Below are 57,671 nucleotides of genomic sequence, written 5' to 3'. Positions count from 1 at the left end.
CCAAGCCCCGCATAGGCTGCGACCGCAGCGGCCAGAAGTCCGGCGGCGGCACTTATCACATCATTCACGGCGAGCTGGCCGAATTGCAGGTGGCGATTCATCAATGCCAGCGGCACCGCGGCAAGACTGCCGAGGAGCAGCGGCAAGGCGGAGCCAAGGGTAATGCCGGACATGCGCTGATCGCCGTAGAAAGCGGCAATCGCGGGCGCCATGCCGGCCACTACCACGGCACTGCCCAGCCCGACGAGCGCACTGATCCAGAAAACCTGGTTGAGCTGCTGGTCGCTGATGTCCTTGCGCTGAACCACAGCCTGCTGGAGGCCCAGGTTTTGAAGCAAACCAACAAAGGCCACGATCGGCCCGACGGAAGCCACCAGGCCGAAATCCTCGGGAACGAGCAGACGGGCGAGCACGATGACGGAGAGAAACTGGATCGCCATCTTGAAGCCCTGCGCACCGATCGTTACCAACCCGCCACGAAGGGCGACACGACCAAAATGAGGGGGCGGCGGATTGACATTCATGAACCGACCCTCGTTTCGCCAAGCTGCTCGGCGATCTGTGCGAAACGTTCGTTCAGCACATCTGCGTTGAAGTCCGCCTCGATCTTCTTGCGCGCGGCGAGGGCAATTTGCTCGCAGGGCTTCGGATTCTCGGCGATCCAGGCAAGTTTGCAAGTCAGCGCCGCGACGTCTCGCTCGGGAGCCAGAAAACCTGTCTTTTGATCCTCGATCAGTTCGGGAATCCCCGAGTGATATGTGCTGACCACCGTCAGGCCGGCGGCCATAGCCTCCATCAGTGAAACCGGAATGCCTTCCAGATCGCCATCGCGCGCAGTGACGCTAGGCAGCAGGAACACATGGGCATTGCGCAGACGCTGCTTCACTTCGCTGTGCGGACGCGGGCCAAGAAAAGTCACCCTGTCGGCGATGCCGAGATTTGCGGCGATCCCCTTCAGCTCCTCCAGAAGTTCTCCGCCTCCGATCACCGAATAGACCCAATTGCGCCGCGGCAGGCTGGCGAGCGCGCGAAGCGCATATTCGATGCCCTTTTTTTCTGTCAGGCGGCAGACCGAGATGAAAGATAGCGTGGCTTGCTCCCATGAACGCCACCGATAGCCGATCTCGCTCGGCCGCACGCCCATATGGTGAACCATAACCTGCGTCGGCGGTGCACCAACGTCGATCAAGGCATCGCGGAAAAACGCATTCACCGGCAGTTGAAGAGCGCCCTTCTCGAACACAATCTTGTAGCGCGAGAGTGTATCGTCATGCAGCGGCTCGCCGACATCGCGGCCATGAAATATCGTCATAAGGGGAGCGGAAATCCTGCCTCGTTTAATAGCGCGGGCCACGCGCATGCCGTTGTTGCCAAAATGGGCGACGATCACGTCGGCATTCTGCAACCTATGCGCATGAGCAATGTCGATGGCGGTCGAGAGTTTATCCCAGAACCTGCCAGACCACTTCCTGAGCAGTGGGCGATAGCGAGCTAGGCGACCCCACCAGCATACGACCTTTCCCGGCAGCGCGTGCCAGCGCGAATCGTCGATATTGGCGTCCTTGCCAAAGGACATCTCATTGCAGACGACTCCGACTTCCATGCCGCGCTCAAGGCACCCGGCTATCTGGTCGAGAACGAACGTCTCCGACAATGAGGGGAACTTGTCGACTACGAAGCAAATCTTCATCGGCAGGATGCATTCATGCGAATACCGATCAAGCAGCCCGTTGTGAACCGCCCGGCATGGGGACCGGCAGGGGGCACGGAAACCTCGCAAGGTGGCTGCAGGTCAACCGCACTGGGAGCCGGTGCGCGCCCGACGACGGCCGGGCCGAAAACATCGTGCCCAAGGCACGAGACATGCAGCATAGAATTCTACCGCTGTTGGCCACCCGGGACGGACATTAGTACAGGCTTTGCTGCACTGCAACATTTTTGGTGCGGCGGAGCAAGATTTCCGGCAATTTGGCGTGTCTGACGATCAACCACCAAGGCCCGCAGATGAAGGACTCGCCAGGACCTCGGCAGCGCCGGCATGCTTGGCGGGTTCAGGTGCAGAGGCCGGCGTGGCCAGTTGGGCAACCATTTGTGCAAAACGTTCATTCAGAACATCGGCGTTGAAGTCGTCCTCGACCTTGCGGCGCGCGGCAACTGCGATGCGTTCGCATTCCTGCGGATGTTCGGCTGCCCAGGCAAGCTTGGCGGCAAGCACTGAAACGTCTCGCTCGGGTGCAAGCAACCCTGTCTCCTGATCCTCGATGAGCTCTGGGATTCCCGAGTGATGCGTGCTGACCGCAATCAATCCGGCGGCCATGGCCTCCATGAGCGCGACCGGAATGCCTTCCATGTCCCCGTCGCTGGCGGTGACGCTTGGAAGCAAGAAGAGATGCGCCGTGCGAAGCCGTCTTTTCACCTCCATGTGGGGGAGGCTGCCAAGGAATGTTACGCGACCCGCCAAGCCCAATTCCACAGCCAGCTGCTCCAAACCAACCCGCAATGGACCGTCGCCGACAATATCGTAGCGCCAGTCTATCTCAGGATGGGACGCTGCCAGAGAGGCAAGGGCGCGCAAGGCGAACTCGACGCCTTTCTTCTCCACCAGGCGACAAACCGTCGTCACGATCAGCTGGGTTCCTTCCCACGATTCCCAGCGATAGCTGATTTCGCGGGGATCGATTCCCATGTGATGGACCGTTGTGCTTGCCTGAGACGCACCGGCTTCCAGCAACATCCTGCGGAAGAAATCGTTGACCGGCAGGTTCAAGCTGCCGTGCTTGATTAGCCCAGCGTATTGCGTCGCAAGTACTGCCTGCCGCGCGGGGATCGCGACATCCGCGCCGTGAAAGATGGTTATGATAGGCGGTTTGAGGGCCTTCCATTTCTTCAGCGCCGCCGCTCTTTCCCCGTTCTGTCCGAAGTGAGCGACAATCACGTCACAGTGGTTCAGGCGGCGTGCGAAAACCATATCAAGGGCGGTCGACGCCTTGTATCGCAGGCGCGGCGGCAGCCGGCGTACAAATTCGCTGATTCCAGCGGCCCATCTCCACCAATGTTGGGTTCTGGCGAGCAGCGTCGCCATCGGCTCCATTTGCCGGTCTATCCGATCGTCGCCTTTCGTCCTGTCGCAGACGACCTCAACATCGAAGCCCCGCGCCAGCAGCCCAGCCATCTGGTCCACGACGAAGGTTTCTGAAAGCAGAGGGAATCCGCCGACGACAAAGCCCACACGCATAGCCCGCCTGCAAGGTTGGGGCTTGCCCTAGACCCCAAGCGGTCCGCGTTGCGCCAGCCCTAATGTATGCGGGCAGAATACACGTTGATTGCTGCATTGCCACAGGAATATTGCACTGCAGCATTTGAATCGACTGCCCGCGGATGGCTGGGCCTGGAACTGGCTCAGGGGCGTTATGCGACTGCAGTCGCCCGGCAGCGTAGGGCGCCAGGTAAATCGATTCCAACGCACAGCGTCTTAGGCAGCCCGCTCCAGGCCGACACGCCGAGCGCTGTCGAGAACGTCCATGAACGTAGCGAACTGACGGTCCGGGTTCATTTGCGGTCGCTCTGAAAACTGAGTCGCCGCCGCCGATAGACGCTTGTACTCGGCCTCGTCGCTCCACAGCCGTCTGACGGCCGAGACCCAGTCGGCAAGCGGTGCGTCGTAGTCCAGCACCACGCCGCCGGAGCCGATCGCTTCCGGCAGACCGCCGCGACGTGAGCCGACCACGGGAATGCCGCTGCAATGCGCTTCCGAGGCTACCCTGCCCCAGGCCTCTTCCCATTTGCTGGGTGCAAGCAGGATCTTCGTGCGGCCGTAGACCGTCTTCATGTCACTGGTGCGGCCTTCCAGCTTGACGTTTTGCAATGGAGAAATCGTCGCTTCGATCCGGGCCCGATGATCGTCATCGAGCTTCCAGCTTTCGACGAACAGGAATGGGATCTCAGGACAGGCGGCGGCAATGCGGACTGCAAGGTCGAAGCCTTTTTCCTCATAGGGATTGATGAGCGTGACAAATTCACCGGTCGTCGGTGTGCAGTAGAACGCGGGATTGATGGTCGGCGGAATGACCGTCGAATCGATATCGAATTTTGCCTTGTAGGTGCGCGCCGTGAACTCGGAATTGGCGATATAGAGCGCCGAATGCAGGTCGCGCAGGTCGCCGGCCAGTTCGCGGAATTCGACATTCCTCAGATAGACGACGACGGGCACGCCTTCGGCCTGCAGTGCCCTGCCGATCGGAACCGAGTTGTGGCATTGCACCACGGCAACATCCGGCCTCAGCTTTTCGACCGCAAAGCCGACCGCTTCCCAGGGAAACCATGCCCGCACCACCGGATAGCCCGGGAAAGTGTCGATGACGGCGCGCTGACGAAGGAGCTTCATCTTGGCGCGCGCCCTGAAGCCGAACATGCCATCGCCGAACAGCGCCGCCAGAACGGAAGCATCATGACCGTTCTCGCGCAATTGTTCCACCAGATGGTGGGTGCTCGACTGCACGCCGCCGCTGAATTGCGGCGTGTAGCCGCTGCCGCCTGCAAACAGAACTTTCATGGACCTGGCTCCTTGTTGTGCCGCCCTCCCGTCACGCCGCCATTCTGCCGATCGAGTGATATTCGATGCCATGGCGGGCGATGACCTTGGGGTCATAGAGGTTGCGGCCGTCGAAGATGATCGGTGTGGTCAGTGCATCTCGCAGCGCGTCGAAGGACGGCGCGCGGAAACTCTTCCATTCGGTGGCGATCAGCAGCGCATCGGCGCCGCGCAGTGCCGCCTCCTTGGTGCCGCACAGAAGCAGGTCGTCGCGCAGCCCGTAGATGGCCTGGCATTCCTGCATCGCCTCGGGATCATAGGCTTGCACATTGGCGCCGGCCTTCCACAGCGCTTCCATCAGCGTGCGCGCCGGAGCCTCGCGCATGTCGTCGGTGTCGGGCTTGAAGGCGAGACCCCACAGCGCAAAGGTCCTGCCCTTGAGGTTGCCCTTGAAATAGCGGTCCACCTTGTCGAAGAGAACCGATTTCTGTGCGTTGTTGCGCTCCTCGACCGCGCGCAGCAGCTTGGCATCGAACTGGACGCCTTCGGCGGTCTTGATCAGCGCGCGCACGTCCTTTGGGAAGCAGGAGCCGCCATAACCAAGACCCGGATAGATGAAATGGTAGCCGATGCGCGGATCGCTGCCGATGCCCTTGCGGACCTCCTCGATGTCGGCGCCGAGCTGCTCGGCCAAATTGGCCATCTCGTTCATGAAGCTGATCTTGGTCGCCAGCATGCAATTGGCGGCATATTTGGTGAATTCGGCGCTGCGCACGTCCATCACGATCATCTTCTCGTGGTTGCGGTTGAACGGCGCATAGAGTTCGCGCATCACCGCCTCGGTGTCCTCGCTGCCGGTGCCGACGATGATCCGATCCGGCTTCATGCAGTCGGCGACCGCGGACCCTTCCTTGAGGAATTCCGGGTTGGAAGCGACATCGAAGGTCAGATCCTCGCGGCCTCGCTTCTTCAGCGTTTCGGCGATCCTGGCCTTGACCTTTTCGCAGGTGCCGACCGGCACCGTCGACTTGCCGACGACGATCTTGGATTTGTCCATCTCGCGGCCGATGGTCTCGGCGACGGCCAGCACATATTTGAGGTCGGCCGAGCCGTCCTCGCCGGGCGGCGTGCCGACCGCGATCATCTGAATCTCGCCATGCCTGACGGCAGCGGCGGCATCGGTGGTGAACTTGATTCGGCCGGCGGCGTGGTTCTCCCTGACGAGGCTTTCCAGTCCAGGTTCGAAGATGGGAACCAGGCCCTGATTGAGCCGCTCGACCTTGGCGGCGTCTATGTCGACGCACACCACCTGGTGCCCGACTTCGGCAAGTACCGCCGCCTGTACGAGGCCAACATAGCCAATTCCAAACACCGTCAAATTCATTCGGTTTCGTTCCCATGCAAGGCAGCGGGCCGTTTTCGGCCCGGCCAGTTCAACACGACTTTCCCAACTACTTTACACTGCATGCCAGCGATTCCGGAAATTGACAGGGGTCACCCTGGGCCGTGAATGCGACGCGGTCGATTTGCAGCGAAAGTTTGCGGCCCGGATCCGTGAAAGCGCCCATCCAGCCGGTCATCGTATCGCTGCCCCAGAAGCTGAAGAATATCTTCTGCGCATGGGTCGGCAATTTCGCCGGATCGGTGATGGTGTTGACCAGTTGACCATTCACGTACCAGCGCAAACTGTCCTTGTGCCAGACGAAGGCGTAATCGTTAAAAGCACTCTCGGTGCCACCCGGCACGTCGACCAGCTTCTCGTTCTTGCCCTTGCCCGCAATATAGGCGTTGACCTGCACCTTGGAAGTGTTCTTGGTCAGGACCTCGAAATCGATCTCATCCCAAGGCTGCTTGTCGGATGGACCGATATAGGAGAAGAACGCCGCATTGAGGCCGGAGCCGGTATCAGTCTTCATCCGCGCCTCGTAGGTGCCGTAGCCGAAACGCTGCTTGGTCTGGACCTCGCCGCAGGCAAACTCACGGTTTTTCAGTTGCTGCTTCTCGAAGCCCAGCGACAGCACCCCGTCCGAAAGGCTGACCTGTCGCTTCGACCAGGTGCAATTCTGATGGCTGCCATTGCTCCAGCCGTCGGAAACATACCAGCGAGCACGATCGAAGCTTTTGAAATCGTCGACAAAGGACGGCGATGTCGGAATGTCCTGCGCATAGGAGGGGGTTACCAGGAAACTTCCAAGAGCAGCCAGCAGCAAGGCACTGAGCGAACGCAATCGCCGCCGGCTGGCTTGCGCGGTCCGCTGTGCGAGCGGCGGTGCGCCAAATGCTGTCGTGGACGTAGGTTTCGGATCCGAATTCATATCAAACTCACCTTTGCGCTGCGCGTCCCCAACCCAAAGTCGACGTTCGAACCGCTCCTGAAACGGGCAACCTTGACCTGCTTTTGTGACCCTCCCGAATTGCTTTTCCTGCCTTGCATCAAATCCGTTGAACAGTTCCGAGCCGTCACCATCAACCTCTGCTGGCGCCTGCGGGCCTGGCGACTTTGGCCGCAATTTCCGAGCCGGCATTGTCATCGAAGACCATATGCAGCGAATGACGGAGGTCTTTCATCATGCCGTCCTGGCGCGACAGCGCCGCGATGCGGCGTTCGCAATTCAGGATCGACTGCGTCAGCGCGCTGACTTCCGAAGACCGCTTGTCGGAGGCGGAGCCATTTTCCATCGCTTCGATCAGGAAGGCGGCATTGGTCGCCTTGGTCCGGTAGCGATTCTCAAGCCCGGCTTTCTCGGACTCGATCTCGGCCGCGATCTGCTCGAACAGCTTTGCCAGGCGATCAAGGCGCGAAACGTCGGTCTGCCGGTCGCGGGCCGGATCCCTTGATCTGAAACCGAATATCGAGGCCATGAACTCAGATTCCCGTTATCGCCGGCTTTTGGGCCGGGCTTCTGGCCGATCCCCGCAGCCGGGGCTCAGAAAACTCGTGTCGCATTGTCCTGCTCCAATCAAGGAGACATCAGACCAATCCGATCGGGGGCCAGTTCGGCTGGTCATCCAATTTGCTGCACCGCACCATAGACTGCCATCGTCGGAGCCGACAGGCAACCACCCAATTCGTAAACTCATAAATCCGGCCGAAATGGTTTGCGTGATGAACGTGCCCTCGGTGAATAGATCGCGCCTGATCGGCGCCGCTGTCAACGTTGCTCGCCCATGCTGGTTCCGGCCATCAGAAAACGCAGCGGCGGCACGTGCTTCTGCCTGGACACGAGGCCAACACGGCGAAACAGCGCCTCAAGCTTGTCGGAAGCGACGCCCTGCACGATAGGAACGAGGTTGGATTGGCTTGATAAGGCGTAGGCAGCGGCCGATGCCAGCCCCCGCTCGGCCTTGACGTCGAGGAAATTGCGCAGCCGGTACTTGTCGCGCACGTGCCGCTCATGCCGCCGCAGCACCGCTTTCGAGCCTTCCGGCAGGGTGTCGATCGCCAGCAGCGCCAGGTCCGCATCGGCCAGACGCTTCAGATCCTGCGTCTTGTGGCGGCCGCTCAGCGAATCGGCGCGGACGATGGCGCCGTAGCCGCAGGAGCGAATGACCTTGAACCGCGCCCCACGGGCGACCGCGCGGGCGTAGAGTTCATAGTCCTCGCCCAGCCGCAGGCCCTCGTCGTAGCGCAAGCCATGGCGGTCGAGGAAGGCGCGGCTGATCACCGGCTTCAAAAAGCCCAGTTCACCCCTTTGCACGCGGCGTCTGGAGATGTTGCCTTCGACGAAGCGCTCGAAATCGAGGAATTCCGGATCGGCGGCAAACTGCGGCGCGACGATTTTCGTCGCATCGCCTGTCGCGTCATCCCTGATCAGCATGATGTTGTCTGCCGCGAAATCCCAATCGGCGCCGGCGAACAGGTTGCGAAATCGGCCTTCAAGGAAAAAATCGTCGGCATCAAGAATGCTGATGAACGGCGATTTCGAGCCGGCGATGGCTGCGTTGCGGGCAAAGGAGGGGCCGCGATTGATATCGAGGCGCATCACCTTGAGCCGCCCGCTACCATCGTCTGCGGATCGCGCGACATCAGCGGTGTCGTCGGTGGATGCGTCATCGACGACGACGACCTCCGCCACTTCCGCCTCACGCAACGCGGACGCGATAGCGACAGCGATCGTCGCTGCCGCGTTTCTTGCCGCGATGATCACGCAGACCTCGGATTTCGTCATCGACATGGATTTGCCTCTCGTACAGGTGATATCGCTTTGCCCTCGCCCCGTACTTGCCGTCGCCGCGAGTCATATGCTGTTCGCCGAGGAAGCGGACCAAGGCGTAGGCACGTCGCCGGAGTCGGCGTCCGGCCCGGCGAAAGCAGGCCTGCACACAGGCCACCTCGTCGTCACAGTCGGCGGCGCGCAATCCTTCGTATGAACCATCCGGCAAGGCCACTTTGGCGCACAGTCTCCCAAAGAAAGCGGTTGCGCGACGCGTATGCTGCAGTTGCGAAGCAAGCATCACCAAAAACCTCGATGCCGTAAAGCCCTTCCTTTTGCAGTGCGGAATTCTGCAGCCAGAGCGTTACCGAGATCGCCTGCCCTACGCACAAGGAATCGGCTCAAAAGATCTCGGGGTTTGGGCGTGGCTCACATGGGGTGACGCCGACAAACCTGCAATTGATCGACAGATGATAAACAGCCTTGACCCATAAAAGGCTACCATGCGGCCGTATCGCCGAAGCCAATATCAGCGGCTGAAGAAAAACCGGCAGCCGGTCGTCGAGGATGCCGTCGGGGGGAACAGCCGGAGAGCGAACCCGCCAACGTGGCGTAAGGCTGATAAGCCGCGACTAGTGCAGGCCGCGCCTTGCGCTCAGCTTCTCGCCTTCGGCAACTTCGGGCGCATTCAGTTTTCGCTCAGCGTCACGAGCCATGTCGGCCGGCGTCGGCGGGCTCCTGGCGATCATGGCATAGACGAGCACGAAGTAACCCGCCTGGATGACAACCGCGCAGATGATGACGCGCACCAGTATTGTGCCTATCGATGCGCCGCCCAGCCAGGACCAGCCGGCCACGATAGCCAGAGCGAAAATCATCCCGAGGATGAATTTTGGAAGTGCCATACCCAACAGCCCATAAACCGGCTCGGGTACATATAACGTTTTGCCCCACCCGAGCGCCGTCCCTTGTCATGTGGGCTTGTTAAGGTCGCCCTTAATTTGCAATTCTATTAAGACGAGCAGTAGGCGGCAAGGGCAACTCCGGATATTTTTCATCGGGCTTTTGCGATCGACTCCGCCATGCTGCAACGCACGCAACGAGATTCAAGCCGATCTCCCGCCATCAGCATTTTTCAGTAGAATAGCCAATATTGAGTAGTATTTTAGATGGTTTTGTCCAAGCACCGCCTAGCGCTAAAGCACTAACATGCGCCGCACCTTGGTCGGCAGGTAGGCTTGCCTAAAAACCGCCCTACAAATGTCGGTATTTTTCCGACTATGCCCATTTCTTGTCACAAATGTGCTAAGTACGCCGAAATTTGTGCATGACTAGCTTATTATTTGGTCAATTCATGACGCGACTATTTCAATGCGGTTGGAAATTGTGTGTTGCGCTGCAACATTTTTTTGGTATCTTGCCGCGAACCATTCGTTCAACGCATGGAGTTTATGGCATGAGGGATGTTGCCAAGTCGGCCACAGCGGGCTTTTCGCAGGCTGACATCGATTTTCCGCCGCCGATCGGCGGCCTGCTCAAACGCAGTTTCGACATTACCGGTTCACTGATTGGCTTGATCGCTCTCAGCCCACTGTTCGTCATGATAGCGCTGCTCGTCAAGTTTTCCGACGGCGGCTCGATCTTCTACGGCCACAGGCGAATCGGGCGCGGCGGGCGGATTTTTTCGTGCCTGAAGTTCCGCACCATGGTTCCGGACGGCGACAAGGTGCTGGCGGCCTATCTCGCCACCAACCCGGACGCCAACGCCGAGTGGATCGCGACCCGCAAGCTGAAGAACGACCCGCGCGTCACCCGTGTCGGAGCCGTACTGAGGAAACTCAGCCTGGATGAACTGCCGCAGATCATCAACATCCTGCAGGGCGACATGAGCCTAGTCGGCCCTCGTCCGGTCGTGCGCGACGAGCTGGAAATCTATGGCACGTCAGCGGTCTACTACCTGAAATCTCGCCCGGGCCTGACCGGCCTGTGGCAGGTCAGCGGGCGCAACGATGTGTCCTATGACAGCCGCGTCGCCTTCGACCGCCACTATGTCGAGAACTGGTCGCTGTTCGAGGACGTTCGCATCATCATCAAGACCGTCCCGGCCGTCTGGATGTCGCGCGGCTCTTACTGACCGGCCGGTGGCCAACGCCAGATATTGGCGCCGGCCATTCGACGCAAGCTCATCGGGCGATGGGGCTAAAGCGGATCGGAATGTTCAGTTGAAAAAAGATATGTTCGAAGCCCTTCGCAGCAGCCCGGTTTCCGGCCGCCTGCGGCGGGCGCGTTTGCTGGCCACATGCCTCGCCATGTCGCTCGTCGTCCCCCACATCGCCGTCGCAGGCGACTACCGCCTCGGCTCGCAGGACAAACTCACCATTCGAGTTGCCGAATGGCAGACCGTGGAAGGCACGTTTCGTGACTGGTCGGCGGTGAATGGCGAGTACACGGTCGGTCCATCGGGCACGCTGTCGGTGCCGTTCGTCGGCGAAGTGCCGGCAGCAGGCAAGACCACGTCCGAAATCGCAACGACGATCGGTGAGGCGCTGCAACGCAAGCTCGCTCTGTCGGATAGGCCGGAAGCCTCGGTCGAAATGGCGCAGTTCCGGCCATTCTACATTTCGGGCGAAGTACAGAACCCCGGCAAATTTCCTTATGTGCCCGACCTGACAGTGTTGCAGGCGATCAGCGTCGCCGGTGGCATCAGGCGAAACCCCGACTATGGTCCTCAGCTAGGCAAGGATCTGGTCACAGCCAAGGGTAACTTCGATATCTCTGACGACTTGCGCATTCGGCTAATCGTCAAGCGCGCCCGCATCGACGCGGACATGACCGGCAAGACAAGTTTCGACGTACCGAAGGAGGTCGAGGGCGATCCGAGACTGCCAGCCATCGTCGCCGACGAGATGACGATCCTGACGGCCGACCAAAAAGCGCTAAAGCTGAAACTCGAGGCGCTCGACGAGCTGAAGAGGGTTCTACAGTCCGAGATCGAATCCCTGCAGAAGAAGATCGTCAACCAGCAGCAGCAGGTCGATCTGGCGCAGCAGCAACTCACCAGCATCGGCCCGCTGGCGCAGAAAGGCCTGATCGCCAACGCCCGACTGCTGGATTCGCGCCAAAACGTTGCCGATCTGCAGGGCAAGATCCTGGACTACGAAACGGCCATCCTCACCGCCAAACAGGCGATCAGCAAGGCTACGCAGGATGCCATCGATGCCCAGAATACCTTGAGTTCAAGGCTCGCCACCGACCGGCAGCAGACCGAAGCCGAGCTGAACGAGGCGGCGCTGAAGGCGAATATGCAGAAAGGCCTGATCGCCCAGGCAACCGATCCTGCCACGACGGCGGCCGCCAGTGCTACCAACGAAGAGCCTACCCTGCTCTACACACTGGTGAGAATCGTCGACGGCAAGACCAGCGAAATTGCCGCGAAGGAAGATACGCCGGTGCTGCCTGGCGATGTGATCAAGGTCAAGCTGGCGCCGCTGGCCAGCCAATAGACGCGCCGGCACCGCATACCATCCAGTGTTTCGACCCATTTCAATGGGTTGGGACGTGTCTCAATTCTGAAAATTTGAAATCAGCGTTGGGCGGCTTGATGTTGGCCGAGCCGTGGCAATGCGCATGACCTGGACGGCACTGCCGATTTTACGAGCGCCTGCTTCAACCTGCGAGCCGGTGGGTCATGACGGATCGGCGGCCGCCGGACGGCCGGCATGCCGGGGCCAATCGGCCTCTCCCCTGGCCTCTGCCTGCTGCTGCAGGGCCTGCGCCCGTCGCGTGCGGGTAACGGGCACTCGCGCCAGCTTGAAGAAGCTGAAATACATCAGGAAAGAGCCCATGATGTAGGGATTGAGTATCTCGACCTCGACGAAGGAGCGGATCAGCAGCAGCACCATCACGCCGGCGAGGATCACCGAATCCGCCTGCCATGTCCTGAAGATCACAGCGGCAATGTGGCCGTAGAGCGTGCGCAGCATGATCAGCGATACCAGCGTCGCCCCGACGAAGCCAAGTTCGACGAGGGCTTCGATATAGGTGTTGTGGAAGTGGAACCCGGTGCGTGTGGTGATGTAGAATTCGTTCCACAGCCGCTCGGCTTCGGCGAAACCCTGCACCCAATAGGCGGCATAGCCAACACCGAGAATTGGCGATTTCTGCACGGCATTCCAGCCCTGTTCCCACAGATAGGTCCGCCCGGTCAACGTTGAATCCTTGCCGAAGATGCCGAGGACGAAGTCCATCAGCCCGAGATTCAAGGCGACAAAGGCAACCACGACCAGCAGCCCGGCGCCGATCAGGAAGATCACGCGGCGATAGCGCCGTGACAAAAGTTTGCTCATCGCAAGAAGCGCCACCAGCGCCAGAACCGCCGGGATCGAGGCCATCGAGGTGGCGGAATGCGAGACGATGAGCACATAGGCCGACAGCAGCACGACGGGCGCCGTCAGGATGAGGCTCAGCCGGCCGCGCCTGTAAAAGGCGAGGAAGACGGCGCAGAAATAGATGCCGAGCGAACCGACAAAGCCTATCTGGTTCTTGGAAGCGAAGGCGCCGACAAAGTTGACAGTGCCATCCAGAACGTCCTCGGAATAATTCGCGACCTTCAGCGAATAGATGAGGACGACGAATATCCCGACCAGAGCACCTATGGTCAGCGTGCGCACGCTGACGGTGCGCGCAGCGACATAGGCGCAGGCTATATGGGAAAAATACTGGACGGCCGTTCTCGCCGTGACGCCGGGCGCCTGCGACCAGACGACGGAGGAGCAGACATAGGCCGCAAACAGCAACGGCAGCCAGGCGCTGGACAGTTGGCGCATAAACCGCCGGTAATCGACCAGGATGAGCGGAAGCCAGACCGCATAATAGGCGAGAATCAGCACCTGGCCGAAAATGACGGAGTAGGAAAATGCCCAGATCGACACGGCCACGGCAAAGGCGCCATAGACCGAGTTTTTCTCGGGATCGATCAGCAACGACTTTGGAATCTTCATCTCAGAGTCCCGCCGGCACGACCCACGGCCGGCAAGCCATGAGCCGGCCGGAATTTTCGTAAACATGGGCGTGCAATAAACGGCGTCTCCATTGTGCAGCGCAATATAACCTATCGTGCCCGGCGCTCAATGGCAAATCCGGTCACCTTGTCTTACAGCGAGGCATTTGCGGAGAGGCGCCCGGCAGCACATCGACTTCATACTGCCAAAGATACAGATGGCCCGCGTTGGCGAGATCGACGAGTGCCACTACCTCTGCGGATCGCCTCGGAGGAGTGCTCGTTCACGACGGCCGCCATGTTCGACTTTTCCAGCGGCCGCGCCACCTACTAAGCAGGACGCATCTCAATTCCGCGTGACGGTGCAACGAACGGGTGCGCAGCGGCGTATAATCCCAGACTTCGAATCGACGGAGACGCAACAAAGCTATGCGGGGAAAGCCATGACACGGCGTGACAGTTCGGCAATGACCTGCCGGTGCTATGCCACCGCTTGGCAACTGACGGATGCCGCAGCAATCGGGCGGGAGCTTGCTTCTTTTGCTTAAGGTCGAACCTGCCGTGCTGTCCGACGACGAGCTTCTGGAGCGCTATCAGCGCGCCGCCTTCGATTATTTCATCGAGAACGTGAACCCGGAAAACGGACTGGTCGCCGATACGTCGCGGCCGAATTCGCCGGCCAGCATCGCTGTCGTCGGTTTCGCGCTGTCCTGCTACCCAATCGGCGTCGAGCGCGGCTGGATGGCGCGCGATGTGGCCGTGAAGCTGACGCTTGCGGCGTTGCGCTTCTTCTCGACGAGCCGGCAAGGCAATGGCGACGAGGTCACCGGCCACAAGGGTTTTTACTACCATTTCCTCGACATGCGAACCGGCCTGCGCGTCTGGCGCTGCGAACTGTCGATGGTGGATACGGCATTGCTGATATCAGGCATGCTCGTGGCAGGCGCCTATTTCTCCGACGACGACGGCGACGAAGCCGAAATCCGCCAACTGGCCGAGGCGCTCTACCGGCGCGTCGACTGGCGGTGGGCGCAAGGCTCGAGCCCGACGCTCCGGCAGGGCTGGAAGCCGAAGAGCGGCTTTCTCCACTATGGCTGGGAAGGCTACAACGAAGCGACGATCCTCTACGTGCTGTCGATGGCCTCGCCCGACAACCCGACCTCGGACGACAGCTACGAGGGTTGGACGGCGACCTATCAGTGGGAAAACATCTACGGCTACGACGTGCTCTATGGCGGTCCCCTGTTCATGCACCAGTTCTCGCATGCCTGGATCGACTTCGCCGGCATCCGCGACGCATTCATGCGTGAGAAGAACTCGGACTATTTCGAAAACAGCCGCCGTTCGACGTACCTGCACCGCGACTATGCGCGCCACAATCCCTACGGCTACGGCGGCTACGACGCGAACCTGTGGGGACTTTCGGCGGGCGACGGACCTGGCAGCTTTCGTGCCAGCGTACAGCGACAGCGTCGCCGGTTTTCCGGCTATGCCGCGCGCGGCGCGCCTTTCGGGCCGGACGATGGAACGATCGCCCCATGGTCCTGTCTGGCGTCGCTGCCCTTCGCGCCGGATATCTGCCTGGCGGCCTTGCGCCATCTCAGGGACCGCTACCCCGAGGTGATTGACAATTTCCGGCTGCCGAGCGGCTTCAATCCGACACTGGCCAACCGGCGAAAATTCGGCCGCAACGGCTGGGTGTCGGAAGGCCATTTCGGGTTGGATCAGGGCATCGTGGTGATGATGATCGAGAACCATCGGTCGCGCCTGATCTGGGAACTGATGCGGTCCAACCCGCACATCCGCCGCGGCCTGGGCAGAGCCGGATTCAGCGGGGGTTGGCTATCTAAGCCGGCAAGCCCGGCGTCAGGTGGTGGCGATGTCGCGTGACCGGACCATGGCCACCGCCTTCCCTGTCGATCGCAATGACATCGAGCTGATCAGGGGTGCCCATCCACCGCTGTGGAAGAACCCTGAGCCCAATGGCCCATACAATCTCCTCGTCATCGGCGCCGGGCCGGCCGGCTTGACCGCTGCCAGCGAGGCGGCAAACCTCGGTGCGAAAGTCGCGCTGATCGAGCGCGGGCTGATCGGCGGCACCTGCATCAATGTCGGCTGCATCCCGTCAAAAGCGATCATCCGCACGGCCAGGCTCTATGCCGATATGCGCGATGCCGAAAATCTTGGCGGCGACACGCCGGACCGTCTTCGCATCGACTTTCAGCGGGCAATGACGCGGATGCGGCAGATCCGGCAGCGGATCAGCCGCGCCGATTCGGCTGCGAGCGTGGTTTCCGCAGGCATCGACCTCTACTTCGGCGAAGCACGTTTTTCCGGGCCGGACGAGGTCACGGTTGCCGGGAAGACTCTGCGTTTCAAGAAGGCGCTGGTTGCGACGGGCGCGCGTCCGGCCCTGCCGACGATTCCGGGCCTCACCGAGGCCGGCTATCTCAGCAACGAAACGATGTTCGATCTCACTGAGTGCCCGAAACGGCTTCTGGTCATTGGCGGCGGACCGCTCGGGTGCGAGGCGGCGCAGGCCTTCTGCCTGCTCGGTGCTAGCGTCATCCTGGTGCAGCGGGAGCCGATGTTTCTGCCCGGCGAGGAACGCGACGCCGCCCAGATCCTTTCCGACGCGCTGGCGCGCGAAGGGGTCGAGGTTCGCCTGAATACCGAGGCGGTGGCGGTGCGTTCAGAAGGCGGCAAGAAGCTCGCCGACCTTGTGTGCGACGGCGACACGATGACGGTTTCCGTCGACGAGATCATCACCGGCATCGGCCGTTCGCCCAATGTCGACGGGCTCGACCTGGAGAACGCCGGGGTGGCGTACGACGCCACCGGCATCAAAGTGGACGATTACCTGAGAACCACCAATCCGCGCATCTATGCGGCGGGCGACGTCTGCCTCGCATACAAATTCACCCATACAGCCGAAGCGACGGCGCGGATTGTTGTGGGCAATGCCCTGTTTCTCGGACGCAGGAAACTAAGCGAACTGATTATTCCGTGGTGCACCTACACCGATCCGGAGATCGCCCATGTCGGCCTCTATCCAACGGAGGCGCGCCAGAACGGCATCCCGGTCAAGACCTATACGGTGCTGATGCACGACGTCGCCCGCGCAGTCATGGACGGCGAGGAGGAGGGTTTCGCCAAAATCCACGTCAGGGAGGGGTCCGACCGCATCCTGGGTGCCACGATCGTCGCCAGTCATGCGGGCGAGATGATCAATGCGGTGTCGCTGGCGATCAAGTCGGGCATGGGATTGCACGCGCTGGCCGACGTCATCCACCCTTTCCCGACGCAGGCACAAGGCATAAAAATGGCCGGCGACGCCTATCGGCGGACAAAGCTCACCTCATCCTGGAAACATCTGGCGGGCCGCTGGCTGGCGTGGTCCAGGCGGTGACCACACCGTGCTCCGGCGCAAAGTCCGCAGCGCCCGCTGCTCAATCATCGTGCTGTGCGGGACCTGCTTCGCATACACGCGTCCAGGCACGTCCATGGTGAGGGCCCGAAGCTCTCTTCGATCATTCGTGCAGTTCGCGCGAAATCGGCGGACCGACGGAAAAATCGGAGAATGTGACCTCGAAACCCTCGCGCTGCGGCGAGCAGCACATCATACCAACATCGACCGTCTTCGAGATCGGAAAATAGGCAAGCCGCACCGGCTTCCAGTAGCTGTCGGAAGCATCGAGGTACTGGACGCGGATCGTCTCGGCGTGACGGGTCACTCGGATCCTGACACCGTCGGGACTGGCCGGAATTGTGGCCAGCGACCAGTCGGAGGCATCGTTGGTGACGACGACGGAAAAGTACATCACGCCGTCGCTGTATTCGATACCGGCCTTGATCCAATGCGTTTCACTCAGCCGGACCATCAGTCCGGCCTGATCATAAAGCACCTTGTAGTCGCCTTTGACGGTGACCTCGGCGGTGAAATCGCCCTCGACCTGCCGGTAAAGAAAGTGACCGTTGTCGCGCCAGAAATCGTAGAACGTCTCGCGCCAGAAATCGGTCTCCTTACCGGTTCGCACACGAACGGCATCGCCGTCGATGGAATGGTGCGGCGGCGGATTGAGCCAGGTCAGGTTCTGCACCGTCATCGCTTCGCACCACTCCAATCTCGATGTGCCCAGTCTTGACCGTACGTAGGGGTTGCGGGCCCGATCAGCCTGGCATGATCGGCCAACGGCCGATCAGCCTGGGAACGTATAGGCGGTTTTCACCGTGGTGTAGAATTCCGCCGCGTAGCGGCCTTGTTCGCGCGGGCCGTAGCTCGAGCCCTTGCGGCCGCCGAAGGGAACATGGAAGTCGACACCCGCTGTCGGCAGGTTGACCATCACCATGCCAGCCTCCGAATTTCGCTTGAAGTGGGTGGCATGCTTGAGGCTCGAGGTGCAGATGCCCGATGTCAGCCCGAACGGCGTGTCGTTGGCGACGGAAAGCGCCTCGTCATAGTCCTTGACGCGAATGACGCTGGCGACGGGTCCGAATATCTCCTCGCGCGAACTGCGCATGGCGTTGGTGGCCTGCGTCAGCAGGGCCGGCTGCAGGTAGAAGCCCGGCGTCTTGCGGTCGAGCCGCTCACCGCCGAAGGCAAGCGTGGCGCCCTCCCTGACGCCGATGGCGATGTAGTCCTCGTCCTGCTTCAACTGTGTGGCGTCGACGACCGGACCGATCTGGGTCTGCGCGTCGAGCGCGTCGCCGATAACCAGCTTGCTCATGCGATCCTTGAGGGCGTCGACGAAACGGTCGTGAATGGCATCCGTCACGATCAGCCTGGACGAGGCGGTGCAGCGCTGGCCCGTCGAGAAGAAGGCGCCGTTGAGCGCGCAATCGACGGCAACCGCCAGATCCGCATCGTCGAGCACGACCAGCGGGTTCTTGCCGCCCATTTCGAGCTGGAACTTGCGCATATGCTCGATGCTTGCCGCGGCGACCCGCTTGCCGGTGCCGACCGAGCCGGTGAACGTGATGGCGTTGATATCGGGGCTGTCGAGCATCGCCTGACCGACCACCGAGCCTTTGCCCATGACGAGATTGAGCACGCCCTTCGGCAGGCCGGCGCGGTGCAGGATATCGACGATGGTCCAGGCGCTCTCCGGAACCAGCTCGGCCGGCTTGAAGACGACAGTGTTGCCGTGGCAGAGCGCCGGTGCGATCTTCCAGGCCGGAATGGCGATCGGGAAATTCCATGGCGTGATGATGCCGACCACGCCGACCGCCTCGCGCGTGATCTCGACGCCGACGCCCGGCCGCACGCTCGGCACGACCTCTCCTGAGAGGCGCAATGTCTCGCCGGCAAAGAAATCGAAAATCTGGGCGGCGCGAATGGTCTCGCCGATGCCCTCGGCCAGCGTCTTGCCTTCCTCACGCGCCAGGTTGCGGCCGATCTCGTCCTTGCGTGCCATGATCTCGTCCGCGGCCTTTTTCAGAACCGCGTGGCGCGCCAGCGGACCGGAACGGGACCATGCCGGAAACGCCGCCTTGGCTGCAGCGATCGCCTGCTTGGCCTGCTCGACTCCCGCCGAGGCATAATCGCCGACGACATCGCCGGTATCCGAGGGGTTGATGTTACGGGAACCGGCTTCGCCGACCCATTCGCCATCGATGAGGTTCTGTCGAAACAGCGTCATATCCTGTCTTCCCTGCTGGTTGGCCGCGCGGCGGCATCTGTCTGAATTGGTATTTGCCAGACAATTGCCTTGCGGGAAAGCAAACACTGCGTCACTTGCCGCGACAAAAATCCCCCTCGCTTGCGACGTGGGCGGCGAGAAAGCCCATCGAGCTCAGCTCGGCTGGCGCCGACGAGGAACGCGTCAACGCCATCCACGACATGGAAGAGAGTCAAGGATATCGAGGATTTTGTCGCGCTGTTTCGTGGAGATGAATTCGCGCAAACGTCAACGGCCATCCACTGCACGCAAGGACTGGAGCCGGCTGGTCAGAGGGTGAACGACCACAACAGGCAGGCCAACGTCGCGGCGGCAAAGACGGCGAAAAACAGGCTGCGCAAGAGCACATTGCGGCGCAACTCGTTCATGATGAAGTGACACCCGACGATCGCCGCCGCAAACAGGAACCGCCAGTTCAACAGCGCCCACACGGCGCTGCCCTGGCCGAAGGCCCATCTGGCGGCCAGACAGCCGACGATGGCCGCAAAAAGTGTAATCACGGTCCAGAAGACCGCGTCGGCGGCATGGGTCAGGACGACGCCAGCCGCCCTGATCGGCAGGATCATCATCAGCATTGCGCTGAAGAAATAGACAGCGGCAATCGGGATGAACACGCCGGCATCGGCAATGCCGTCAAGGCGCCTGACGCCGATCGCGCCATAGGGATAGCCGTGCCTGGCTACAGCCAGGCTCAAGGCCATGAGCAAGGCGGTCAGAACGGCGACCAGTGCGAAGGATGTAAGCGCTTTGCTCATGATGTTCCTGTCCCAGACGAATCAGACAGGAACAGGATGTAACGTGCGGTCGTAAACTGCGCGTAAGCGAGGGCGCTGTCCTCGCTTATTTTGATCGTGGCGAAATCTGGTGGCTCCAGACTATTCGGCGGCGATCCTGCCGGCCGAGCGGTTGGCCAGCACGAAGCCTACCTCGTCGACCGCCTGCGCCGCACGCTTCAGGATGGCCTCGGAGTGCAGCACACCGTCGGTGAAATCCTTGTCGGTGGCATAGACGGCGGTAGGCAGGGCAAAGGCCTCGAAGAAGCCGAACAGCGGCCGCAGCTGGTGTTCGACGATCAGGGCATGGCGCTCGCCGCCGCCGGTCGCCGTCAATACGATGGGTTTTCCCCGGAGCGCTGCCGGATCGATCAGGTCGAAGAAGTGCTTGAACAGGCCGGTATAGCTGCCCTTGTAGGTCGGCGACCCGACGACGAGGACGTCGGCTGCGAGGATTTGCTCCAGAATCGCGCGTGCCTGGCCATCGAGATCGCGGGCCCATTTCGCGGGTCCCAGCGACTGACCGAGATCCTCGATATCGTAGGTGCTCGCGGACAGGCCATGGCTGGCGGCGATGTCCCTGGTGACCAGATCGACGAAGGCACGTGTCTTTGACGGCCGGGTGATGTTGCCGGAAAAGCCGACGACTGTTGGATTTGACATGGCAGTGGGCCTCTCTTGGATGGACGTAGTTCTGACGCGACGAGCCGCCCCGCCGCTGGGTAAATCAGCTCCAGGCGTGCAGCGGCGGATTCTCGCCGTTGAGGAAATATTTGCCGAGGATCGAGTACTTCCAGCGCACCGGATCGTGCAGCGTGTGCGTGCGGGCGTTGCGCCAATGCCGGTCGAGATTGTGTTCGGCAAGGGTAGAGCGGGTTCCCGCCAGTTCGAACAGCTTGTTGGTTGCGGCGATGGCGATCTCGGTCGACAGTATCTTGGCTTCAGCAGTGACGATCTGGGCGTGCGCCACCGTCTCGGCGGTCGGTTCGTTCACCGCCCGGTCGATCGCGTGGCCAGCCTTTTCCAGCAGCGCCTGCGCCGCGTGCAGGCGCAGCGTCAGGTCACCGACGGCCTGGATGGTGTAGGGATCGTCCCAGGCATTGTCGACGCCGCTGTCGATCCAGGCGCGGCTTTTGGTCCTGACGAAGTGAACCGTCTCGTCGATCGCCGCCTGGGCGATGCCGGTATCGACCGCCACCTGGATGATCTGGAAGATGGCGCCGTCGGCGGTCGGTCTGTCGTAGCCCTTGTAGCCGGGCACCAGATGCGTCTTCGGCACCTTGACGTTGTCGATGATGACGGTGCCGGAGAGTGTCGTGCGTTGGCCGAAGCTCGACCAGTCGTCGATGACCGTCAGGCCGGACGCACCGCGGTCGGCGATCGCATACCAGGCGCGGCCCTCGTCGTCGAGCGCGACGATCGGCACCAGATGGGCGAGCAGCGCACCGGACGAATAGAATTTCCGGCCGTTGACGACCACATGATCGCCGGCATCGGTGAAGCGGGTCTCGAAATCGGCGGCACGCTTGGAGCCGAACTCGGAAAAGGCGTTGCCGAACCGGGTGCCCTTCAGCGCTTCGGCGAACAGCAGCTTCTGCTGATCCTTGTCGGACACGGTGCGGATGGCGGCGACGACACCGAGATGGTTCTGCGCCACCTGGCCGATCGAGGAGTCCGCCGCCGAGATGATCTCGATCACCTTCGCCAGCGTCGCATAGGATACCTCCGGCCCACCGAATGCCTTGGGCACGTTGATCGACCACAGGCCGCTTTGCGAAAACGCATCGAGTTCGGCAACCGGCCAGATCCGCTCGCGGTCTCGTTTGGAGGAGTCCTTGACGAATTCAGCGGCGAGCGCGCGCGCGACGGCGATCGCCTCAGAGTCGTCCTTGATGATGTGCGCCGGCGCTGTTGGCCGTGCGACTGGCGGCACGGCGGCGGAAGCGTGGTCGGTCTTGACGGTCGAAACGGTCATTTCAATGCTCCTTCGGATTTCGTTTCAGGCAACGGCATGGAGATGGGCTGGCTTGGCGGCAGGCGATGCCTGTTGCCCGGGGGTCGATTGACCGAGATAGAAGGCCCGCACGTCCTCGCGCTGGCGAAGGTCGGCAGCCGTGCCAGAGAGAACGGAGACGCCGTTTTCGAGGACAGTGGCATGGTCGGCATATCTGAGCGCGACCGCCGAGTTCTGCTCGGCGACCAGGATCGACAGGCCGGTCTCGCGATTGAGTTTTCTAAGCGTCTGGAAGATGTCCAGGACGATGAGCGGGGCGAGCCCCATCGACGGTTCATCGAGAACCAGCAGGCGCGGCCGCGACATCAACGCCCGGCCGACGGCGGTCATCTGCTGTTCGCCGCCCGAGGTCAGGCCGGACAATATCCGGCGCTTTTCCCGAAGCCTCGGGAAATAGTCGTAGATCCGCTCGAGGTCTTGATTGATCTCGGCGCGGCGGCCGCTGCGGCCGATGCCGCCTGCAACCAGATTTTCCTCGACGGTGAGGCTCTTGAAGCAGTGGCGACCCTCCAGCACCTGGACCAGGCCGCCACGCACAAGATCGCCCGGCTTGCGGCGCGAGACATCGCTGCCTTCATAGCGGATGGTGCCGGCATTGACCTGGCCGCGCTCGGCAGGCAAAAGGTTGGAAACAGCCTTCAATGTCGTGGTCTTGCCCGCGCCATTGGCGCCAAGCAATGCCAGGATCTGACCGCGCCGCAACTCGAAGCTGACGCCGTGCAGCGCCGTGATGGCGTGATTGTAGGTGGCATGGACCGCGTCCACGGCAAGAATGACGTCATTGTCCGGCATGGGCTCTTATTCCCGTGGTTCGATGAACCGAAATAGGCCGGGGGCTGCGTGTGGAAAGTCGTTCGCAGCGCCCGGCCTTGGCTGATCAGTTGGTGGTCACCGCGTCGGCATCATCGGCGGTACGCAGCTTGATGCCCTTCTCGGCGGCATAGGCCTCGGCAGACTTCTCGATGATCGGCCGCAGCAGCGCCCAGTCCGGCGCGATCCAGTCGGAGACGACGTTCCACTTCTTGCCGTCCCACTGCTGGAAGGTCACGTAGCCTTCGCCTTCATGATTGTCCCAGCTGACGTTGATCGAGTGGAACAAATCCTTGGCGCCGAGCGCCTCGACCTTGGCCGGATCGAGCTTGAGGTGCTCGAAACCCCAGCGGACCTCGTCGCCGGTCAGTGTGCGATGGCCGAACTTCTCCTGCGCGACGCGGATCGCCTCGACATTNAGACCGTCTTCACGATCTCCTGCACCACCGGATAGGAGTTGCCGGAAGCCTGGGTGGTGATAGCGGTGTAGCCCTTGGCGGCGTCCCCTGCCGGGATCACGTCCTCTTCCGAATTCGACCACACATTGCCGACGATATGGTCGACGGGATAGCCGACCTTGACCGCCGTCTTCAGCGCCACCGGGTTCATCACGCCCCAGCCGCGCAGGACGACGAAGTCCGGCTTGGCGCGGCGGATGGTCAGCCACTGTGACTGCTGCTCGTTGCCGGGATGCGGCACCTCGATCTGCTGAACGGTGAAGCCGTATTTCTGCGCCAGCAATTCATAGATCGGGATGGTTTCCTTGCCGTAGGGCGAGCCGTGATAGAGCACGACGATCTTCTTGCCCTTCAGCTTGTCGATGCCACCTTCCTTGGAGGCGATGTAGTTCACGATGCCGGATGTTTCGCTGTAAGGATTGAGCAGCAGCGGGAATACATAGGGGAAGACACGCCCGTCGGTGGAGTCGGTGCGGCCATGGTTGACGGTGATCAGCGGCACCTTGTCGCCGGTGATGCGGTCGATCATGGCGTAGGCGATGCCGACCGAAAGCGGATTCCACGCGGCGGCACCAGCATGGCTCTTCTGCCGCTCGTAACATTCGACGCCGCGCTCGACCTCGTACTGGGTCTCGCATTCGTCCCAGGTCAGCTTGACGCCGTTGACGCCGCCATCGCGGATGTTGATGAGATTGAGATAGTCGATGAAGCCGCCGAAGAAGCCGGTGCCGCCGGCCGCATAGGGCCCGACACGATAGCTCTGCAGCGGGAAATATTGCTCGTCGGCGTGCGCGGCGGGCAAGGCCACCGACACGATCATCGCCGCGGACAGCGCCGCCGCCTTGATTGCGCTGAGGAAAGTCATTGTCGAGGTACTCCGGTATGGGCCGCCTTGGGTTCGGCCCCTGGTTCATTTTCGGATGCGTCAGCTCAAGTCGATTGCCAGGCGAACAGGAGCCGTCTTCGGAGCCTGTCCCAAAGGGCCACCAGCCCGTCGGGTTCGAGGATCAGAAACAGGATGATGAGCGCGCCCAGCACGATGCGCTGGCTCATGTCGAGCACGCCCGAATCGAAGAGATCGCCGAGCAAGAAGCCGCCGAGGCGAGACAGAGCGAGTGGAAAGACGACGATGAGGGCGGCGCCGAAGAAGGCGCCACGGATCGAAGCAAGGCCGCCGATGATGATGATGAACAGGATCTGGAACGAGCGGTCGAGATCGAAGCCGTCCGGCTCGACGGTCCGCAGATACGCAAAGGCCCAGATAACGCCGGCGACGCCGATGATGAAGGACGAGATGGCGAACGCCAACAACTTGGTCTTCAGGACCGGGATGCCGATGATGCGGGCGGCTGTTTCATTGTCGCGGATGGCGATGAAATTGCGCCCGGTCTGCGATGAGACCAGCCGATAGGCAAGGAAGGTAAGGATGGCGACAATGGTCAGCGCGAAGAAATAGCGGCCGACGGCGCCGTCGAGCGCAAAGCCTGAAATCGACAGCCTGGGCGCATCAATGACGCCAGATGCCGAATTGTTGGAGAACCAGCTGAACTTGGTCAGTGCCCACTGCACGAAGAACTGCGCGGCAAGGGTCGAAACCGCGAGATAGAAACCCTTTAGCCGCAAGCTCGGCAGACCAAAGACGATGCCGATCGCGGCCGCGACGATGCCGGACAGGAAGATGCTGCCGATCAAAGGCAGGCCTTCGACGCGCAGGTTGAGATTGTAGGCGGCAAAGGCGCCGGCCGCCATGAAAGCAGCACTCCCAAGGGAAACCTGGCCGGCATAGCCGGTGAGGATGTTCAAGCCCACGCCGGCGAGGCTGAGCGCCAGGAACGGCAGCAGGATGGCCTCGAACAGATAGCTCGAGCCGACCAGCGGCACGACGCCATAGGCGAAGGCGAGCAACAGCACGGGCACGACCCATTTCGGCAGCACCGGCGCCGACGAGAAATCGCTTGATATCGCGGTCATGGCTCAGATCCTCTCGACAAGCTTCTGACCGAACAGGCCGGAAGGGCGGATCAGCAGGAAGACCAGCGCGACGACATAGGCAAACCAGCTCTCGATGCCGCCGCCGAAATAGTCGCCGATATAGACCTCGGCGAGCTTCTCGCTGGCGCCGATCAAGAGCCCGCCGACGATGGCGCCGAGGATGGAATCGAAGCCGCCGAGCACCAGCACGGGCAGCGCCTTGAGCACCACCAGCGACAGCGAGAACTGCACGCCGAGGCGTGCGCCCCAGAGCAGTCCCGCCACCAGCGCGACGAGGCCGGCGGCGGCCCAGACTGTCGCCCAGATCAAGGGCAGCCTGAGGCCGACCGCGAGTGCGGCGAACTGGTCGTCGGCGACAGCGCGGAAGGAGAGGCCGATGCGGGTGTAGCGGAAGAACAGCGACAGCAGGGCGACCATGCCGGCGGCGACCACGGCGGCGAAGATGTCGAACTGGCTGATCAGCACGCCGCCGATTTCCAGCGGCACGTCCTCGATGCCGAGATCGAGGCCGTGGACCTGCGTGCCCCAGATCAGCTGGGCGGCGCCCTCGATGATGTAGGACAGGCCGAGCGTCGCCATGAACAGGGTGATCGGCGGCTTGTTGGTGAGCGGCCGCAGCACCGTGCGCTCGATGGCGATGCCGATCNGACCAGCGCGACCAAGCCGGCCGCCGCCCAAACGATGGCCCAGATCAGCGGCAGACGCAGGCCAACCGCGAGTGCGGCGAACTGGTCGTCGGCGACGGCGCGGAAGGCGAGGCCGATGCGGGTGTAGCGGAAGAATAGCGACAGCAGGAGAACCATGCCGGCCGCGACCACCGCCGCGAAGATATCGAACTGGCTGATCAGCACCCCGCCGACTTCCAGCGGCACATCCTCGATGCCGAGGTCAAGGCCATGGACCTGCGTGCCCCAGATCAGTTGGGCGGCGCCCTCGATGATGTAGGACAGGCCAAGTGTCGCCATGAACAGGGTGATCGGCGGCTTGTTGGTGAGCGGCCGCAGCACCGTGCGCTCGATGGCGATGCCGATCGCCACCATGATGGCGAAGGTGATCACCAGCGCCAGCGCGAACGGAATGCCGCGCTCGACGAGGCTGACGAAGGTGAGTGCGGCGAACAAGAGCATCGCGCCTTGCGCGAAATTGAGCACGCCCGAGGTCTTGTAGATCAGCACGAAGCCGATCGCGACCAGCGAGTACATGACGCCGGAAAGCAGGCCGCCGAGGAGCACTTCGATGAAGAACTGGTAGTCGAAATCGGCGATCATATGCCCGCCCCGTCCTCATTGTCCGAGGCGACGCCGAGATAGGCATCGATGACGCGCTGGTCGTTTCTGACTTCCTCGGGTGTGGCGTCGGCGATCTTGCGGCCATAGTCGAGAACGGCGATGCGGTCGGACAGTCCCATGACGACGCCGACATCATGCTCGATCAGCACCACGGTGGTGGCGAAGCGGTCGCGCGCGGCGCGGACGAAGGCCGCCATCTCGCTCTTTTCGCTTGCAGTCATGCCGGCCATCGGCTCGTCGAGCAAAAGCAGGCGCGGCTCAGCGACCAGAGCGCGGGCGAGTTCGACCCGCTTCTGCAGCCCGTAAGGCAGCGTACCGGCAAGGCGATCACGAACGGCAGCAAGATCGAGGAATTCGAGGATCTGTTCGGCGCGGCTGAGCGAGTGGCGCTGCTCGGCACGCGAGCGGCCGATGCCCAGCACCTGGCCGGCAAAGTTGGAGCGGACCTTGTAAGCGAGGCCTGAAGCGACATTGTCGAGGACGCTGAGACCCTTGAACAGCGCAAGGTTCTGGAAAGTCCTGGCGACGCCCAGATGCGCCAGCCGCTGCGTCGGGACCTGAGCATAGAAGATGCCGTCGAGCTGAACATGGCCGCGATCCGGCCGGTAGACACCGCTGATGACGTTGATCAGCGAGCTCTTGCCGGCGCCGTTCGGCCCGATGATGGCGCGGATTTCGCCGGGGCGGACCGACAGGTCGATATCGGCCAATGCCACGACGCCGCCAAACGACAGGCCGATGCCCTGCAGTGAGAGCAGCGGCGAGGCTCCGCCGGCAACGGTTCCCGTCGGCTCGGCGCTGTCTTCGGACGGCTGCTGCCACGAGCTTGAGGGTAGGCCGCGCGCAAAGACTTCCGGTGCATAGGCCGAAGCCTCCATCACTCCTAAGGCGTAACTGGGCAGAGGCATTCCAACAGTCCTCGATGTCTTCAGCAGGCGCGCAAGTCTCCGTGGCCGCTCGACGGATCGAGCGTGCCGGGCAACCTTCATTCGTTTGCTGGCTGGAACCAGTCCGGCCAGGCTGTGGGGGCTACTCTGCCGCCAGCGACGCTGCCGCCTCGGCGTTTTCCAGCTCGCGAACGAGCGGGATGACATGCTTGCCGAAATACTCGACCTCTTCCTGGAAGTGCAGGAAGCCGAGCAGGATGAGATCGGCGCCGGCGCGCTTCAGGTCGACGATGCGCTCGGCGACCTGCCTCGGCGTGCCGATCAGGTTCGAACGGAAGCCGTCATTGTACTGGACCAGATCGTCGAAGGAGGATTTCGCCCAATTGCCCTCGCCCTCCGGAGACGCCTTGCCGGCATTCTTGACCTCATGGCCAAAGGCGTTGACCGCCTCGGGATTGGCCTTGGCGATGATCTCGGCAAGCACCGCCTTGGCTTCGTCCTCGGTCTCGCGAACGACGGCAAAGGCGTTGACGCCGACCTTGACGGAATGGTTGTTGGCTCTCGCCTTGGACTGGATATCGTCGACCTGCTTCGCGATCTCGGCCGGCGTGTTGCCGTTGGTGAAGTACCAATCCGAGACGCGCGATGCCATATCGCGCGCGGCACGTGACGATCCGCCCTGGAAGATTTCGGGCAGCGGATGCGGCGGTTTCGGCTTCAGCGAATATTCGTTGAAACGATAGAAATCGCCGCGGAAGGTGAAGCTGTCTTCGGTCCATATTCCGCGCAGCGCACGGATGAATTCCTCCGAGCGGCGATAGCGCTCGTCATGGTCGAGCCAATGCTCGCCGATGGCGTGAAACTCGCCGCGGAACCACCCGGAGACGAGGTTGATCGCCACGCGGCCGTTGGTCAAATAGCTGATGGTGGCGATCTGCTTGGCCGCCAGCGCCGGGTTCCACGGTCCGGGCAGGATCGCTGCGATGACCTTGAGCGTGGTGGTCGCCGCCAGCAGATCATGGCTGAAGGCCACTGATTCATGCTGTTCGTCGGCGCCGTAGCCGGCGGTGAAACGGATCTGGCTGAGCGCGTAGTCGAAGCCGGACTTCTCGGCGATCTGCGCCAGCTTTCGGTTGTACTCGGCCGAATGATTGGTGCGCTGCTCGATCTTGGAAATCACCAGGCCGCCCGAAACATTGGGCACCCAGTAGGCGAATTTGATCGGGTCGGCTCCTGCGTGTGCCATAAACNATCACCAGGCCGCCCGAAACATTGGGCACCCAGTAGGCGAATTTGATCGGGTCGGCTCCTGCGTGTGCCATAAACTGTCTCCCATTCAGGCCGTGTCGTTGATCGGTCCGGACCGATGCCGGTCTTCGCCATTATTTATTATGTTTATAGAATATATATACAAAGAAGGATTTTCCGTTTTTGGGGCCCTCATGGGACGGAAATACCAATTTCTGCTCAGCAGGTTGCCGATGTCAGCCCGCGAGCAGCATTGGCACTGACGGCCGGCGGCAGCGCTTCGACCAGCTTTGCAATTTCGGCCGCGACGTTCTGGGCATGGCGGGCGACCTCGGGCAGGCCCATAAGTTCGCCGAAAGTCCCTCGTGCCAGCGGGCCGGCGACGAAGAGTGTCGTGACCGACCTGCCATCCCGGTCGACGGCGCGGCTGTCGAGACCCGTCTCGATGCCAAGCCCGTATCGGTCAGCCTTGATCAGCCCGCCTTCAGTCAGCGAGCGCAATGCCGGGTTCAGTTGTAGCGCCTGCTGATGCGCCGGGCCGGTGGTGTTGATGATGGCATCGAAGCGCGTCGTCTCGATCCGCGTCTGCCCGCGCCGTTGAAAGCTGACAGCCAGGCTGCCGTCCTCATCGTTCGATGCGACAAGCCTGGCAGCGATGGTTTCGAATGTGCCGGCCGCATGGCGGCGGTCGAGCACGGAAGCGACCTGCGGGGCGATCCTGAAGCGATGCACGTCCCAGAACACCCGCAGCTGGCGGACCAGCCTTGCCCGCTCCGGTGGGGCAAGTGCGGCCCACAGCACCGGGCCCTGCAGGCGCAGCTGGTCGAAGACGGACTGCCAGTTGACATTGGCCACATGTGCCGCTGCCAGCGTCGCGCGAATGTTCTTGAGCAGGCCAAGCGCCGTCGTGGCCGGTGCGGACGCAAAGTCGCCGAAGGGTTCGCCCCTGATGTCCGGGTGGCCGCGCGAGCGCAGCCCGCGGCGCGACAGCGCCAGGATGCGGCCGCGATGGCCACGGCGGTCGAGCTCGGCGACCATGTCGGCCGAAGTCAGTCCGGAGCCGACGATCAGCACCTGTGCGTCCGGCGCGATCCCGGCAAGCGCGGCTGGCGCGTACGGATCGGCGATGAAACCCGATGCTTCAGACAGCGAGGCCAGTGCGGTGGGAATTCCAGGCTGCGGATGCGTCGCTGCCAGGACGACGATGTCGGCGGCAACCGATCCGCTGGGCGTGTACACAGTCCAGCCCGTCCCATCCGTCTCACGCGTCACGCGTGTCGCGAGACCCTCGACATGACGGATAACGCCGGAACTGAGATGGGGCGCCAGATGCTCGGCAACATAGCGGCCGAACACGCGCCGGCGCGGATAGGCATCGCCGTTCTTCCAGATGGCGTCCGGGTCGAGTTGCAATTCTCCGCTGCCAGTCAACCAGCGCGCAAAATGCTGCGGATCGTCGGGAGCCATGCTCATTCTGGCGGCCGGAACATTAACCCGATGCGACGGCTCCTCGGTGGAATAGGCAAGACCGCCGCCGAGCACCGGCCGCGGCTCGATCACGGAAGTCGACAGGCGCTCCGGCCAATAGCTTCGCGCCAGCTGCCAAGCTACCGCCGAGCCAGAAAAGCCGCCGCCGATTATGGCGACGTGCAATCGCGGGACCGAAGGCAGCGCGTTCACGAGGCGCTTGCGAGCGACTTCGGCCGGTGATCGCCGGCGATGGTCTCGCCGAACGGGCCGGTGTTGACGGACGAGGCGGCAAGTTTGACCGGATGATCGGTCGGCAATTTCGGCAGCACCAGTTCACCGAAGCGATAGGCTTCTTCGAGATGCGGGTAGCCGGACAGGATGAACGTGTCGATGCCGAGGCGTCGGTATTCGTCGATGCGCTCAGCGATCGTGTCGGGATCGCCGACAAGCGCTGTTCCCGCGCCGCCGCGCACCAGGCCGACACCGGCCCAGAGGTTGGGCGCGATCTCGAGCTTGGCGCGGTTGCCGCCATGCAGCGCGCTCATCCGCGCCTGGCCGACCGAATCCATGCGGGCAAAGACCTTCTGCGCCGAAGCGATCGTCGTGTCGTCGAGCCGGCTGATCAGCCTGTCGGCGGCGGCCCACGCCTCTTCGGTGGTTTCGCGGACGATGACATGCAGGCGAATGCCGAAGGAGAGCTTGCGGCCGGCCTTCTGCGCCAGTTCGCGCACGCCATCCAGCTTGCGCTCGACATCGGCGGGCGGCTCTCCCCATGTCAAATACTTGTCGATTTCCTGCGCCGCCACCGCGGATCCGGCGTCGGACGAGCCACCGAAATAGAGCGGCGGATAGGGCGTCTGCACCGGTGGAAACAGCAGCCTTCCGTCCTCGATGCGGAAATGCTTGCCCTCGTGCTCGACCGTCTCGCCGCTCAGCACCCGCTTGTAGATCTGCAGGAACTCCTGCGTCACCTCATAGCGCTCGGCATGCGACAGGAAGATGCCGTCGCCCTTATTCTCGAGCGGATCGCCGCCGGTGACGACGTTGATCAGCAGGCGCCCGTTGGAAATGCGATCCAGCGTCGCGGTCATGCGCGCGGCGAGCGTCGGCGACTGCAGGCCGGGCCGTACTGCGACAAGGAAACGCAATCGCTCTGTCAGTGGCACCAGCGCCGATGCGATCACCCACGAATCCTCGCATGCCCGGCCGGTCGGCAGCAGCACGCCGTAGTAGCCCAGCGTGTCGGCGGCCTTCGCCACTTGCGTCAGATAGGGCAGATCGACGGCCCTGCCGCCTTCCGTCGTGCCGAGATAACGGCTGTCGCCATGCGTCGGCAGAAACCAGAGCACCTTGATGCGTTCGGGAATATCTTTGGTCATGGCCTGCCTCCCGTGCGCCGACTGGCCTGGTCGGATATGGCTGGCTTGGTAAAGGGGGAGCGCAAAAGAGTGGGCATGGCGTGTCCTGTCCGGAGAAAACCAGATCGCCAGTGCAGATTGCTTATTCTATAAACTCTGTAGAGTTAGTTTATTCCAATTCCGCCGCCGTTAGTGGAATTTCTCTCCATCGCTCGAACCCAAACTATTGGTGCTACGCTTTGATGGACCGTGGGCCGCAGCCTCGCCATTCCGAAACCCGGCTACGGCGGACAGGCGATCGAGCAGCATGAAGCCATTCCCGAGCTGGCAAGCCTTTGAAGAGGCGCGATTATCCCGCAAGGAAACAGCCAGGTTTGCAGAGGGACTGTTTGGTGGAGCCAATCGGGATCGAACCGACGACCTCTTGAATGCCATTCAAGCGCTCTCCCAACTGAGCTATGGCCCCACTTCCGGCAGTCAACCGGCGCCGTTTCCGGCGAAGAGATCCGGCGCGGGTTGGAGACCGCGCCGTTAGTGCAGGCGGCTTCTAACCCCGCCTTTCGTCAATATCAAGCCTTCGAGAGCCGCTTTTTCGCCGCAGGCCACGAAAGCCTGCAAACGCCCACTTTCAAGGCCGATCAGACCTCGTCGTCGTCGTCGCCGACGCCGATCATGTCGGCAACGTCGTCGTCTTCTTCCTCTTCGTCGGCGAGGAAAGTATCGTCTTCGTCTTCGCCGAGATCGACATCATCCTCGTCGTCGCCAAGATCCGGCAGGTCGTCGCCCTTGACGTCCTCGTCGGCCTCTTCGAGCGAGACGACCTCGACGCCCTCTTCTTCCTCGGCATCCACTTCCTTCTCGGCCACTTCCTCTTCCTCCTCGAGGGCGGCAATCTTGCCTTCCTCGAAATAGGAACGCGGATAGGTCTTGCCGGTGTACGGCGAGACGATCGGGTCCTTGTTCAGGTCGTAGAATTTTCGGCCCGTCTCCGGGTCGATACGTTTTGTGCCAAGTTCAGTTTTTGCCACGGCAAGCCTCGTCAATAAAAGAGTGGTCCCCTTAACCACAGTTTGCAGCGCTGTCAAAGCGAAAAGCCGGCGTCACAAAACCATGCATTGGAAGGCCTCGCGTCAGTGACGACCACGGGGGATGACCATTTCGGCCCGCCGTGATACGAGACCGCCGCAACAAATGAAAAGCGCCGGCCCGCCGGCATTCCGTCCAGGGAAATTCCATGTCTCACGCCGCCGCCCCAAAGCCGGCCACCGCCCGCAAATCATCCGCCCTTTCCGGCACGGCTCGCGTGCCGGGCGACAAGTCGATCTCGCACCGCTCCTTCATGTTCGGCGGCCTTGCCTCTGGCGAGACCCGCATCACCGGCCTGCTCGAAGGCGAGGACGTGATGCGCACGGGTGCCGCCATGAAGGCGATGGGCGCGCATATAGAAAAACGCGGCGCGGAGTGGGTGATCCGTGGCACCGGCAACGGCGCGCTGCTGCAGCCGGAAGGCCCGCTCGATTTCGGCAATGCCGGCACCGGCTCGCGGCTGACCATGGGCCTTGTCGGCACCTATGACATGGAAACCACCTTCATCGGCGACGCCTCGCTGTCCGGCCGACCGATGGGCCGGGTGCTCGAACCCTTGCGCCAGATGGGCGTGCAGGTGCTGAAGGCGACGCCCGGCGACCGCATGCCGATCACGCTGCATGGGCCCAAGCACGCCGCACCGATCACTTATCGTGTGCCGATGGCCTCGGCGCAGGTGAAATCGGCGGTGCTGCTCGCCGGGCTGAACACGCCGGGCATCACCACCGTCATCGAACCGGTCATGACGCGCGACCACACTGAAAAGATGCTGAAGGGATTTGGCGCCAATTTGTCGGTCGAGACCGACGAGCGCGGCGTGCGCCACATCTTCATCGAAGGACAGGGCAAGCTGACCGGCCAGACCATCGCCGTGCCGGGCGATCCGTCCTCGGCCGGCTTCCCGCTGGTGGCTGCACTGATCGTGCCGGGATCGGACATAACAATCGAAAACGTGCTGATGAACCCGACCCGCACCGGGCTGCTGCTGACGTTGCAAGAAATGGGCGGCAAGATCGACATCCTGAACCCGCGCAACGCCGGCGGCGAGGATGTGGCCGACCTGCGCGTGCGTTATTCCGAGCTCAAGGGCGTCACCGTGCCGCCCGAGCGGGCGCCGTCGATGATCGACGAGTATCCGGTACTCGCGGTAGCCGCCAGCTTCGCCGAGGGCGAAACGCTGATGCAGGGGCTGGAAGAGCTGCGGGTGAAAGAGTCGGACCGACTGTCGGCCGTCGCCAAAGGACTGATGCTCAACGGCGTCGACTGCACCGAGGGCGAAGCTTCGCTTGCCGTGCGCGGCAAACCGGGCGGCAAGGGCCTCGGCGGACACCCCAACGGCCACGACACGACCGTGCAGACCCATCTCGACCACCGCATCGCCATGAGCTTCCTGGTGATGGGGCTGGCCACGGAAAAGCCGGTTACCATCGACGATCAGGCAATGATCGCGACGAGTTTCCCGGAATTCATGGGGCTGATGAAGGGGTTGGGCGCGGAGATTGGGTGACCATTGATGGGTTGGAGCCAAAGTGGAATGCTGGCGGGACAGCACCCCCCTCTGTCGCGCCTTTCGATCGCAGCGGCCAGCCAATGAGCATCCCCTTCACCATCGCCATTGACGGCCCTGCCGGCGCCGGCAAGGGTACCCTCGCCCGGCGGCTGGCCGACCATTACCGGCTGAACCTGCTCGACACCGGTCTCACCTATCGCGCCGTGGCCTACGCGCTGATCCAGCACGCGCTGCCGCTCGACAATGTCTCGGCGGCTGAAACCGCGGCCCGCCAGGTCGACCTGGCAAAGCTCGATCGGGCGGTGCTGTCGGCGCATGCGGTCGGCGAGGCGGCCTCGAAGGTCGCCGTTTTCCCGACCGTGCGACGTATCCTCGTCGAAAAGCAGCGCGCCTTTGCCAAGACGCCGCCGGGCGCGGTGCTCGATGGGCGCGACATCGGCACCGTCGTCTGCCCCGACGCCGACATCAAACTCTATGTGACGGCGAGCGCCGAGGTGCGCGCGAAGCGCCGGCTGGCCGAGATCGAGAGCATCGGCGGCACCGCCGATTTCGCCGAAATCCTTGCCGATATCGTGCGCCGCGACGAGCGCGACATGGGCCGCGCCGACTCGCCATTGAAGCCGGCGACCGACGCGCACTTGCTTGATACCAGCGAAATGGCTATAGAAGCCGCGTTTCTCGCAGCCAAGGCGATCATCGACGACGTGTTGGCCAAGAGAGACAACGCCTGATCCGGGTTTTCCCCTCGCGTTTCCGTTGTCGGAGGCGAAGAAGACACCCATATCGGGCACGAACCAGCCTGCCAGCATTCTTCATGCGCCGGAATTGCCGCTTAAAGAGCGGCCCAGGGCTTTTGTAGCCCGGAACGCCGGCAGGCTAACGCAACGCTAACCCACGGCGCCCGTCCCGCTTGAGATGCGGGACATTCCAGGAGAAACAATGTCAGCTGCAAATCCCACTCGCGATGATTTCGCGAGCCTGCTCGAAGAATCATTTACCACAGGCCATTCCGGCGAAGGCCAGGTCGTCAAGGGCACGATCACCGCGATCGAAAAGGACATGGCCATCATCGACGTCGGCCTCAAGGTCGAAGGCCGCGTGCCGCTGAAGGAATTCGGCGTCAAGGGCAAGGACACCACCCTCAAGGTCGGTGACACCGTCGAAGTCTATGTCGAGCGCATCGAGAACGCGCTTGGCGAAGCGATGCTTTCGCGTGAGAAGGCCCGCCGCGAAGAGAGCTGGGTCCGTCTCGAAGAGAAGTTCACCAAGGGTGAGCGCGTCGAAGGCGTCATCTTCAACCAGGTCAAGGGCGGCTTCACCGTCGACCTCGACGGCGCCGTGGCCTTCCTGCCGCGCAGCCAGGTCGATATCCGCCCGATCCGCGACGTCTCCCCGCTGATGCACAACCCGCAGCCCTTCGAGATCCTCAAGATGGATCGCCGCCGCGGCAACATCGTGGTGTCGCGCCGTACCGTGCTCGAGGAGAGCCGCGCCGAACAGCGTTCGGAAATCGTGCAGAACCTCGAAGAAGGCCAGGTTGTCGAAGGCGTCGTCAAGAACATCACCGATTACGGTGCGTTCGTCGACCTCGGCGGCATCGACGGCTTGCTGCATGTCACCGACATGGCATGGCGCCGCGTCAACCATCCGACCGAAATCCTCAACATCGGTCAGACGGTCAAGGTGCAGATCATCCGCATCAACCAGGAAACCCACCGTATCTCGCTCGGCATGAAGCAGCTCGAGAGCGATCCGTGGTCCGAGATCGGAACCAAGTTCCCGATCGGCAAGAAGATCAAGGGTACCGTCACCAACATCACCGACTACGGCGCGTTCGTCGAGCTGGAGCCGGGCATCGAGGGTCTCATCCACGTTTCGGAAATGTCGTGGACGAAGAAGAACGTGCATCCCGGCAAGATCCTGTCGACGACGCAGGAAGTCGACGTGGTGGTGCTCGAGGTCGATCCGGCCAAGCGCCGCATCTCGCTCGGCCTCAAGCAGACGCTCGAGAATCCGTGGCAGGCTTTCGCCTCGAGCCATCCGGTCGGCAGCCAGGTCGAGGGCGAGGTCAAGAACAAGACCGAGTTCGGCCTGTTCATCGGCCTCGAAGGCGACGTGGACGGCATGGTGCACCTTTCCGACCTCGACTGGACCCGTCCGGGCGAACAGGTCATCGAAGAGTACAATCGCGGCGATATGGTCAAGGCGCAGGTGCTCGACGTCGATATCGACAAGGAGCGCATCTCGCTCGGCATCAAGCAGCTGGCCAAGGATACGGTCGGCGAGGCGGCGACTTCAGGCGAACTGCGCAAGAACGCGGTCGTCACCTGCGAAGTCATCGGCGTCAAGGATGGCGGTCTGGAAGTGCGGCTGGTCGACAGCGGCATCGAGACCTTCATCAAGCGCTCAGATCTGAGCCGTGATCGCGACGAGCAGCGCCCCGAGCGCTTCACCGTCGGCCAGAAGGTCGACGCCCGCGTCATCGCCTTCGACAAGAAGACCCGCAAGCTGCAGGTCTCGATCAAGGCGCTGGAAATCGCAGAAGAGAAGGAAGCCGTCGCTCAGTACGGCTCGACCGACTCCGGCGCTTCGCTGGGCGACATCCTGGGTGCCGCGCTGAAGAAGCAGGGCAGCTAAGCCTCTTCGCATAGGCTCGAAAACAAAACCCCGCCGGAGCGATCCGGCGGGGTTTTTCTTTGACCAATGTAAAAGGTTGGAAGGTTACGCCCTGCCGTAAAGCGGTACCAGCGCGCCGCTCATCGCCTGATTGGCCGGCGAGGCTAGATAAGCGATGGCTTCGGCGGCGGCTTCGAGGCTGACCCATCTGGTGACATCGGCATCCGGCATATCGGCGCGGTTTGCCGGCGTGTCGAGCGTCGACGGCGCCACGGCGTTGACCAGGATGCCGTTGTGCTTCAGCTCCTCGGCCATCGCCACCGTCATCGCTGCCACCGCCGCCTTGCTGGCGGCGTAAGCGACCGAGCCGGCGCCCTTGCGCGGTTCCAGTGCCGCCCGTGCAGCGATGTTGACGATGCGGCCTGCCGTGCCTGACGCCAGCATCGAGCGCACCGCCGCACGACAGCACAGGAAGGCGGTGCGCGCATTGGTATCCATCATCTCGGCAAAGGAAGCCGACTCGATCTTTTCCACCGGCGCCCCGGTAAAGCCGCCGGCCAGGTGGATCGACCCCCACAGGTCCGGAACCTGGCTGTAGAACGCCTCGACCTTGGCGGAGTCCGAGAGATCGACATTGTGCACCAGCTTGACACGATCATGCGCGGTGAAGGGGAAATGCGATGGCGCGGCGGCATGGGCATTGGGCACATGGCAGATCGCGCCGTCACTCAGCAGTTTGCCGACAACCGCACCGCCGAGCGCGCCGGTTCCACCTGTCACGACGATATGCTTGCCTTCAAGGGTTTCCGTCATCTTGGACCGCTCCTGTCATTTTTTTATCGTTAGGTCGTTTCTTGCGCCGCCGACGCGAAGCGTCGCGCCTTTCGCGCCATCACTCAATTGAAATCTCGACATGGCAGTCGTTGCGTCTTTGCATGCGTCCAGCCACGGGCCAGCTATGGGTCATGCAGCCGCGACGGGAAGCCCGCGCCACCGGTGTTCAGTCAACCGTGATTTCGATGACGCGCGGCAGTCCGGTGGCCCGCGCGCGCTTCAGCGCATCTGCCAGAGCGTCGATATCGGCAAGCCGTTCGGCGCCGATGCCATAGGCCTCAGCCAGCTTGCAGAAATCCGGCGGTGCCGGCGACACGCCCACCGGCTCGACGCCGACATCGAGCATCGAGGTTTCGATCTCGCGATAGCCGCGATTGTTCCACACGATGAAGATCACGGGCGCCCGGGCATCGAGCGCGGCGCCCAGTTCCGGCAGCGTGAACTGGAAGCCGCCGTCACCGGTGAGGCAGACGACCGGCGCCTCGGGCACCGCAAGAGCTGCGCCGATCGCCGCCGGCGGGCCATAGCCGAGTGCGCCGAAACCTGTCGCGGCATTGAACCAGCCGCCTGGCCGATCATGGTCATAATAGAGGTTGGCAGCATAGATCGGCTGCGTCGAATCGCCGACGATGAGTGCGCCAGGCAGCGCGTTGCGGATCGTCTCGACGGCGCGCACCTGCGCCTGCAGCGTCGGATTGAGCTCTGCGAAGGCCGCTTTCCGTGCCGCGGCGGCGCGCAAAGGGCCGCTCTCGCTTGCCGGAACATGGCTGATTTGCGGAAGCAGCGCCTCGATCGCCTCGGCACAATCGGCCTGGATCGAAACCGTCGCTGGGCGGCGGGCAAGCTGGTCCGCGCCGATATCGATGCGGATCAGGTTGACGGGCAGGACGAAGCCGCCATCGCTGTAGCCATCGTAGTCGGTCGGGCCGAATTCGGTTCCGGCGGCAATCACCAGATCGGCTTCGGCCATCAGCGCCCGCACTGCCTTCAGGCTGGGGCTGGCCGGCACGCAAAGCGGATGACCATGCAGCAGGCCGCGCGCGTTGGCGGTCTGGACGACCGGCGCTCCCAGCCGTTCGGCCAGACGCCGCAATGGCGCCTCGGCGCGCTTGGCGCCGCCCCCGGCCAGGATCAGCGGGCGGCGCGCGGCGGTGACGAGTTTGGCAGCGCTGGCAATTGCGGCGGCTTCGGGCGCGGGCGGCGGCGCATTGCTCAGCACGGCGGAGATGCCGTCCGCCGGCTTGACCATGACGTCGGTCGGAATCTCGATGTGCACCGGCCCGGGCCGGGCCGATGAGAACAGCGCGAAGGCCTGCGCCAGCGCACCTGGCAATTCGCTGGCCTGGGTGACGCGATGCGAAAACAGCGCAACCTTTTCCATCATGCCGCGCTGGTCTGGCAGTTCATGCAGGAAGCCGNGGGTGACGCGATGCGAAAACAGCGCAACCTTTTCCATCATGCCGCGCTGGTCTGGCAGTTCATGCAGGAAGCCGAGGCCCTTGCCCAGGGTCGGCGTGGCGTTAACCCCGGAGATGACCAGCATCGGCACCGAATCGGCACGCGCCTGACCCATGGCGGTGATGGTGTTGGTCAGCCCCGGTCCGGTGATGACGAAGGCAACGCCCGGCCTGCCGCTGGCGCGCGCATAGCCGTCGGCCATGAAGCCGGCGCCCTGTTCATGACGCGGCGTGACATGGCGGATGTTGGAGCGCGCCAGCCCCCGGTAGAGCTCGACTGTGTGCACGCCGGGAATGCCGAAGACCGTGTCGACACCATGGGCTTCGAGCAGCGAAATGAGCGCCTCGCCGACGGTCGGGCCAATGTTGGTCATTGGCGTAGCACCGGCCGCGTCAGGCAGGTCGGGCCGCCTTCGCAGGCGATGCACAGCGCATCCGCCTCGAAGGTGGAGACCACGCAGCCGGCGGCCTGCATGGCAGCCGCTGTCCTGGGAAAACCGGCAACGGCGATGACCTGGCGCGGCGCGGTCGGCAACACGTTGAGGCTGAGCCCGTTGGAGGCGAAGAACTCGCCGGCATCGCCCTCGACCAGCTTGACGCCGCGCGCCCGCAGCATCTGGTAGAAGGCGGCCGGGAGCAAGGGCGCGTAGACCAGCGCCAGATCGTCGGCGAGCGGACTGATCACCGACATCAGATGCAGGCAGGCCTCCTCGCCATGCCAGAGCGGCAGATCGAAGCCGAAGACCGAAATCCCCTTGGGCGAGAGCAGATTAGCGAGTTGCTGGATACCGTCCTGGTTGGTGCGCACGCCACGACCGACGGCCAGCGTGGTCGCATCGACCCAGACGCAGTCGCCGCCTTCCACCTGGCCAGGGCTTTCGAGGCGCCCAAGGATGGGAATGCCCATGCGCTCGTACGCTGCCTCATGCAGGCCGGGCTCGGCCTGGCGCAATGCCTTGCCCATCGAGAGAATAATCGCGCCATGATCGGTCATCAGCGACGGATCGTGGGTGAAGACGGAATCGGCCAGCGCGTCATCGGCATCCGTCAGCCATTCGATCTCGGCGCCGGAAGCCGCGACCATGCCGGACAGCTGCTCATGCTGGGCTGCGGCCTTTTGCGGATCGAAGCCTGGACCATAGTGCCATTCCTGTGCCCTGGCATGACGCATGGCGCTGGCGGCGGACCGCATCAGTACGCGTTTCAGGGGTCCGGCCATGGACTGCGACCCGTATGATTTGCCCACTCAATTCTCCCGAAACGTTCGTTGCCGCCACTAACCACTACGGCAAGCTCCGATCAATAGTCCAAAAACCATGGTTGACGGAGGCAAGCGGAACGGTCCATCCTGAGAATGGGAACTCTGTCAGTGACGGGTAATGGGTAAAAGATACCAGCAGCGACCGATTCTACCGCGCCGCGGAGCGTCGAAGGGATGACGGTTACAAGCGCCGCATCCGCACTGAAATACACGGCGCAGGACGGCGCCGCCGAAGCCATCCATGTCGAGAACCTGCACAAGAGGTTCGGTGAGCTGCATGTGCTGAAGGGCGTGTCGCTGTCGGCGCGTGACGGCGAGGTGATCGCCATTATCGGTGGCTCGGGCTCGGGCAAGTCGACGCTGCTGCGCTGTATCAACTGCCTGGAAAATCCGACCAGCGGTATCATCCGCGTCAATGGCGAAGAGATCAAGCTCAAGGCCGACAGCCACGGCCACACGGTTCCGGCCGATCGCAAGCAGATCGAGCGCATCCGTTCCAAGCTCGGCATGGTGTTCCAGAACTTCAACCTGTGGAGCCACATGACGCTGATCGAGAACGTCATCGAGGTTCCGGTGCACGTGCTTGGCGTCAAGCGCGATGTGGCGATCGCAGAGGCCGAAAAGCTGCTCGCCCGCGTCGGCCTTGCCGAAAAGCGCGACGTCTATCCGGCCTATCTGTCGGGCGGCCAGCAGCAGCGGGCCGCTATCGCCCGGGCGCTGGCCATCAATCCGCGCGTCATGCTTTTCGATGAGCCGACCTCGGCGCTGGACCCTGAGCTGGTCGGCGAAGTTCTGAAGGTGATCGGCGACCTGGCACGCGAGGGCCGCACCATGGTGCTGGTCACCCATGAGATGAAGTTTGCCCGTGAGGTCGCGACGCATGTCGTCTACCTCTACAACGGGCTGGTCGAGGAAGAGGGGCCGCCGGAGCAGATCTTCGGCGCACCGAAATCCGAAAGGCTGAAGCAGTTCATCCGCAACATCGGCTAGGAACAGGCCGGGGCGGGAGAAACCGGGAACCAACAACAAACTGGGAGTCGTGAAATGAAGACCGTTCTGAAGACATTCGCCGCAGCGCTGCTGCTCGGCGTCGCTGCGATGGGGGTGGCCAAGGCCGATCCAGTCAAGATCGGCGTCGCCGCCGAACCCTATCCACCCTTCACCTCGCCCGATGCATCGGGCAAGTGGGTCGGCTGGGAGATCGAGTTCATCGACGCCGTCTGCGCCGAAGAGAAGCTTGACTGCGTCATTACCCCGGTTGCCTGGGACGGCATCATTCCGGCGCTGACGACGAAGAAGATCGACCTCATCGTCAGCTCGATGTCGATCACCAACGAGCGCAAGAAGACGATCGACTTCTCGGACAAATATTATAACACGCCGACGGCGATCATCGGGCCAAAGGACCAGAAATTCGGCGCCACTCCGGACGACCTCAAGGGTAAGGTCATTGGCGTTCAGGTGTCGACCGTGCACGCCGTCTACGCCAAGAAGCACTTCACCGGAGCGGCGGAAATCAAGGAATACCAGACCCAGGACGAAGCCAACAACGATCTTGCGGCCGGCCGCCTCGACGCGGTGCAGGCCGATTCCATCGCGCTTGGCGAATTTCTCAAATCGGACCAGGGCAAGGCCTGCTGCGATCTGAAGGGCATGGTGGCACCGGATGACGAAGTGCTCGGACCGGGCGTCGGCGCCGGCGTGCGCAAGGAAGACACCGAGTTGAAGGACAAGATCAACGCCGGCATCAAGGCGATCCGCGCCAACGGCAAATACGACGAGATCTCGAAGAAGTACTTCGATTTTGACATTTACGGCGGCGGCGGCGCGCAGTCGAACTGACAATCCTCGCATGAGCCGAGGGGCATGGCGCCAGCGCCATGCCCCTCCTGCCCGATCTTTCCCAGGCATGTTTGCCGCCGACGCAGCCGTCGGCGGTTAGAGCCAGCAATCCGGGGGCGACGCTGATCGACGCATTTCTTTCGGCCTCGGCGGCCGGCATCATCGAACTTCTCTCGCCCAATGCGCCGGGCTGGGGCGGGACCCTTTTGGTTGGACTGCTGCATTCGATCGAGATCGCGCTGGGCGCCACATGTCTCGGTCTTTTGATCGGCACCTGCGGCGCCTACGGCAAGCTTTATGGCGGCCCGGTGGTGCGCGATTTGCTTGTGGTCTACACGACCATCGTGCGCGCCGTGCCCGAACTGGTGCTGATCCTGCTGCTCTATTACGCCGGAACCGACCTGATCAACCAGGCGCTGACGGCAATGGGTTATCAGCGCGTCGACATTAGTGGCCTTGCCGCCGGCATCGCCGTGCTCGGCTTTGTCCAGGGCGCCTATTCGACCGAGGTGATACGCGGCGCGATCCTGGCCATTCCGCAAGGGCAAATCGAAGCCGCCCGCGCCTATGGAATGTCTCCCGGCCTCCTCTTGCGGCGCATCACCTTGCCGGCAATGCTGCCCTTCGCCATACCGGGCCTCGCCAATCTCTGGCTGATCGCCACCAAGGACACTGCACTGCTGGCGGTCGTCGGCTTCTACGAGCTGGCGCTGGCAACGCGGCAGGCCGCCGGCGTCACCAAAGCCTATTTCACCTTCTTCTTCGCCGCGGGCGTGCTCTATCTGCTGTTGTCGTTGTTTTCCAACCTCCTCATCGGCCGGGTCGAGGCCTGGTCGCGGCGCGGCATGCCTTCGCTGAAGGAGGCGCGCTGATGGCCAACGAGGCGGCTATCATCAACGTCGTCGCGCGGACGTCGCTGTGGCTGCAGCCGCACCGTATCGTGCTGATCCTGATCGCACTCGGGCTGGTTCTGTCGGCGGCGTTTTTCATGCGCTGGGACTGGCTGCCGCAATATTATGAGATGGGATTGATCGGCATCTGGCGCTCGCTGTGGATCTTGGCCGTCACCTGCATTCTGGGCTTCCTGCTCGCCGTGCCGCTCGGGCTGGCGCAGGCCACCGGCTCCTTCTGGTTCGCCGCGCCCGCCAAGGTGTTCTGCACGGTGATCCGGGGCACGCCGCTGCTGATCCAGCTGTGGCTGCTCTATTACGGCCTGGGCTCGCTGTTTCCACAATATCCGTGGATCCGTGGATCCTGGATGTGGCCGTATCTGCGGCAAGCCTGGCCCTATGGCGTACTGGCGTTGACCTTGTCTTTTGCCGGCTATGAAGGTGAAGTGATGCGCGGTGCCTTTGCCGGCGTGCCCAAGGGGCAACTCGAGGCCGCCCGCGCCTTCGGCATGAGCCGCTGGAAGGCATTCCGGCGCATCTGGTTGCCGCAAGCCATCTACCGGGCGCTGCCGACGCTGACCGGCGAGACCGTGCTGCAATTGAAGTCGACGCCGCTGGTGGCGACGATCAGCGTGATCGACATCTTCGCTGTTTCGTCCAAGGTGCGGCAGGATACCTACCTCACCTACGAACCCTTGCTGCTGCTGGCGCTGATCTACATGACGATCACCGGTATTCTGGTCTTCGCCTTCGGCAGGATCGAAGCCAGGATCCCGAACAAGATCGGCTAGCGAGTTAGCGAATAGCGAATAGTAAGCACTCGATATTTCCGCTATTTCCGCTGCTCCCTACTTGCCATTCGCCCAGGAACTCATTGTGATGCAACTCAGTCTCGATCAGGCAAAAGGACTGTGCCGGATGGCGGCACTCGGCGCCGGCGCCAATGAGGAAGCGGCACAATCGCTAACCGCTTCGATCATATCAGCCGAGTCGGAAGGGGTTTCCTCCGTCGGGTTTTCGCATTTCATCGATTACCTCGAGGCGCTGGAAGCCGGCCGCATCGACGGCAACGCAGACCCGGTGATCACCCGGCCGGCGTTGGCGATCTACCTCTCCGACGCGCGCGGCGGGCTGGCGCATACCGGCTTCGACCGCACCATCGATGACCTCGCCAAGACGGCAAGACTGTTCGGCGTCGCCATCTTCTCGCAGAAGAACGCCTATACATGCGGCGCGCTCGGCTATTTTACTGGCCGGCTGGCAGCACAGGGGCTGGTGTCGTTCGCCGCCACCAACGGCCCGGCCGTGCTCGCCGGCTCCGGCTCGGTGAAGCCGGTCTACTGCACCAATCCGATGTCGTTTGCCGCACCCGCCGCCGACGGCGCGCCGCTGGTCATCGACCAGTCGTCGAGCGCCACCGCTTTCGTCAACATCCGCAAGGCGGCCGAGGACGGCAAGACAATCCCCGAAGGCTGGGCGCTGGACGCCAGCGGCAACCCGACCACCGATCCGGCCGCCGCCATGAAGGGTGCCATGCTTGCCTTCGGCGGCCAGCGCGGCGCCAACATCGCGCTGATGGTCGAAGTACTGGCGGCGGGCCTGTCGGGCGCCAACTGGTCGCTCGACGCGCCATGGTTCGGCGGCGGACCGGACAGTCCCGGCACCGGGCTGTTCGTCCTTGCCATCGAACCCAAGCTGCTCGATCCGGATTTCGAGCAGCGCATGAAGGACCAGCTCGACCGGCTGCGGCGGCGCTTCGGCGTGCACGTGCCCGGTCGTGCCCGCGCTGAGGCCACAGAGAAGGCGCAAGCGCGTGGCATCACCGCGTCCAAGGCCGTGGTGCAGCGCATTTCCGAATTCGCGGCGCGCTATTCTTCCTGAATAACTCATTGGATATCAGATAGTTATCTGGACTCTGCCCGCCAGAGACGCGGCGCGGTGCAATTTTCTTTGCGCCCCGCTGAACCTTTCTGCGCGCTGCCGCGACCCAGCTTTGTCCAGGGCAAGGCGAGCTTGCCAGATCCACACCGGGGGGAGCAGCAAACCGCCAACTGCAGCGCCGACTTAATCGCGGCCTGCAAGAAAGATCGGCGGCACCATGTCGGATGTTCAGGGCTGGGGTGGGCGTGCTTGCTTCACGCCCTCCTGATACCGTCTCAGGTCAGGCCGCTCCGTCGGCCCCTGACTTCGTATGGATGTCACCCGGAAAGCCCCACTTCGGCGGGGTTTTCTGCGTTTTCATCCACTTCTTTGGGCGGCGGCCCTGCTGTTTTCATCCTTCATGGCGGCAACCGCCATTTGGTCGTTGCCTGCATCGGCGAGGCGTTCCGATAAGGCTGGCAGCGACCACGCGTCACCCTTTGCCTTTGGCGCGAAACCGATTATGAAACGGCTTCAGCCAAGCTTGCGAGCGCCGGAGCCAGCCATGACCGAAATCCTGCAGACCCCAAAGCTCGTCGTCGTCTTTGGCGGGTCAGGCTTTGTCGGCCGCCATGTCGTGCGCGCGCTGGCAAAGCGCGGCTATCGCATCCGCGTCGCCTGCCGGCGACCCGATCTCGCCGGCCATCTGCAGCCGCTCGGCAATGTCGGCCAGATCCAGCCGGTGCAGGCCAATGTGCGCGTGCGCTGGTCGGTAGACCGTGCCGTGCAGGGTGCCGACCACGTCGTCAATCTGGTCGCCGTCCTGCATGAGAGCGGCCGGCAGAAATTCCCCGCCGTGCACGAGTTCGGCGCCCGCGCCGTGGCCGAGGCAGCGCGCGCCGTCGGCGCCGGCCTCACCCATATTTCCGCGCTTGGCGCCGACCTGAACTCCGGATCGGACTATGCGCGCACCAAGGCGCTCGGCGAAAAGGCCGTCCTGGAGACGATCAAGGACGCCGTCATTTTCCGGCCATCGATCAATTTCGGGCCTGAGGATGCCTTCTTCAACCGCTTCGCCAACATGGCGCGCTATTCGCCGGTGCTGCCGCTGATCGGAGGCGGCCAGACCAAATTCCAGCCTGTCTATGTCGGCGACGTCGCCGAAGCAGTGGCGCGCTCGGTCGACGGCAAGGTCGATGGCGGTCAGATCTATGAACTCGGCGGCCCCAAGGTACTCACATTCAAGGAATGCATGGAAGAGTTGCTCCAAGTGATCGAACGCAAGCGCATGCTGGTGCCGGTGCCGTGGTGGGTGGCCAACATCCTGGCCTCGATCCTCGGCCTCTTGCCCAATCCGCTGCTGACCAAGGACCAGGTGATACAGCTGCGCGAGCACAACATCGTGTCGGACGCGGCGGTCAAGGCCAACCGGACACTCGCCGGGCTTGGCATCCAGCCGCAATCGATCGCGACGATCGTGCCCAGCTACCTCTGGCGCTACCGCGCCGCCGGCCAGTTCCAGCGCAAGCCCGCGGCATAATTCATTCAGCTTGAAGGTGTGTTGAGATTCAGGTCAGGCCGAGCCGAGAGCGGTGGAATCCGAGAACCGGAACGGAGCGTACTTTTGGTACGTGAGTACCGGAAGCGCAGGAGGCCATCGTTCGCAGGCCGGCATTACCTGAATATCATCACACCTGGCGGGGCGTGACCTGCATCGGCAAGCCACCTTGCGGCTGGGTGGTGAGTTTCTGTACCGGCCACGGTTTCGTCTCCGCGGTGGTGTCGAAGCGGAAGCGTGACAGCATTATCGCCAGCGCGATGATCGCCTCCTGCATGGCGAAGCTGGCGCCGATGCAGACGCGCGGGCCCGCACCGAACGGCAGATACTGGAAGCGGTCGATCTTTTCGCGGTTTCCCGGATGGAAGCGTTCCGGCAGGAAGGCATCCGGCCTGTCCCAAAGCTTCCGGTGGCGGTGGACGACCCACGGCATCACCAGCACAGCGGCGTGCTTCGGGATATAGAGATCCTTCCACATTTCCGGTTCGATCGGCTCGCGGTTGATGGACGGCGCCGGCGGATAAAGCCGGAGCGCCTCGTCGAAGGCAGCGCGCGTCAGCGGCATGGCGTCGAGCCACTTCGTCGGATCGGGCTCGCTCGCCAGTACGCGGTCGATCTCCTGCTCGACCCGGTTGCGCTCCCACGGGGATTCCGCAAGGCAATAGAGCGTCCAGCCAAGCGCGCGCGCCGTAGTCTCGTGGCCGGCGCCGATGAAGGTGATGATGTTGTCCTCGACTTCGGCTCGCGTCAGCCCATCAGGGCCTTCGGCCTTGAGCAGCAGCGTCAGGAAATCCTGCGGCACCGCATCGGGATCGCGCTTGAATCTCTCCTCGCGCATCTTGACCGTATCGGTGACGATCTTGCGGAAATAGGCCATGGTCTTGCGGCCGCGGATGCGGGTCAGGCGTGGCAGCCAGTCGGGCGCGCGCAACAGGTCGAGCGGATCGACGCGGCCCATCGTCTCGAACAGGCGGTCGATCTCGTTGGCGAAACTGCCGGGCCCGCCCGCGATCTCACCGGAGAACAGCGTTTCGGCCAGGATGTCGTAAGTGAGCAGCGTCATGTCATGGGCGATGTCGGACATGCTGCCGCCTTCATATCGCGTGATGAACTCCCTCGTGCGCCGAAGCATCGGCTGGGCAAAGCCGAAGATATGGCGCGGCGTGAACACCGGCGCCATCGCCTTGCGCGACCGCCTCCACACCTCGCCCTCGGCGGTCAGCAAGCCGTCGCGCAGGATCGGCCGCAGGATTTTCTGGCGCACAGTCGCCATCTTGTAATTCTTGGCGTTGTCGACCAGCACGTGGCGGATCAGGCCGGGATCGTTGGCAACAATCAGATGTCCACCAACGCCACTCGCCGAAATCCAGGGCTCGTTGTAGGTATGCTCCCCCCACAGTTCGAGCGGGTTGCGGTAGACGATGCGGATCATCTCCAGCGTCGAGGGCGGCGTCGTGCGAGGCTTCGGCGCCGGGGGAACAAAGGGGGCGGGCTGGACGTCCATGGGCTGCTCCGCTGATACCACAATGTAGTGGCTGGCGACCCGGGCGTCCATGTGACCGGACGGCAGGCGCAAATTGTGCGGCCTGGGATGTGCGGCAGACAGTCCGTTCAGCCGATTGTGACCGCCCTCCTGGCGGTGTCGCCTTGTCCACAGCCATGCTCTGCCATAGGTCACGGTCACCAACAGATACCGCCAGCCTTGGGAGCCAGCCTTGAAGCACCAGTTGAACATCATCATCGGCAGCACGCGGCCAGGCCGCGCCGGACCGGTTTTCGCCGACTGGCTGGAGAGATTCGCGCGCGAACACGGGAAATTCGAGCCGGTGCTGACCGACATCGCGGTGTTCAATCTGCCGGTGCTGGACGAGCCGCACCATCCAAGGCTTGGCAAATACCAGAACGACCATACCAAGGCTTGGTCGAAAGCCATCGATGCCGCCGATGCCTTTGTCTTCGTCGCGCCGGAATACAATTATTTCGTGGCGCCGGCGATCGTCAACGCGATCGACTATCTGCTGCGCGAATGGACATACAAGCCCGCCGGCATTTTCAGCTATGGCGGCGTGTCCGGCGGCCTGCGCGCGGCGCAGGCGCTGAAGCCACTGCTGACCTCGGTGGGCGTCATGCCGATCCCGGAAGGTGTCGCGCTGCCGATGTATCAGAAACTGCTCGACGAAAAAGGCGCTTTCAACGCCAGCGAGCAGGTGCAGGGCGGCGCCAAGACCATGCTCGACGAGCTGCTGCGCTGGAGCGAGGCTTTGAAGCCGATGCGGGCTGCCTGACGCGCCGGCCTTGCGCCAAAAGCCCGGCTTGCTCATGCCATAAAGAGATGGAATGTTCGCGCAGATGAACGAGCCGGGGGGCAGTTCGCCTTGCGTTTGCTGTTTGCCTTGCTGCTGATGCTCACGACCACCGCCGCGGCAGTGGCGGAGCGGCGCGTGGCGCTGGTCATCGCCATCGATAACTACCGGCTGGTCCGGCCGCTCGCCAATCCGGTCCATGACGGCGAGGCAATGGAGGCGGCGCTGAAGAAGCTCGGCTTCGAGGTCGTTCTCGAAACCAATCGCGATCTGCGGCGCATGCGCCGCGCGCTCGACGATTTTCGCCAGGATGCCAGAGGCGCCGACGTTGCGCTGGCCTATTTCTCCGGCCACGGCGTCGAGATATCAGGCGACAACCGGTTGCTTCCGGTCGATGCCGACGTGTCCTCGCTCGATGCTCTGGAGAAGACCAGCCTACCACTGGAGGAGGTGCGCGACGCCGTGGCCGCCACAGCCAGGGTTGGCTTGATCATGCTCGACGCCTGCCGCAGCGATCCGTTTTCGGGCACGGTGAGCGAAGGTCGAGGCGTGACATCGCTGGCAAAGGACGTCGCGGAGAAAGTTAGGCCGGGGCTCGGCCGAATTGGCCGCGCCGAAAACATCCTGTTCGCCTTTTCGGCAGCGCCAGGTGAGACGGCGGCCGACGGGACCGGCGAGAACTCGCCGTTCACGACAGCGCTGACCAAATATCTCGGCACTGACGGGCTCGAGATCCGCTCGGTGCTGACGCTGGTGCAGCAGGAGGTCTATGACTTGTCGCGCGGCAAGCAGCTGCCCTATGTCGAGAGCGGCCTGCCGAAGCTGTTCTTTGCCGCAGCGGCCAAGGAACAACTGCCGGAGCGCGAGCGCCTGCTGCTCGCCATGGCCGACGTGACGCCTCAGATGCGCGGCGAGGTCGAGCAGATCGCCAGCGATGCCGACATGCCGCTGGCGCCGCTCTATGGCGCGCTGATCAGCTCCGACGCCAGCCACCTCTCGGCGGACAGCCTGAACGCCAGGCTGCATGAGGCGGCCGACGCCTTCGTCAAGGTGCGCAGCGAAATGAGGACGCTCGCCTCCGATGATCCGCAAGTGACGGAACTGCGCCGGCAGGCCGAGGAGCAGCTATCGCTCGGCGCTTTCGACGGCGCGCGCGCCATCCTCGCCAAGGCCGCCGATATCGACAATGTCTCGCGCAACGCCTTGAGGGCCAATTTCGTCGGCCGCACGCTGTCCGAGGCGGCGACGCGTTTCCTGTCCGGCGGTGCGGCACGAGCCGATCTCGACTATGCCACGGCCATCAAGGACTACGAATCAGTGCTGGCCCTTTACGGCGAGGCCGGGCAAACCTCGCTGGCGCTGGACGATGCCGACCGCCAGATCCGGACGCTGGACGACCTCGGCAAGCTCTATATGCTCGTTGGCAACACCGATGCCGCAGGCCGCGCCTTTACGGCGCTTGTATCCAATCTCGAGCTGCGTTCGGCCCATGAAAGCGATCCGAGCGTCAAGCGCGATTTTGCCGTCAGCCACATCAAGCTCGGCAACATCAGGCTGGTGCAGGGCGACCTGCCGGAAGCGCTTGAGAACTATCAGGCCGCCAGAACCATGCTCCGGGAATTGACCGCGGCCGAGCCCGATCGTCTGCCATGGTTCGGCGACTTCGCCACGGCCGACGACAAGATCGGCGATGTGCTGGTGACGCAAGGCGACCTGGCCGGGGCCGCGCAGATCTACCAGGAAAGCCTGTCGATCAAGAAGCAGCTTGCCGACAACGAACCGGAGCGCGCCGAGTTGCAGCGCGACCTGACCATCAGCTATGACGAGATCGGCGCGCTGGCGCGCACCGCCGGCCAGTTGGACAATGCGCAGGCGGCCTATGAGCAAAGCCTGGATATCCGGCTGGCGCTGGCCGACAAGAAGCCACAGGATCCAGAGCGGCAGCGCGATGTCTCTGTCAGCCATACGACGATCGGCGACCTCAAGCGCGAGCGCAGCGATGCGGTTGGCGCGCTCGCGGCCTATCGGGCCAGCCAGTCGATCGTCGAGCGGCTGGTGGACCGCGACCCGGACAACAGCGAGCTGAAGCGCGACCTCTCGGTCGGCTATGCCAAGATCGGCAATGCGCTGAGCGACCAGGAGAAATGGCCGGATGCGCTGTCGGCCTACAGGCAAGCTCTCGAACTGGCCCGCGTGCTGGCGGCCGGCGACCCAAACAACACGGATTGGCAGCGCGACCTCTCCGTCAGCCTCGAAAAGGTCGCAGGCATTCTGGCGATCCAAGGCGACCGGGCGGGTGCGCTCAAGGCCTACACCGACAGTTTCGTCATCGCCGACCGGCTGGCCAAGCTTGATCCGGCCAATGCCGACTGGCAGCGCGACCTGTCGATCACGCTGTCGGAGATCGGCATGCTCAAGGCCAAGCAACGCGACATCAAGGGTGCACGGCAAGCCTTCCAGGACAGTCTCGACATTCGCCAGCAGCTTGCCCAGTCCGACCCGAACAACGCCACCTGGCAGCGTGATCTGGTGGTTGCCTATGTCGACTACGCCCAGGTCGCGAAAAGCCCCAAGGCCGTGCTTGCGCGGGCGCTCGACATGACGCTGGAACTTGATCGGACCGGGCGGCTGGCGCCGCGCTACAAGTTCATGATCAAGTTTCTCAGGGACCGGCTGGCCAAAGCCAGATAAGGCCTGGCGAGAGCGCGTCATGGACAGCCGGCTCATTCCCGGGGAAATGCCTGCAAACCTTGGAAAAACCGCCTTTAGCGCCTATATCTAGTGCATATCAGAGGCGCGATTCGGGGCCAATTTTCCGCGCCGTGCGAGCGGCATCCAGACAACAGGTTTTCATGAGCGATCAGATCGACAACATCAGCGGCGCTGAAGCCGAATACGGCGCCGATTCCATCAAGGTTTTGAAGGGGTTGGATGCTGTCCGCAAACGCCCCGGCATGTATATCGGCGACACCGACGACGGTTCCGGCCTGCATCACATGGTCTATGAGGTGGTCGACAACGCGATCGATGAGGCGCTGGCCGGTCATGCCGACCTCGTCACCGTGACGCTGAACCCCGACGGTTCGGTCACCGTGATCGACAATGGGCGCGGCATTCCGACCGATATCCACACCGGAGAAGGCATTTCGGCGGCTGAAGTGATCATGACGCAGCTGCATGCCGGCGGCAAGTTCGACCAGAACTCCTACAAGGTCTCGGGCGGCCTGCATGGCGTCGGCGTCTCGGTGGTCAATGCGCTTTCGGCCTGGTTGAAACTGAAAATCCGCCGTAACGGCCAGATCTTCGAGATGAGCTTCACGCATGGCAATGCCGACGCGCCGCTGAAGGCGACGGGCAGCTATGAGCAGGACAAGCAGCCGGGCACCTATGAAGGGCGCAGCGGCAGCGAGATCACCTTCTTCCCGTCGACCGAGACCTTCACCATGGTCGAATTCGACTTCGGGACGCTGGAACACCGGCTGCGTGAGCTTGCTTTCCTCAATTCCGGCGTGCGCATCGTCCTGAGCGACGCCCGTCACGCCGACGTCGTGCGCCATGAACTGCACTATGATGGCGGACTGGAAGAATTCGTCAAATATCTCGACCGGGTCAAGAAGCCGCTGATCGACAAGCCGATCGCTATCAAGGCTGAGCGCGACGGGATAACCGTCGAAGTGGCGATGTGGTGGAACGACAGCTACCACGAGAACGTGCTGGCTTTCACCAACAACATCCCGCAGCGCGATGGCGGCACACATCTAGCCGGCTTTCGCGGCGCGCTGACGCGCCAGATCACCGGCTATGGCGACTCCTCGGGCCTAACGAAGAAGGAAAAGGTCTCGCTGATCGGTGACGATTGCCGCGAAGGCTTGACGGCGGTGCTGTCGGTCAAGGTTCCAGATCCGAAATTCTCCTCGCAAACCAAGGACAAGCTGGTCTCGTCGGAAGTCCGGCCCGTTGTCGAAGGACTGGTCAACGAAGCGCTTGGCACCTGGCTGGAGGAGCACCCGGCAGAGGGCAAGGTGGTCGTCGACAAGGTGATTCAGGCAGCGGCGGCGCGTGAAGCGGCACGCAAAGCGCGTGACATCACCCGCAAGAGTTCGCTCGGCGTTACCTCGCTTCCCGGCAAGCTGGCCGATTGCCAGGAACGCGACCCGGCAAAATCCGAAATCTTCATCGTCGAGGGCGATTCCGCCGGCGGCTCGGCCAAGGGTGGGCGTTCGCGCCAGAACCAGGCGATCCTGCCCTTGCGCGGCAAGATCCTCAATGTCGAGCGGGCGCGCTTCGACCGCATGCTCGGCTCCGACATGATCGGCACGCTGATCACCGCGCTCGGCACCTCGATCGGCAAGGATGAGTTCAACGCCGACAAACTGCGCTATCACAAGATCATCCTGATGACCGACGCCGACGTCGACGGCGCCCATATCCGCACCTTGCTGCTCACCTTCTTCTTCCGCCAGATGCCGGAATTGATCGAGCGCGGCCATCTCTACATCGCCCAGCCGCCGCTCTACAAAGTGACGCGCGGCAAGAGCTCTCAATACATCAAGGACGAAGGCGCCTTCGAGGAGTTCCTGATCGGTTCAGGACTGGAAGAAGCGTCGCTTACGCTCGGCTCCGGCGAAGTGCGCGCCGGGCAGGACCTGCGCGGCGCCATCGATGATGCGCTGGCCGTGCGCCAGCTGATCAACGGCCTGCATACACGCTATAACAGGGGCGTGGTCGAACAGGCGGCGATCGCCGGGGGGCTCAACCCGGACGTCTTCACCGATCTTGGCCGCGCCAATGCCATGGCGGAGCGGATTGCAAAACGCCTCGACATCATCGCCGAGGACACCGAGCGCGGCTGGACCGGCCGCATGTCGACCTCGAATGAAGGTGTCGGCGGCTATGTGTTCGAGCGCACGGTGCGCAGCGTCAAGGAATACGCGCATCTCGATCTGGCGCTGATCAACTCGGCCGATGCACGCCAGCTCGACCGCTACGCTCAGCGCCTCAGCGAGGTCTATGGGTCGCCGCCGGTGCTGCGCCGCAAGGATGTCTCCGAAACCATCTCGGGGCCGCTGGCGCTGCTCAATGCCGTCTTTGCGACCGGCCGCAAGGGCCTGACCATGCAACGCTACAAGGGTCTCGGCGAAATGAACGCCGAACAGCTCTGGGAGACCACGCTCGATCCGAACGTGCGCTCGCTGCTGCAGGTCAAGGTCAATGACGCGACCGATGCGGACAGCCTGTTCTCGCGGCTGATGGGCGATGAAGTCGAACCGAGGCGCGAATTCATCCAGGACAACGCGCTGTCGGTCGCCAACCTGGACATTTGAGCCAGACCCACCACCATTATTCTTACGCCGGCGGTGGCTTACTCGGCTCCAGTTTGCGGCCGAGGTCGACAGCATCGCGCAGCACGGCAAGGTGCGAGCGCGGCCGAGCGCCGGCCTCGACGCCGGTCGCCGTCAACGACCAGTACAGTGTGTGGGTGAAGATGCGGCCGAGGGAACCGCGCAGCTCGACCTGGATATTCTCCACGCCGGGGCCGAACTTTTCAGCCATCGGTCCCGAAATCGGGTCGCCCGTCAACCAGCCATTGCCCCCGTCGAAGATGTTGGTCCAGCGCGTCGCGGCAAACACCGCGCCGTGATGCACCGCTCGCCGCGGTTTGCCTGACGGGCTGCGTCCCTCCTGATAAAGCACGGTGCCACCGGCCGCTGGCCCTTCGGCAATCGGCGGGCATGCCGAGAACAGTCGCTCGGCCATGCCGCGCCTGAATTCGGCGAGATTGTTCGTCACCAGAAACTCGCTGTGGGTCAGCGGACTGCCGAGTGTGATGAAATCGCTGATCTTCCATGGCAGCGGATGGTCGGCATCCGCAGTTCGCAGTTGCCGGTAGAGCTCCCACTGATCACGTCGGAAGCCGGCGAGGTCGTCCAGCTTGCTGGGCCATGCGGAGCCATCGGCAACAAGGGTCGCCTTGTCGATGGCACGGATCGCTTTCAGTTTGGCCCTGTCGCGGATGGCCTCCAGTTCTCGGGGCCTGAAATCGGCCCACAATATCTGCAGGAGATCATAGGCGATCATCGATCCAAGGCTGTGCGAAACCAGCACGATCCGGTCGTAGGCATCGTCCATCATCAGACGTTTCAGCAGCCGCAGGCCGCGATCGCGGATCAGCGCTCGCTTCTCGACGGTCGCCGCTTCCGCACGCATATAGGCCGCAACATCGCCGAAATAGGGAATGCCGAACCGGTCCACCAACCAGATGATCAGCGAAGCCAGGATGGTGACGAGCAGGCCGGCGGCCAAGGAGATATGCTGCTGCCAAACCGACGTCGCGAGCGCGAGCGCCGCGCACAGGGCGACGATGACGGCAAGAAGCGTGACGATGTAGAGCTGGCGGGCGTCGGGAGGAATATCGGTCGGCCTGCGCCACAGCAGATTTGTCACCCAGGCGGCGAGCCGCCCCCGCGTCGTGCCCTGGGTGATGTCGGCCCAGTAAAGCTCGTAGAAATCGGTGCGACGGCCATCTACATCATAAGGCGTGGTGATGCGGCGAAGTTCGTATGAATTTGTCCGGCTGTCGGGTGTGATCCAGCTCTGGTTGATCTTCGCGCCGGCGGGGTCGGCCGGATCGGCGACTCGGGCATAAAACGGCGCGCGGGCGGGGTCATGGCTCCAGACAGCCTGGACAAAGCCGCGCAGCGTGTCCATCGGCCGCTGTTCGCCCATGCCATGCACGATCACCACCGCCTGGCCAAGCTTGCGCGGCGCTTTCCCAGTGGGCGGCGATGCTATTGGGTCGGGCACCAACGTCTCCGTTGACGACAATCCCGTCAGCGGGACAGGAATTCGTTATCGTAGCCCCGAACAGCCGACACGCCAAGAAAAAGCCCGGCAAGAGGCCGGGCGCTTCCTGGCGCGTCTCAGTGCCGATCGCTCATCAGTGATCCATCGCCTTGACGATTTCTTCGGTCATCTTCTTGGCGTCGCCAAGCAGCATCATGGTGCCGTCCTTGTAGAACAGCGTGTTGTCGATGCCGGCATAGCCGGAGCCGAGCGAGCGCTTGACGAACAGGCAGGTGCGGGCCTTGTCGACGTCGAGGATCGGCATGCCGTAGATCGGCGACGACTTGTCGTCGCGGGCGGACGGGTTGGTGACGTCGTTGGCGCCGATGACATAGGCGACATCGGCCTGCGCGAATTCGGAGTTGATGTCCTCCAGTTCGAACACTTCGTCGTAAGGCACGTTGGCTTCGGCGAGCAGCACGTTCATGTGGCCGGGCATGCGGCCCGCGACCGGATGGATGGCGTACTTCACGTCGACGCCGTTAGCCTTGAGCTTGTCGGCCATTTCGCGCAGCGCGTGCTGGGCCTGGGCGACCGCCATGCCGTAGCCGGGCACGATGATGACTTTCTGCGCGTTCATCATCAGGTAGGCGGCGTCGTCTGCCGAGCCCTGCTTGACGGTGCGCTCGATGCCGTCGTCGGCTTGAGCTGCCGTCTCACCGCCGAAGCCGCCGAGGATGACCGAGATAAAGCTTCGGTTCATGCCCTTGCACATGATGTAGGACAGGATCGCGCCGGACGAGCCGACCAGCGCGCCGGTGATGATCAGTGCCAGATTGCCGAGCGTGAAGCCGAGTGCGGCCGCCGCCCAACCCGAATACGAATTGAGCATCGACACGACGACCGGCATGTCGGCGCCGCCGATCGGGATGATGAGCAGGATGCCGAGCACCAGCGACGCCGCCACAATCAGCCAGAACACCAACTTGGACTCGCTCGCAACCAGCAGCACGATCAGCACGATCAGCGCGATGCCAAGGGCTGCGTTGATGAAGTGGCGGCCGCCGATCATGATCGGCTTGCCGGACATGCGGCCATCGAGCTTCAAGAACGCGATGACCGAGCCGGTGAAGGTGATGGCGCCGATGGCGACGCCGAGGCTCATCTCGATCAGCGCCTGGGCGTGGATGTCGGCGACCGTGCCGATGCCAAAACTTTCCGGCGCATAGATGGCCGCGGCCGCCACCATGACGGCGGCAAGGCCGACGAGCGAATGGAAGGCGGCGACCAGCTGCGGCATCGAGGTCATGGCGATGCGCCGCGCGGTGACGGCGCCGACGCCGCCGCCAATGGCAAGGCCAAGCACGATCAGGCCGAAGCGTCCGGCGGAGGGCAGCGCCAGCGCCAATGTGGTGCAAAGAGCGATGCCCATGCCGATCATGCCGTAGAGGTTGCCCTGGCGGCTGGTGGTCGGGTGCGACAGCCCGCGCAGCGCCATGATGAACAGGACACCTGAAACAAGGTAGAGGAAGGACGCGAAGTTGGCGTTCATGGCGCTCTACTTGTCCTTCTTCTTGTACATGGCCAGCATGCGCTGGGTGACGAGGAAGCCGCCGAAGATGTTGACCGAGACCAGCATCAAGGCGACGAAGCCGAAGCCCGCGGCGATGCCGGAGGCCGCGATGCCGACGGCCAACAATGCGCCAACGACGATGACCGAGGAGATGGCGTTGGTGACGGCCATCAGCGGCGTGTGCAAAGCGGGGGTGACCGACCAGACGACATAATAGCCGACGAAGATCGCCAGCACGAAGATGGCGAAACGGAAAACGAAGGGATCGATGGCACCGCCGGATAAAGCGTGCGCGGCACCACCCGCCGCCTCGGCGCCGCCGGGCGCGGCCGCCATATTCTGCACCGCCAGCCGAACGGCGGCGGAGGCCTGGTCGAGCTGGTCGAGGGCTTTCTGCAGGGTCTGATCCATCACGCAATGCCTTTCGACTTCGACGA

Annotated in this window: 46 protein-coding genes, 1 tRNA gene and 3 pseudogenes (2 of these 50 running past the window's edge); 16 read left to right on the top strand and 34 right to left on the bottom strand. The window is 62.8% G+C overall.

Features of this window, described 5'->3' with window-relative positions; genetic code table 11:
- From X744_RS146605 to X744_RS146645, 9 genes are all read right to left on the bottom strand, one after another.
- Positions 1-524, bottom strand: the beginning of a protein-coding gene (locus X744_RS146605) for a lipopolysaccharide biosynthesis protein (RefSeq protein ID WP_023761507.1). 943 nt of this gene lie to the left of the window's left edge; only the first 524 of its 1,467 coding nucleotides appear in the window; its start codon is at positions 522-524; the stop codon falls past the left edge of the window.
- Complete coding sequence (locus tag X744_RS146610) at positions 521-1,690, bottom strand: glycosyltransferase (RefSeq protein ID WP_023761506.1); 1,170 nt, start codon at positions 1,688-1,690, stop codon at positions 521-523. The genes X744_RS146605 and X744_RS146610 overlap by 4 nt, the downstream gene beginning before the upstream one ends.
- Positions 1,691-1,984: 294 nt before the next feature.
- Positions 1,985-3,235 (bottom strand): glycosyltransferase, encoded by a 1,251-nt coding sequence (locus X744_RS146615; protein WP_023761505.1) that lies wholly within the window; start codon positions 3,233-3,235, stop codon positions 1,985-1,987.
- Positions 3,236-3,472: 237 nt separating this feature from the next.
- On the bottom strand, positions 3,473-4,552 hold the full coding sequence (locus X744_RS146620; protein WP_023761504.1) for a glycosyltransferase: 1,080 nt from the start codon (positions 4,550-4,552) through the stop codon (positions 3,473-3,475).
- Positions 4,553-4,583: 31 nt separating this feature from the next.
- On the bottom strand, positions 4,584-5,915 hold the full coding sequence (locus tag X744_RS146625; protein ID WP_023761503.1) for a UDP-glucose/GDP-mannose dehydrogenase family protein: 1,332 nt from the start codon (positions 5,913-5,915) through the stop codon (positions 4,584-4,586).
- A gap of 67 nt (positions 5,916-5,982) precedes the next feature.
- Complete coding sequence (locus X744_RS146630; RefSeq protein WP_023761502.1) at positions 5,983-6,846, bottom strand: family 16 glycosylhydrolase; 864 nt, start codon at positions 6,844-6,846, stop codon at positions 5,983-5,985.
- 151 nt (positions 6,847-6,997) lie between these two features.
- Positions 6,998-7,393 (bottom strand): hypothetical protein, encoded by a 396-nt coding sequence (locus X744_RS146635; protein ID WP_023761501.1) that lies wholly within the window; start codon positions 7,391-7,393, stop codon positions 6,998-7,000.
- Between the two features lie 290 nt (positions 7,394-7,683).
- Positions 7,684-8,706, bottom strand: coding sequence for a glycosyltransferase (locus X744_RS146640; RefSeq protein WP_023761500.1), 1,023 nt, complete (start codon positions 8,704-8,706; stop codon positions 7,684-7,686).
- A 611-nt stretch (positions 8,707-9,317) separates the two neighbouring features.
- Positions 9,318-9,590 (bottom strand): hypothetical protein, encoded by a 273-nt coding sequence (locus tag X744_RS146645; protein WP_023761498.1) that lies wholly within the window; start codon positions 9,588-9,590, stop codon positions 9,318-9,320.
- 551 nt (positions 9,591-10,141) lie between these two features.
- On the opposite strand from X744_RS146645, the gene X744_RS146650 reads away from it, so the two are divergent.
- On the top strand, positions 10,142-10,819 hold the full coding sequence (locus X744_RS146650; protein ID WP_023761497.1) for a sugar transferase: 678 nt from the start codon (positions 10,142-10,144) through the stop codon (positions 10,817-10,819).
- 100 nt (positions 10,820-10,919) lie between these two features.
- Positions 10,920-12,188 (top strand): polysaccharide biosynthesis/export family protein, encoded by a 1,269-nt coding sequence (locus tag X744_RS146655; protein ID WP_031260783.1) that lies wholly within the window; start codon positions 10,920-10,922, stop codon positions 12,186-12,188.
- A gap of 183 nt (positions 12,189-12,371) precedes the next feature.
- Here the strand turns inward: X744_RS146655 and X744_RS146660 are convergent, their stop codons facing one another.
- Positions 12,372-13,685 carry an O-antigen ligase gene (locus X744_RS146660; protein ID WP_023761495.1) on the bottom strand — a complete coding sequence of 438 codons (1,314 nt, stop codon included), beginning with the start codon at positions 13,683-13,685 and terminating at the stop codon, positions 12,372-12,374.
- Between the two features lie 539 nt (positions 13,686-14,224).
- Here X744_RS146660 and X744_RS146665 point away from each other — a divergent pair.
- Both X744_RS146665 and X744_RS146670 read left to right on the top strand, forming a co-directional pair.
- Complete coding sequence (locus X744_RS146665; protein WP_023761494.1) at positions 14,225-15,574, top strand: glucoamylase family protein; 1,350 nt, start codon at positions 14,225-14,227, stop codon at positions 15,572-15,574.
- Positions 15,564-17,093 carry a mercuric reductase gene (locus X744_RS146670; RefSeq protein ID WP_023761493.1) on the top strand — a complete coding sequence of 510 codons (1,530 nt, stop codon included), beginning with the start codon at positions 15,564-15,566 and terminating at the stop codon, positions 17,091-17,093. The genes X744_RS146665 and X744_RS146670 overlap by 11 nt, the downstream gene beginning before the upstream one ends.
- A gap of 121 nt (positions 17,094-17,214) precedes the next feature.
- On the opposite strand, the gene X744_RS146675 is transcribed toward X744_RS146670, so the two are convergent.
- The 16 genes and pseudogenes from X744_RS146675 to X744_RS146735 all read right to left on the bottom strand — a co-directional run bounded on the left by X744_RS146675 (position 17,215) and on the right by X744_RS146735 (position 32,689).
- Positions 17,215-17,790: a DUF1349 domain-containing protein gene (locus X744_RS146675; RefSeq protein ID WP_023761492.1), complete on the bottom strand. Its 576-nt coding sequence runs from the start codon at positions 17,788-17,790 to the stop codon at positions 17,215-17,217.
- A 93-nt stretch (positions 17,791-17,883) separates the two neighbouring features.
- Positions 17,884-19,323, bottom strand: a complete 1,440-nt coding sequence (locus X744_RS146680) for an aldehyde dehydrogenase family protein (protein ID WP_023761491.1) — start codon at positions 19,321-19,323, stop codon at positions 17,884-17,886.
- Between the two features lie 308 nt (positions 19,324-19,631).
- A complete protein-coding gene (locus X744_RS146685) occupies positions 19,632-20,117 on the bottom strand; it encodes a hypothetical protein (protein WP_023761490.1) in 486 nt (161 codons plus the stop codon).
- Positions 20,118-20,237: 120 nt separating this feature from the next.
- Positions 20,238-20,798, bottom strand: coding sequence for an FMN reductase (gene msuE / locus X744_RS146690; RefSeq protein WP_023761489.1), 561 nt, complete (start codon positions 20,796-20,798; stop codon positions 20,238-20,240).
- 64 nt (positions 20,799-20,862) lie between these two features.
- A complete protein-coding gene (locus X744_RS146695; protein WP_023761488.1) occupies positions 20,863-22,110 on the bottom strand; it encodes an SfnB family sulfur acquisition oxidoreductase in 1,248 nt (415 codons plus the stop codon).
- A gap of 24 nt (positions 22,111-22,134) precedes the next feature.
- Positions 22,135-22,941: an ABC transporter ATP-binding protein gene (locus X744_RS146700; RefSeq protein WP_023761487.1), complete on the bottom strand. Its 807-nt coding sequence runs from the start codon at positions 22,939-22,941 to the stop codon at positions 22,135-22,137.
- An 85-nt stretch (positions 22,942-23,026) separates the two neighbouring features.
- A pseudogene (locus X744_RS01000000170130) lies at positions 23,027-24,282 on the bottom strand (ABC transporter substrate-binding protein).
- Positions 24,283-24,347: 65 nt separating this feature from the next.
- Positions 24,348-25,388 (bottom strand): branched-chain amino acid ABC transporter permease, encoded by a 1,041-nt coding sequence (locus X744_RS146705; protein WP_023761486.1) that lies wholly within the window; start codon positions 25,386-25,388, stop codon positions 24,348-24,350.
- A gap of 3 nt (positions 25,389-25,391) precedes the next feature.
- Positions 25,392-26,054: pseudogene (locus X744_RS0137855) on the bottom strand (branched-chain amino acid ABC transporter permease); the annotation flags it as partial.
- Positions 26,055-26,056: 2 nt separating this feature from the next.
- Positions 26,057-26,677 (bottom strand): annotated as a pseudogene (locus X744_RS0137850) (branched-chain amino acid ABC transporter permease); the annotation flags it as partial.
- Entirely contained in the window at positions 26,674-27,606 is a 933-nt protein-coding gene (locus tag X744_RS146710) for an ABC transporter ATP-binding protein (RefSeq protein ID WP_023761485.1), read from the bottom strand. The pseudogene X744_RS0137850 and the gene X744_RS146710, both read right to left, overlap by 4 nt.
- A gap of 121 nt (positions 27,607-27,727) precedes the next feature.
- Positions 27,728-28,831 (bottom strand): dimethylsulfone monooxygenase SfnG, encoded by a 1,104-nt coding sequence (gene sfnG / locus X744_RS146715; protein ID WP_023761484.1) that lies wholly within the window; start codon positions 28,829-28,831, stop codon positions 27,728-27,730.
- A 221-nt stretch (positions 28,832-29,052) separates the two neighbouring features.
- On the bottom strand, positions 29,053-30,513 hold the full coding sequence (locus X744_RS146720; RefSeq protein ID WP_023761483.1) for an FAD/NAD(P)-binding protein: 1,461 nt from the start codon (positions 30,511-30,513) through the stop codon (positions 29,053-29,055).
- Entirely contained in the window at positions 30,510-31,682 is a 1,173-nt protein-coding gene (gene ssuD / locus X744_RS146725; protein ID WP_023761482.1) for an FMNH2-dependent alkanesulfonate monooxygenase, read from the bottom strand. Before ssuD ends, X744_RS146720 begins: the two co-directional genes overlap by 4 nt.
- A gap of 369 nt (positions 31,683-32,051) precedes the next feature.
- Positions 32,052-32,127: transfer RNA gene (locus tag X744_RS146730), tRNA-Ala, on the bottom strand.
- Between the two features lie 172 nt (positions 32,128-32,299).
- Positions 32,300-32,689 (bottom strand): TIGR02300 family protein, encoded by a 390-nt coding sequence (locus X744_RS146735; RefSeq protein ID WP_023761480.1) that lies wholly within the window; start codon positions 32,687-32,689, stop codon positions 32,300-32,302.
- Positions 32,690-32,895: 206 nt separating this feature from the next.
- On the opposite strand from X744_RS146735, the gene aroA reads away from it, so the two are divergent.
- The 3 genes from aroA (at position 32,896) to rpsA (ending at position 36,894) form a co-directional block, all read left to right on the top strand.
- The gene (aroA, locus tag X744_RS146740) at positions 32,896-34,254 is read left to right on the top strand and encodes a 3-phosphoshikimate 1-carboxyvinyltransferase (protein WP_023761479.1); all 1,359 of its coding nucleotides are present in this window, start codon (positions 32,896-32,898) and stop codon (positions 34,252-34,254) included.
- A gap of 83 nt (positions 34,255-34,337) precedes the next feature.
- Complete coding sequence (cmk, locus tag X744_RS146745; protein ID WP_023761478.1) at positions 34,338-34,988, top strand: (d)CMP kinase; 651 nt, start codon at positions 34,338-34,340, stop codon at positions 34,986-34,988.
- Positions 34,989-35,196: 208 nt separating this feature from the next.
- A complete protein-coding gene (gene rpsA, locus X744_RS146750; RefSeq protein WP_013528183.1) occupies positions 35,197-36,894 on the top strand; it encodes a 30S ribosomal protein S1 in 1,698 nt (565 codons plus the stop codon).
- Between the two features lie 84 nt (positions 36,895-36,978).
- On the opposite strand, the gene X744_RS146755 is transcribed toward rpsA, so the two are convergent.
- The 3 genes from X744_RS146755 to X744_RS146765 all read right to left on the bottom strand — a co-directional run bounded on the left by X744_RS146755 (position 36,979) and on the right by X744_RS146765 (position 40,383).
- A complete protein-coding gene (locus X744_RS146755) occupies positions 36,979-37,686 on the bottom strand; it encodes an SDR family NAD(P)-dependent oxidoreductase (protein ID WP_023761477.1) in 708 nt (235 codons plus the stop codon).
- Between the two features lie 187 nt (positions 37,687-37,873).
- A complete protein-coding gene (locus X744_RS146760; RefSeq protein WP_023761476.1) occupies positions 37,874-39,538 on the bottom strand; it encodes a 5-guanidino-2-oxopentanoate decarboxylase in 1,665 nt (554 codons plus the stop codon).
- Positions 39,535-40,383 carry an arginine deiminase family protein gene (locus tag X744_RS146765; protein WP_031260780.1) on the bottom strand — a complete coding sequence of 283 codons (849 nt, stop codon included), beginning with the start codon at positions 40,381-40,383 and terminating at the stop codon, positions 39,535-39,537. Before X744_RS146765 ends, X744_RS146760 begins: the two co-directional genes overlap by 4 nt.
- Before the next feature lie 216 nt (positions 40,384-40,599).
- Here X744_RS146765 and X744_RS146770 point away from each other — a divergent pair, with 216 nt between their 5' ends.
- The 6 genes from X744_RS146770 (at position 40,600) to X744_RS146795 (ending at position 46,557) form a co-directional block, all read left to right on the top strand.
- Entirely contained in the window at positions 40,600-41,415 is an 816-nt protein-coding gene (locus X744_RS146770; RefSeq protein ID WP_023761474.1) for an ABC transporter ATP-binding protein, read from the top strand.
- A 54-nt stretch (positions 41,416-41,469) separates the two neighbouring features.
- Positions 41,470-42,267: a transporter substrate-binding domain-containing protein gene (locus X744_RS146775; protein ID WP_023761473.1), complete on the top strand. Its 798-nt coding sequence runs from the start codon at positions 41,470-41,472 to the stop codon at positions 42,265-42,267.
- 206 nt (positions 42,268-42,473) lie between these two features.
- Positions 42,474-43,139, top strand: a complete 666-nt coding sequence (locus X744_RS146780) for an ABC transporter permease subunit (protein WP_031260778.1) — start codon at positions 42,474-42,476, stop codon at positions 43,137-43,139.
- On the top strand, positions 43,139-43,948 hold the full coding sequence (locus tag X744_RS146785) for an ABC transporter permease (protein WP_023761471.1): 810 nt from the start codon (positions 43,139-43,141) through the stop codon (positions 43,946-43,948). The genes X744_RS146780 and X744_RS146785 overlap by 1 nt, the downstream gene beginning before the upstream one ends.
- Before the next feature lie 88 nt (positions 43,949-44,036).
- Entirely contained in the window at positions 44,037-45,038 is a 1,002-nt protein-coding gene (locus tag X744_RS146790) for an Ldh family oxidoreductase (protein WP_023761470.1), read from the top strand.
- Positions 45,039-45,582: 544 nt separating this feature from the next.
- The gene (locus X744_RS146795) at positions 45,583-46,557 is read left to right on the top strand and encodes a complex I NDUFA9 subunit family protein (RefSeq protein ID WP_023761469.1); all 975 of its coding nucleotides are present in this window, start codon (positions 45,583-45,585) and stop codon (positions 46,555-46,557) included.
- Between the two features lie 148 nt (positions 46,558-46,705).
- Here the strand turns inward: X744_RS146795 and X744_RS146800 are convergent, their stop codons facing one another.
- Positions 46,706-48,079, bottom strand: coding sequence for a cytochrome P450 (locus tag X744_RS146800; RefSeq protein ID WP_023761468.1), 1,374 nt, complete (start codon positions 48,077-48,079; stop codon positions 46,706-46,708).
- Positions 48,080-48,290: 211 nt separating this feature from the next.
- Between X744_RS146800 and X744_RS146805 the strand changes: the two genes are divergently transcribed.
- The 3 genes from X744_RS146805 to gyrB all read left to right on the top strand — a co-directional run bounded on the left by X744_RS146805 (position 48,291) and on the right by gyrB (position 54,202).
- Entirely contained in the window at positions 48,291-48,860 is a 570-nt protein-coding gene (locus X744_RS146805) for an NADPH-dependent FMN reductase (protein WP_023761467.1), read from the top strand.
- A 90-nt stretch (positions 48,861-48,950) separates the two neighbouring features.
- Positions 48,951-51,569 carry a caspase family protein gene (locus X744_RS146810; RefSeq protein WP_023761466.1) on the top strand — a complete coding sequence of 873 codons (2,619 nt, stop codon included), beginning with the start codon at positions 48,951-48,953 and terminating at the stop codon, positions 51,567-51,569.
- A 161-nt stretch (positions 51,570-51,730) separates the two neighbouring features.
- Positions 51,731-54,202, top strand: a complete 2,472-nt coding sequence (gene gyrB, locus X744_RS146815) for a DNA topoisomerase (ATP-hydrolyzing) subunit B (RefSeq protein ID WP_023761465.1) — start codon at positions 51,731-51,733, stop codon at positions 54,200-54,202.
- Between the two features lie 22 nt (positions 54,203-54,224).
- Here gyrB and X744_RS146820 read toward each other — a convergent pair whose 3' ends face one another.
- From X744_RS146820 to X744_RS146835, 4 genes are all read right to left on the bottom strand, one after another.
- Positions 54,225-55,682: a hypothetical protein gene (locus tag X744_RS146820; RefSeq protein ID WP_031260776.1), complete on the bottom strand. Its 1,458-nt coding sequence runs from the start codon at positions 55,680-55,682 to the stop codon at positions 54,225-54,227.
- 133 nt (positions 55,683-55,815) lie between these two features.
- Positions 55,816-57,213: an NAD(P)(+) transhydrogenase (Re/Si-specific) subunit beta gene (locus X744_RS146825; RefSeq protein ID WP_023761463.1), complete on the bottom strand. Its 1,398-nt coding sequence runs from the start codon at positions 57,211-57,213 to the stop codon at positions 55,816-55,818.
- Positions 57,214-57,219: 6 nt separating this feature from the next.
- On the bottom strand, positions 57,220-57,648 hold the full coding sequence (locus X744_RS146830; RefSeq protein ID WP_023761462.1) for a proton-translocating transhydrogenase family protein: 429 nt from the start codon (positions 57,646-57,648) through the stop codon (positions 57,220-57,222).
- Positions 57,645-57,671 carry the 3' end of a Re/Si-specific NAD(P)(+) transhydrogenase subunit alpha gene (locus X744_RS146835; protein ID WP_023761461.1) on the bottom strand. 1,248 nt of this gene lie beyond the right edge of the window, so 27 of the gene's 1,275 nt are visible here — the last part of the coding sequence; its start codon lies off the right edge, out of view — the gene reads right to left on this strand; its stop codon occupies positions 57,645-57,647. The genes X744_RS146830 and X744_RS146835 overlap by 4 nt, the downstream gene beginning before the upstream one ends.

It is taken from the genome of Mesorhizobium sp. LNHC252B00 (assembly GCF_000502955.1).
Classification (GTDB): Bacteria; Pseudomonadota; Alphaproteobacteria; order Rhizobiales; family Rhizobiaceae; genus Mesorhizobium.
Note: the sequence above shows the minus strand (reverse complement) of the source record. Positions and strands in the feature narration are given on the sequence as shown.

What these genes read in the sequence shown, in the direction of transcription:
- X744_RS146610 (WP_023761506.1), bottom strand. Translation starts at nt 1,690, where the DNA reads ATGAAGATTTGCTTCGTAGTCGACAAGTTCCCCTCATTGTCGGAGACG.
- X744_RS146615 (WP_023761505.1), bottom strand. Translation starts at nt 3,235, where the DNA reads ATGCGTGTGGGCTTTGTCGTCGGCGGATTCCCTCTGCTTTCAGAAACC.
- X744_RS146620 (WP_023761504.1), bottom strand. Translation starts at nt 4,552, where the DNA reads ATGAAAGTTCTGTTTGCAGGCGGCAGCGGCTACACGCCGCAATTCAGC.
- X744_RS146625 (WP_023761503.1), bottom strand. Translation starts at nt 5,915, where the DNA reads ATGAATTTGACGGTGTTTGGAATTGGCTATGTTGGCCTCGTACAGGCG.
- X744_RS146630 (WP_023761502.1), bottom strand. Translation starts at nt 6,846, where the DNA reads ATGAATTCGGATCCGAAACCTACGTCCACGACAGCATTTGGCGCACCG.
- X744_RS146635 (WP_023761501.1), bottom strand. Translation starts at nt 7,393, where the DNA reads ATGGCCTCGATATTCGGTTTCAGATCAAGGGATCCGGCCCGCGACCGG.
- X744_RS146640 (WP_023761500.1), bottom strand. Translation starts at nt 8,706, where the DNA reads ATGTCGATGACGAAATCCGAGGTCTGCGTGATCATCGCGGCAAGAAAC.
- X744_RS146645 (WP_023761498.1), bottom strand. Translation starts at nt 9,590, where the DNA reads ATGGCACTTCCAAAATTCATCCTCGGGATGATTTTCGCTCTGGCTATC.
- X744_RS146650 (WP_023761497.1), top strand. Translation starts at nt 10,142, where the DNA reads ATGAGGGATGTTGCCAAGTCGGCCACAGCGGGCTTTTCGCAGGCTGAC.
- X744_RS146655 (WP_031260783.1), top strand. Translation starts at nt 10,920, where the DNA reads ATGTTCGAAGCCCTTCGCAGCAGCCCGGTTTCCGGCCGCCTGCGGCGG.
- X744_RS146660 (WP_023761495.1), bottom strand. Translation starts at nt 13,685, where the DNA reads ATGAAGATTCCAAAGTCGTTGCTGATCGATCCCGAGAAAAACTCGGTC.
- X744_RS146670 (WP_023761493.1), top strand. Translation starts at nt 15,564, where the DNA reads ATGTCGCGTGACCGGACCATGGCCACCGCCTTCCCTGTCGATCGCAAT.
- X744_RS146675 (WP_023761492.1), bottom strand. Translation starts at nt 17,790, where the DNA reads ATGACGGTGCAGAACCTGACCTGGCTCAATCCGCCGCCGCACCATTCC.
- X744_RS146680 (WP_023761491.1), bottom strand. Translation starts at nt 19,323, where the DNA reads ATGACGCTGTTTCGACAGAACCTCATCGATGGCGAATGGGTCGGCGAA.
- X744_RS146685 (WP_023761490.1), bottom strand. Translation starts at nt 20,117, where the DNA reads ATGAGCAAAGCGCTTACATCCTTCGCACTGGTCGCCGTTCTGACCGCC.
- msuE (WP_023761489.1), bottom strand. Translation starts at nt 20,798, where the DNA reads ATGTCAAATCCAACAGTCGTCGGCTTTTCCGGCAACATCACCCGGCCG.
- X744_RS146695 (WP_023761488.1), bottom strand. Translation starts at nt 22,110, where the DNA reads ATGACCGTTTCGACCGTCAAGACCGACCACGCTTCCGCCGCCGTGCCG.
- X744_RS146700 (WP_023761487.1), bottom strand. Translation starts at nt 22,941, where the DNA reads ATGCCGGACAATGACGTCATTCTTGCCGTGGACGCGGTCCATGCCACC.
- X744_RS146705 (WP_023761486.1), bottom strand. Translation starts at nt 25,388, where the DNA reads ATGACCGCGATATCAAGCGATTTCTCGTCGGCGCCGGTGCTGCCGAAA.
- X744_RS146710 (WP_023761485.1), bottom strand. Translation starts at nt 27,606, where the DNA reads ATGCCTCTGCCCAGTTACGCCTTAGGAGTGATGGAGGCTTCGGCCTAT.
- sfnG (WP_023761484.1), bottom strand. Translation starts at nt 28,831, where the DNA reads ATGGCACACGCAGGAGCCGACCCGATCAAATTCGCCTACTGGGTGCCC.
- ssuD (WP_023761482.1), bottom strand. Translation starts at nt 31,682, where the DNA reads ATGACCAAAGATATTCCCGAACGCATCAAGGTGCTCTGGTTTCTGCCG.
- aroA (WP_023761479.1), top strand. Translation starts at nt 32,896, where the DNA reads ATGTCTCACGCCGCCGCCCCAAAGCCGGCCACCGCCCGCAAATCATCC.
- cmk (WP_023761478.1), top strand. Translation starts at nt 34,338, where the DNA reads ATGAGCATCCCCTTCACCATCGCCATTGACGGCCCTGCCGGCGCCGGC.
- rpsA (WP_013528183.1), top strand. Translation starts at nt 35,197, where the DNA reads ATGTCAGCTGCAAATCCCACTCGCGATGATTTCGCGAGCCTGCTCGAA.
- X744_RS146755 (WP_023761477.1), bottom strand. Translation starts at nt 37,686, where the DNA reads ATGACGGAAACCCTTGAAGGCAAGCATATCGTCGTGACAGGTGGAACC.
- X744_RS146765 (WP_031260780.1), bottom strand. Translation starts at nt 40,383, where the DNA reads ATGGCCGGACCCCTGAAACGCGTACTGATGCGGTCCGCCGCCAGCGCC.
- X744_RS146770 (WP_023761474.1), top strand. Translation starts at nt 40,600, where the DNA reads ATGACGGTTACAAGCGCCGCATCCGCACTGAAATACACGGCGCAGGAC.
- X744_RS146775 (WP_023761473.1), top strand. Translation starts at nt 41,470, where the DNA reads ATGAAGACCGTTCTGAAGACATTCGCCGCAGCGCTGCTGCTCGGCGTC.
- X744_RS146785 (WP_023761471.1), top strand. Translation starts at nt 43,139, where the DNA reads ATGGCCAACGAGGCGGCTATCATCAACGTCGTCGCGCGGACGTCGCTG.
- X744_RS146790 (WP_023761470.1), top strand. Translation starts at nt 44,037, where the DNA reads ATGCAACTCAGTCTCGATCAGGCAAAAGGACTGTGCCGGATGGCGGCA.
- X744_RS146795 (WP_023761469.1), top strand. Translation starts at nt 45,583, where the DNA reads ATGACCGAAATCCTGCAGACCCCAAAGCTCGTCGTCGTCTTTGGCGGG.
- X744_RS146800 (WP_023761468.1), bottom strand. Translation starts at nt 48,079, where the DNA reads ATGGACGTCCAGCCCGCCCCCTTTGTTCCCCCGGCGCCGAAGCCTCGC.
- gyrB (WP_023761465.1), top strand. Translation starts at nt 51,731, where the DNA reads ATGAGCGATCAGATCGACAACATCAGCGGCGCTGAAGCCGAATACGGC.
- X744_RS146825 (WP_023761463.1), bottom strand. Translation starts at nt 57,213, where the DNA reads ATGAACGCCAACTTCGCGTCCTTCCTCTACCTTGTTTCAGGTGTCCTG.